At 41.3% G+C, this 57,671-nt stretch carries 47 protein-coding genes (1 of these 47 running past the window's edge); 25 read left to right on the top strand and 22 right to left on the bottom strand.

Going from position 1 to position 57,671, the window contains the following annotated elements; all coding sequences use genetic code 11:
• Both V7K89_RS32810 and V7K89_RS32805 read left to right on the top strand, forming a co-directional pair.
• A protein-coding gene (locus tag V7K89_RS32810) for an ABC transporter substrate-binding protein (RefSeq protein WP_335194856.1) crosses the window boundary here: on the top strand, positions 1 to 283 show its 3' end. The gene continues 1,115 nt to the left of window position 1, outside the view; only the last 283 of its 1,398 coding nucleotides appear in the window; the start codon falls outside the window, past its left edge; it ends in the stop codon at positions 281 to 283.
• A 303-nt stretch (positions 284 to 586) separates the two neighbouring features.
• Positions 587 to 1,633, top strand: a complete 1,047-nt coding sequence (locus V7K89_RS32805) for a PstS family phosphate ABC transporter substrate-binding protein (RefSeq protein ID WP_335194854.1) — start codon at positions 587 to 589, stop codon at positions 1,631 to 1,633.
• Positions 1,634 to 1,711: 78 nt separating this feature from the next.
• Here V7K89_RS32805 and V7K89_RS32800 read toward each other — a convergent pair whose 3' ends face one another.
• Positions 1,712 to 2,431, bottom strand: a complete 720-nt coding sequence (locus V7K89_RS32800) for a Crp/Fnr family transcriptional regulator (protein ID WP_012412419.1) — start codon at positions 2,429 to 2,431, stop codon at positions 1,712 to 1,714.
• 525 nt (positions 2,432 to 2,956) lie between these two features.
• Here V7K89_RS32800 and V7K89_RS32795 point away from each other — a divergent pair.
• Positions 2,957 to 3,667: a DALR anticodon-binding domain-containing protein gene (locus tag V7K89_RS32795; protein ID WP_335194852.1), complete on the top strand. Its 711-nt coding sequence runs from the start codon at positions 2,957 to 2,959 to the stop codon at positions 3,665 to 3,667.
• A 179-nt stretch (positions 3,668 to 3,846) separates the two neighbouring features.
• On the opposite strand, the gene V7K89_RS32790 is transcribed toward V7K89_RS32795, so the two are convergent.
• The gene (locus V7K89_RS32790) at positions 3,847 to 4,698 is read right to left on the bottom strand and encodes a Cof-type HAD-IIB family hydrolase (protein WP_335194850.1); all 852 of its coding nucleotides are present in this window, start codon (positions 4,696 to 4,698) and stop codon (positions 3,847 to 3,849) included.
• 324 nt (positions 4,699 to 5,022) lie between these two features.
• On the bottom strand, positions 5,023 to 5,724 hold the full coding sequence (locus V7K89_RS32785) for a PEP-CTERM sorting domain-containing protein (protein ID WP_335194848.1): 702 nt from the start codon (positions 5,722 to 5,724) through the stop codon (positions 5,023 to 5,025).
• A gap of 550 nt (positions 5,725 to 6,274) precedes the next feature.
• Between V7K89_RS32785 and polA the strand changes: the two genes are divergently transcribed.
• Together polA and V7K89_RS32775 are read left to right on the top strand one after the other, a co-directional pair.
• A complete protein-coding gene (gene polA / locus V7K89_RS32780; RefSeq protein ID WP_335194846.1) occupies positions 6,275 to 9,217 on the top strand; it encodes a DNA polymerase I in 2,943 nt (980 codons plus the stop codon).
• Between the two features lie 128 nt (positions 9,218 to 9,345).
• A complete protein-coding gene (locus V7K89_RS32775; RefSeq protein ID WP_335194844.1) occupies positions 9,346 to 10,275 on the top strand; it encodes an ABC transporter substrate-binding protein in 930 nt (309 codons plus the stop codon).
• A gap of 70 nt (positions 10,276 to 10,345) precedes the next feature.
• Here V7K89_RS32775 and V7K89_RS32770 read toward each other — a convergent pair whose 3' ends face one another.
• The 5 genes from V7K89_RS32770 to V7K89_RS32750 form a co-directional block, all read right to left on the bottom strand.
• Positions 10,346 to 10,783 (bottom strand): hypothetical protein, encoded by a 438-nt coding sequence (locus tag V7K89_RS32770; protein WP_335194842.1) that lies wholly within the window; start codon positions 10,781 to 10,783, stop codon positions 10,346 to 10,348.
• Between the two features lie 206 nt (positions 10,784 to 10,989).
• A complete protein-coding gene (locus V7K89_RS32765) occupies positions 10,990 to 11,937 on the bottom strand; it encodes an FTR1 family iron permease (protein ID WP_335194840.1) in 948 nt (315 codons plus the stop codon).
• 92 nt (positions 11,938 to 12,029) lie between these two features.
• Complete coding sequence (locus V7K89_RS32760) at positions 12,030 to 12,464, bottom strand: ferritin-like domain-containing protein (protein ID WP_335194838.1); 435 nt, start codon at positions 12,462 to 12,464, stop codon at positions 12,030 to 12,032.
• Positions 12,465 to 12,608: 144 nt separating this feature from the next.
• Positions 12,609 to 13,646: a helix-hairpin-helix domain-containing protein gene (locus V7K89_RS32755; protein WP_335194836.1), complete on the bottom strand. Its 1,038-nt coding sequence runs from the start codon at positions 13,644 to 13,646 to the stop codon at positions 12,609 to 12,611.
• Between the two features lie 169 nt (positions 13,647 to 13,815).
• On the bottom strand, positions 13,816 to 14,841 hold the full coding sequence (locus tag V7K89_RS32750; RefSeq protein ID WP_335194834.1) for a multicopper oxidase domain-containing protein: 1,026 nt from the start codon (positions 14,839 to 14,841) through the stop codon (positions 13,816 to 13,818).
• Between the two features lie 699 nt (positions 14,842 to 15,540).
• Here V7K89_RS32750 and V7K89_RS32745 point away from each other — a divergent pair.
• The 4 genes from V7K89_RS32745 to psb27 all read left to right on the top strand — a co-directional run bounded on the left by V7K89_RS32745 (position 15,541) and on the right by psb27 (position 19,170).
• Positions 15,541 to 15,732 (top strand): CbtB domain-containing protein, encoded by a 192-nt coding sequence (locus V7K89_RS32745; protein WP_335194832.1) that lies wholly within the window; start codon positions 15,541 to 15,543, stop codon positions 15,730 to 15,732.
• A 303-nt stretch (positions 15,733 to 16,035) separates the two neighbouring features.
• Positions 16,036 to 17,202, top strand: a complete 1,167-nt coding sequence (locus tag V7K89_RS32740; RefSeq protein ID WP_335194830.1) for a hypothetical protein — start codon at positions 16,036 to 16,038, stop codon at positions 17,200 to 17,202.
• A gap of 274 nt (positions 17,203 to 17,476) precedes the next feature.
• Entirely contained in the window at positions 17,477 to 18,622 is a 1,146-nt protein-coding gene (cofH, locus tag V7K89_RS32735; RefSeq protein ID WP_335194828.1) for a 7,8-didemethyl-8-hydroxy-5-deazariboflavin synthase subunit CofH, read from the top strand.
• Positions 18,623 to 18,765: 143 nt separating this feature from the next.
• Positions 18,766 to 19,170, top strand: coding sequence for a photosystem II protein Psb27 (gene psb27, locus V7K89_RS32730; RefSeq protein ID WP_334909146.1), 405 nt, complete (start codon positions 18,766 to 18,768; stop codon positions 19,168 to 19,170).
• 1,430 nt (positions 19,171 to 20,600) lie between these two features.
• Here psb27 and V7K89_RS32720 read toward each other — a convergent pair.
• Positions 20,601 to 20,753, bottom strand: a complete 153-nt coding sequence (locus tag V7K89_RS32720; protein WP_335194826.1) for a hypothetical protein — start codon at positions 20,751 to 20,753, stop codon at positions 20,601 to 20,603.
• A 227-nt stretch (positions 20,754 to 20,980) separates the two neighbouring features.
• Between V7K89_RS32720 and V7K89_RS32715 the strand changes: the two genes are divergently transcribed.
• The 7 genes from V7K89_RS32715 to V7K89_RS32690 all read left to right on the top strand — a co-directional run bounded on the left by V7K89_RS32715 (position 20,981) and on the right by V7K89_RS32690 (position 30,316).
• Positions 20,981 to 23,338, top strand: coding sequence for a family 2 encapsulin nanocompartment cargo protein terpene cyclase (locus tag V7K89_RS32715; RefSeq protein ID WP_335194824.1), 2,358 nt, complete (start codon positions 20,981 to 20,983; stop codon positions 23,336 to 23,338).
• 68 nt (positions 23,339 to 23,406) lie between these two features.
• The gene (locus tag V7K89_RS32710; protein WP_335194822.1) at positions 23,407 to 24,816 is read left to right on the top strand and encodes a family 2B encapsulin nanocompartment shell protein; all 1,410 of its coding nucleotides are present in this window, start codon (positions 23,407 to 23,409) and stop codon (positions 24,814 to 24,816) included.
• Positions 24,817 to 24,914: 98 nt separating this feature from the next.
• Positions 24,915 to 26,324: a family 2B encapsulin nanocompartment shell protein gene (locus tag V7K89_RS32705; RefSeq protein ID WP_335194820.1), complete on the top strand. Its 1,410-nt coding sequence runs from the start codon at positions 24,915 to 24,917 to the stop codon at positions 26,322 to 26,324.
• Between the two features lie 213 nt (positions 26,325 to 26,537).
• Positions 26,538 to 27,467 (top strand): geranylgeranyl diphosphate synthase CrtE, encoded by a 930-nt coding sequence (gene crtE, locus V7K89_RS32700; protein ID WP_335194818.1) that lies wholly within the window; start codon positions 26,538 to 26,540, stop codon positions 27,465 to 27,467.
• Between the two features lie 441 nt (positions 27,468 to 27,908).
• Positions 27,909 to 28,034: an IS4/Tn5 family transposase DNA-binding protein gene (locus V7K89_RS36210; RefSeq protein ID WP_442941821.1), complete on the top strand. Its 126-nt coding sequence runs from the start codon at positions 27,909 to 27,911 to the stop codon at positions 28,032 to 28,034.
• Positions 28,035 to 28,242: 208 nt separating this feature from the next.
• Positions 28,243 to 28,431, top strand: a complete 189-nt coding sequence (locus V7K89_RS32695) for a hypothetical protein (RefSeq protein WP_335194816.1) — start codon at positions 28,243 to 28,245, stop codon at positions 28,429 to 28,431.
• 388 nt (positions 28,432 to 28,819) lie between these two features.
• Positions 28,820 to 30,316 carry a family 10 glycosylhydrolase gene (locus tag V7K89_RS32690; RefSeq protein ID WP_335194814.1) on the top strand — a complete coding sequence of 499 codons (1,497 nt, stop codon included), beginning with the start codon at positions 28,820 to 28,822 and terminating at the stop codon, positions 30,314 to 30,316.
• 107 nt (positions 30,317 to 30,423) lie between these two features.
• Here V7K89_RS32690 and V7K89_RS32685 read toward each other — a convergent pair whose 3' ends face one another.
• On the bottom strand, positions 30,424 to 31,050 hold the full coding sequence (locus tag V7K89_RS32685; RefSeq protein WP_335194812.1) for a chloramphenicol phosphotransferase CPT family protein: 627 nt from the start codon (positions 31,048 to 31,050) through the stop codon (positions 30,424 to 30,426).
• 351 nt (positions 31,051 to 31,401) lie between these two features.
• Positions 31,402 to 32,484 (bottom strand): photosystem II q(b) protein, encoded by a 1,083-nt coding sequence (psbA, locus tag V7K89_RS32680; RefSeq protein ID WP_335189179.1) that lies wholly within the window; start codon positions 32,482 to 32,484, stop codon positions 31,402 to 31,404.
• A 1,023-nt stretch (positions 32,485 to 33,507) separates the two neighbouring features.
• Between psbA and V7K89_RS32675 the strand changes: the two genes are divergently transcribed.
• A complete protein-coding gene (locus V7K89_RS32675; RefSeq protein ID WP_335194810.1) occupies positions 33,508 to 33,879 on the top strand; it encodes a DUF2237 family protein in 372 nt (123 codons plus the stop codon).
• Positions 33,880 to 33,974: 95 nt separating this feature from the next.
• Here the strand turns inward: V7K89_RS32675 and V7K89_RS32670 are convergent, their stop codons facing one another.
• The 6 genes from V7K89_RS32670 to V7K89_RS32645 form a co-directional block, all read right to left on the bottom strand.
• On the bottom strand, positions 33,975 to 36,155 hold the full coding sequence (locus V7K89_RS32670) for a hybrid sensor histidine kinase/response regulator (RefSeq protein ID WP_335194809.1): 2,181 nt from the start codon (positions 36,153 to 36,155) through the stop codon (positions 33,975 to 33,977).
• A gap of 4 nt (positions 36,156 to 36,159) precedes the next feature.
• On the bottom strand, positions 36,160 to 36,732 hold the full coding sequence (locus V7K89_RS32665) for a chemotaxis protein CheB (protein ID WP_335194807.1): 573 nt from the start codon (positions 36,730 to 36,732) through the stop codon (positions 36,160 to 36,162).
• A gap of 65 nt (positions 36,733 to 36,797) precedes the next feature.
• The gene (locus V7K89_RS32660) at positions 36,798 to 37,661 is read right to left on the bottom strand and encodes a metal ABC transporter permease (protein ID WP_335194805.1); all 864 of its coding nucleotides are present in this window, start codon (positions 37,659 to 37,661) and stop codon (positions 36,798 to 36,800) included.
• Between the two features lie 45 nt (positions 37,662 to 37,706).
• Positions 37,707 to 38,486, bottom strand: a complete 780-nt coding sequence (locus V7K89_RS32655) for a metal ABC transporter ATP-binding protein (RefSeq protein WP_335194803.1) — start codon at positions 38,484 to 38,486, stop codon at positions 37,707 to 37,709.
• Positions 38,487 to 38,635: 149 nt separating this feature from the next.
• A complete protein-coding gene (locus V7K89_RS32650; RefSeq protein ID WP_335194801.1) occupies positions 38,636 to 39,637 on the bottom strand; it encodes a metal ABC transporter substrate-binding protein in 1,002 nt (333 codons plus the stop codon).
• A gap of 642 nt (positions 39,638 to 40,279) precedes the next feature.
• The gene (locus tag V7K89_RS32645; protein WP_335194800.1) at positions 40,280 to 40,420 is read right to left on the bottom strand and encodes a hypothetical protein; all 141 of its coding nucleotides are present in this window, start codon (positions 40,418 to 40,420) and stop codon (positions 40,280 to 40,282) included.
• On the opposite strand from V7K89_RS32645, the gene V7K89_RS32640 reads away from it, so the two are divergent.
• From V7K89_RS32640 to V7K89_RS32620, 5 genes are all read left to right on the top strand, one after another.
• Positions 40,402 to 40,902, top strand: a complete 501-nt coding sequence (locus tag V7K89_RS32640) for a DUF2231 domain-containing protein (RefSeq protein ID WP_335194798.1) — start codon at positions 40,402 to 40,404, stop codon at positions 40,900 to 40,902. The two genes, V7K89_RS32645 and V7K89_RS32640, sit on opposite strands and share 19 nt — an antisense overlap.
• Entirely contained in the window at positions 40,899 to 41,516 is a 618-nt protein-coding gene (locus V7K89_RS32635) for a DUF2231 domain-containing protein (RefSeq protein ID WP_335194796.1), read from the top strand. The genes V7K89_RS32640 and V7K89_RS32635 overlap by 4 nt, the downstream gene beginning before the upstream one ends.
• Positions 41,517 to 41,620: 104 nt before the next feature.
• Positions 41,621 to 42,535 carry a cytochrome c oxidase subunit II gene (locus tag V7K89_RS32630; protein WP_335194872.1) on the top strand — a complete coding sequence of 305 codons (915 nt, stop codon included), beginning with the start codon at positions 41,621 to 41,623 and terminating at the stop codon, positions 42,533 to 42,535.
• Positions 42,536 to 42,549: 14 nt separating this feature from the next.
• Positions 42,550 to 44,211 (top strand): cytochrome c oxidase subunit I, encoded by a 1,662-nt coding sequence (ctaD, locus tag V7K89_RS32625; RefSeq protein ID WP_335194794.1) that lies wholly within the window; start codon positions 42,550 to 42,552, stop codon positions 44,209 to 44,211.
• A 164-nt stretch (positions 44,212 to 44,375) separates the two neighbouring features.
• Positions 44,376 to 44,978 (top strand): cytochrome c oxidase subunit 3, encoded by a 603-nt coding sequence (locus tag V7K89_RS32620; RefSeq protein ID WP_335194792.1) that lies wholly within the window; start codon positions 44,376 to 44,378, stop codon positions 44,976 to 44,978.
• 114 nt (positions 44,979 to 45,092) lie between these two features.
• Here V7K89_RS32620 and V7K89_RS32615 read toward each other — a convergent pair whose 3' ends face one another.
• The gene (locus V7K89_RS32615) at positions 45,093 to 45,689 is read right to left on the bottom strand and encodes a hypothetical protein (protein ID WP_335194870.1); all 597 of its coding nucleotides are present in this window, start codon (positions 45,687 to 45,689) and stop codon (positions 45,093 to 45,095) included.
• A gap of 201 nt (positions 45,690 to 45,890) precedes the next feature.
• Positions 45,891 to 47,243, bottom strand: a complete 1,353-nt coding sequence (locus V7K89_RS32610) for a helix-hairpin-helix domain-containing protein (RefSeq protein ID WP_335194790.1) — start codon at positions 47,241 to 47,243, stop codon at positions 45,891 to 45,893.
• Positions 47,244 to 47,590: 347 nt separating this feature from the next.
• On the opposite strand from V7K89_RS32610, the gene gatA reads away from it, so the two are divergent.
• Positions 47,591 to 49,051, top strand: coding sequence for an Asp-tRNA(Asn)/Glu-tRNA(Gln) amidotransferase subunit GatA (gene gatA, locus V7K89_RS32605; RefSeq protein WP_335194788.1), 1,461 nt, complete (start codon positions 47,591 to 47,593; stop codon positions 49,049 to 49,051).
• On the opposite strand, the gene V7K89_RS32600 is transcribed toward gatA, so the two are convergent.
• The 3 genes from V7K89_RS32600 to V7K89_RS32590 form a co-directional block, all read right to left on the bottom strand.
• Entirely contained in the window at positions 49,017 to 49,178 is a 162-nt protein-coding gene (locus V7K89_RS32600; RefSeq protein ID WP_335194785.1) for a hypothetical protein, read from the bottom strand. The two genes, gatA and V7K89_RS32600, sit on opposite strands and share 35 nt — an antisense overlap.
• A complete protein-coding gene (locus V7K89_RS32595; protein WP_335194784.1) occupies positions 49,175 to 49,639 on the bottom strand; it encodes a helix-turn-helix domain-containing protein in 465 nt (154 codons plus the stop codon). Before V7K89_RS32595 ends, V7K89_RS32600 begins: the two co-directional genes overlap by 4 nt.
• Before the next feature lie 294 nt (positions 49,640 to 49,933).
• Positions 49,934 to 55,396, bottom strand: coding sequence for a Calx-beta domain-containing protein (locus V7K89_RS32590; protein ID WP_335194782.1), 5,463 nt, complete (start codon positions 55,394 to 55,396; stop codon positions 49,934 to 49,936).
• 503 nt (positions 55,397 to 55,899) lie between these two features.
• On the opposite strand from V7K89_RS32590, the gene V7K89_RS32585 reads away from it, so the two are divergent.
• Positions 55,900 to 57,027, top strand: a complete 1,128-nt coding sequence (locus V7K89_RS32585; RefSeq protein ID WP_335194780.1) for an acyltransferase family protein — start codon at positions 55,900 to 55,902, stop codon at positions 57,025 to 57,027.
• 350 nt (positions 57,028 to 57,377) lie between these two features.
• Entirely contained in the window at positions 57,378 to 57,593 is a 216-nt protein-coding gene (locus V7K89_RS32580; RefSeq protein ID WP_335194778.1) for a hypothetical protein, read from the top strand.
• Positions 57,594 to 57,671: the final 78 nt, after the last annotated feature.

Raw genomic sequence — 57,671 nt, 5'->3', positions numbered from 1 at the left:
GTCAGATTTTCCCCAGAAATCGCGGCAATTATGGGGTGCTGATGTCAGTTGGCGAAGTGCCCTCAGTTATGATGCCACTGTTGCTCTAATTGCGGCATTAGAACGCAATCCCACCCGAGATGGAGTTCAAGAAGCACTCTTGTCCTCTGACTTTTCTGCGACTGGCGCTTCTGGGACAATTCGATTTTTAGCATCAGGCGATCGCAATGCGCCAGTCCAACTTGTAAAAATTGTTCCTGGTTCTCGCTCTCGCACTGGTTATGACTTTGAACCAGTGCGTTAACCAGCAATAAAAAATTAAAAGTTAACCAATCGTTAACCTGGAAAAACCCTGAAGATGAGAAATTAAGCTTTATGGGGAAAAATCTTAGTATCAACTAACAACTTATCCTCACCAACATTCAAGCCTTGAGAAAAAAGACAAATAATCCAGGGGAAATTTATTATACCTTGATTTATAAAGTAGTCAGAAGTGAGGATTTATCTGCATTTTTAGTAAAACACCCGTCCTCCAAATACAATCTCAAGTAGCAAGCACTGATCAAGTCAAGCACTTATATTGAATGGACGCGCGGGTAATTATACTATGTCCCAAAAAAATGAAACAACTATTCTTGTATTATCTATCCTAATCACCGCCGGGCTAATAGCTGGCGGTTTTTGGTGGTTTACTAGAAAGTCTGGTGTTAATTTAAATACAATTAATTCTGGTAGCACCAAAACACCCCAAACCGGATCGGAACAACCTAGTGGCAATACTTTCACTTCAGTAAAGGATGTTCCTACAGGATTATTCAATTACGGAGGCAGTACATCTTGGGCACCGATTCGACTAGTTGTCGATCCAGCAATTCAAGCCGTGCGGCCAGAGTTACGGTTGCGCTATGTAGAACCCAGTAATGCATCTCCTGGTTCTGGTACTGGCATTCAGTCCTTGATAGACGGTCAACTAGCCTTTGCCCAGTCCTCCCGACCAGTTCTAGATCAAGAATTAAGTCGTGCCCAGCAGCGTGGGTTCAGTTTAAAACAAATTCCTGTGGCAATTGATGGTTTAGCAGTCGCAGTTAACCCCAACCTGAATATCCCTGGACTAACGATAGACCAGTTAAAGTCAATTTACACAGGCAAAATCAATAATTGGAGCCAGGTGGGCGGTTCCAATATCCCTATTAAACCCTATTCCCGCCGCATTGCTGATGGCGGTACTGTCGAACTTTTTGTCCAAGACATCTTGGGTGGTCAAGCTTTCAGCTCCAATGTAGAATTTATCTCTACAACCACCCAAGCCTTGCAAAAATTGGCTGGTAATCCTGGTAGCATTTACTACGCTTCTGCCCCAGAGGTGATTCCTCAATGCTCAATAAAAGCCTTGCCGTTGGGGCGCACGCAAGGGCAATACATTGCACCATACCAAGAACCTTCTGTCCTCCCGTCTGAATGTCCTGGTAAACGGAACAAGTTGAACATTGAGGCTTTCCAATCAGGAAAATACCCGATTACCCGCAATCTGTTTGTGGTGGTCAAACAGAATGGTCAGACTGAGCAGCAAGCAGGTGTCGCTTACGCCAACTTACTGCTGACTGAGCAGGGACAGGAACTAATTACCCAAGCGGGGTTTGTCAAAATTCGCTGACACCCGCAATCGCCTGTAGCGAGGTTTAGCCCATCTACTCAAGACAGAGTGGCGGAAATCGCCGCTCTGAACTGTATCTTAACCAGCTCTATTAATCGACTCTGCTGGCAAGCATATTAGATTATCCCCTTGAGTCAGGATTAAACCACGTTGACGCAGCTTACCCATCAAGCGGGTGACGGTGACACGAGTCGAACCAATCGCGCTACCAATTTGGGCATGAGTCAGCGGAAAAGGCAGACAATAACCGCGAATCACATCAGGATCGGTGTCGCTCATTGCTGGCTCTCCATATTCCTCAATTAACAATGTGAGAAATCCTAAGAGTCGGTCAATTGTGCGGCGTTGTCCTAAGGCACTCAGCCACAGCAGCTTACGCTGGTGCTGATACCTAAAGGCATCCATAACTTCGCGACGGAAGTGAGGCCAATTGTCTAAATCGTGCCAGTACATCCACAGCACCGCAGTTTGATCGACATGGGCGTAAGCCTGGAGTGTGAATGGTGATTGAGCAACAATTTCAAATGGCTGTCCCGCTCCCACAAAACCCAAGAACGCTTCTTCTGGGGTTCTGTTAATTCGTCGAGACGTTAGCTGACTGGCAGTCGCACTAACTTGGGCGGTTCCTACCATGCGGATCGCACCCCTTTGCACTAAATATAGCAATCCAGGCCGGGCTGGAATGCGCTCATCTTTGCTAAAGGTACGGCAGCGATAGTGTTCTTGAGCCCAGTCAAGAATGCGTTGCCAAGTCAAAAAAGGCCGTGATGCCTCAGAAAAGGAGGATGGAGATTGCATAGGTAACAAAGAGCGTTCGGCTGAAGACAAAGACGTAAATAAAAGGGTGCAAGGAGTGTCTTTGTGTTGGCGAGGCAGGCTTAACGCCTAACAGCGCCAGCCAATCCAAAGAATAGAAAGCAAATTACTCTCTACTCTTTTGTTATACTTCCTACTGTACAATGATGGTAGTAAAGTTTACTTACTATTCATCGATTATTCATCAAATTTTATCCTCTTCTCATTTTTCTTCATCCAAATTAAATTTATACCGCAAGATGGATGACAGAAATGTAACAAATATATCTTACATGACTATTTAAATAAGATTACGTGCATCATAGATTACCAGTTAGCAAATATACGTCAATCAAACAGCTATTATATAGTTATTTAATAAAATCAATAAGCATTGATACTTACAAAACAGAGTATAAAGGCATAAAAGACGGAAAAATTCCTCTATATAAAGGTAGAGATGACAATAAAGTTTTCTATACCTCAAGTGTGTCTCTGCGACTATCAAAATCTCAGAATCGAAAAGCGATGGAGCTTGCCAGTGCGATCGCCTCTGATTTATCAAGGATTTGTGAAGACATTTTTAGCATCCAAGTAGTTCCCCCTGGTTGGATATATTTTGAATTAACTCACTCAACCTTAGCGACTTGGTTACAAAGTCTTGTAGTTGGGAGTTTGGGCAGAGCAGGGGAGCAGGGAGCAGGGAGCAGAGAGCAGAAGGAAGATTCCTCTCCTCTGCACCCTTCCCCCTGCCCCTCTGCCTCTTCCCAATGCCCAATGCCCAATTCATTGTTTGCTGTTGAATATGCTCATGCACGCTGCTGTTCGCTAGTGCTTCTGGCTCATCGAGAGGGATTGATTAAACTTAGAGAACCAGTTCCAAATACTAGTCCGGCTTTTTGGGACGTTATCTCTCCTAACCCCCTACCTTGGCTTAATTGCGACGGAGCACTACGATTCAATCACCCAGATGAGCATCGTCTAATTGGCGAATTAATACAAGTGATAGACAACATAGAGTGCCCTGATGTTAGCGGTTCTGTGAAATGGGAAAAAGTAGCGCTGAATTTGAGCCAAGCTTTTGAAAAGTTTTGGTCTAATTGCCGGATTTGGGGTGAGATCAAAATTATGTCACCAGAGCTAGCCCAAGCCAGACTCGGATTGCTCATGGCTACTCAGTCAGTATTAAGATTTGTCTTAGAGGAGAATCTAGGGGTTTTTGCGCCTTTGGAGTTATAAATCGGTAATCTCGCTTAGGCAAAAATAAAAACTTTTTATATAGCTATTGACTCAATGCACCACCTCGGCTACATTAGCTCTTGTGTGAGGAGCGAACCAGCAGGGGCACCGAGACGAAACACGGCCAGTCGTCGGTGTCCTTTCTGATTTATATGGGTTAGGTTTGAAAAAGTGCCTTACTACAGCAAAAACTTTTCAATTGCTACTGCTACCCCATCTTCCTCAACGCTAGGAGCTACCCACTTAGCGATCGCTTGCACTGCTGCTGGTGCGTTGCCCATAGCTACACCAAGTCCCGCATACTCCAGCATTTCCACATCATTGAAGTTATCGCCAATCGCCATAACATTGGCTAATTGTAATCCCAGCAATTCTTCGGCTAGGTAACGTATAGCAGTCCCCTTATTGACAGAGGCGTTAGTTACTTCAAAAAAGGTAGCAACAGATGTCGTCAGATAAAGTTCAGCAGGTGTGTATTGGCGGCGCAAATTTCCCAATAGCTTATCGATTACATCAATGTCATCAGACAACGCAAGAATTTTTGTTGGTTCATTCGTTAAGGCTTGACGCAAATCACCCACAGGAATTGGGATAACACTAGAACGTTCTGCATAAATTTTGGTTTCTCTGGTTAACTCACGGACGTATAGTTGATCGTTGATGTAAAAGTGGACAGATAGAAGTGATCGCAACTCCGGCTGTTCAAAATAGTCGATTAGCTGGTGGGCAATTTCCCTGGAAATAACCCAATGGCGATGAATTTTTTGGGTGATTGGGTCTTGAATCCAGGCTCCCTGATAGGCCATTAATGGTAAGGTAGAGCCGATGTCTTGGTGAAAGCGCAAGGCTGAACAATACATTCTACCTGTAGCGATCGCCACTTGAATTCCTTGTGCTTGGGCTGCAAAGATTGCTTGCTTTACAGGTTCGCTAATAGTGTTAGAGTGTCCAGCGATCGTGCCATCTATATCCAAAACTAGTAGTTTAATGTCTTTTGCAGCAGCCTGATTGTTAGTAGACGCTTTCTGCATGATTTGTTAGATTTTAAGTTCCAATAAGAGGTTAACAGGCTCTAGCGACTAGTGGGGAGTTGTAGAAAAAATTGCCATATCTAGTCAATCCATCCTTACTACAATATCTAAGCTAGTAATGAAAAGTTTGTAGTAAGCACTTTAGTGCTTAGAAAATTAAGGACTAAAGTCCTTACTACGAACTTGCTTACCCATCAATTTAAACTTTACAGACTACTACCGTGAGGATATAGGCACAATAAAAAAACCGATTCTCGAAAAAATCGGTTTTTTTCATTATTTAAATTAGAGAGCCTGATTGATAGATAAAATGGAAAAAACCTATTAATTAAACATCTTGATCCAGCTTTTTTTGCGCTGTGACAATAGACAAAGCCCAGCAACTAAACCAATTCCCAGTGTGGTAGATGATTCAGGTACTGATTTAGCATCGTAGTCATAAGTTACTTTGACACCTGCTTTTGCATAAGTATCAATATAGGATCTCATGTTACCCGAACCCGTAACTACAGAGCTAGCTAAAGCTGAGAACAAAAAGCCTATATTGCCATTACCAGTGAAAGACTGCAAGAATTGAGTATTAGTGAAAGATTGAGTAGCAGATTGTGTGGCAGTTAAGTTAGAAATAGTTTTTCCAGAGATGCCATTATAATCAGTTTTACCGTCGTATTTTGCAGCTTGATAACTTGAGATATCTTGTGGATTGAGCGCAAACAGAGACTGATTATTTAATTTTAAATTGAGTTTACTAGCAAGATTTACTGTCACCTGAGTCGCGGTTGGACTCCTATTTTCAAAACCTGCATTTCCAAGTAAGTCGCCAGTAAAATTTATCGTTACACCCTTAAGTGTACCCAAAGATGAGTTAAATTTTTGGACGCTCAGAGGTGCATCAATGATATCTGTTAAATCGTAATCAGTGGAACTAGTGTAAGAGAGAGAAGCTGCATTAGCTGCTCCAGATATTGCAACAATTCCTACCAAAGTTGTAGCAGCAACTAGAGTGTTAAATAGTTTTGTTGTCATGGATAGAAGATGCCTTTCTGAAATCAATCATTACGAGATTACTAACCTATTTCTAACTTTGAAACTTTGCTTATAGTCTTGATAAATATACGTAACTTTATGTAAAGTTATTATGTTTAAATTCCTTCGATAAATAGACTTTTTGAAGAATATATAAAGTTTTGTTAAGGCAAATAGTTTTGATAGTGGTAATCTTATGTCGAAATATTAAGCTAATTGTTGTTAGTTTCTGAGATGTAAGCTAGGTCAACTGAATTAAATATAAAAGGCTTAGAAAATAAATCCCCGACTTCTGATCAGAAGTTAGTGATCTAGTTACTATCTGGTTACTATACTTATACTCGTATACTTAATTGGACTGGTATCCCTGCCAAAAAATGGTTCTACTTGACTTCCGTATTAAAGCTGTAAATGCTTAGATATCACTTTGTCTAAAATTAGATGCAAAACTAACTAGTACGTAAAAACTCGGCTATTGTCACCAAAGCCAAGCTGAACGAGCAGATGAAATTGCCAACCACGTGACAAAGCTTCTGGCTAAAATAGTGCTATGTCTGAAACTTTTACTTCTGCAACTGCAACCCGCCCCACCTTCATCCTCGTAGATGGGCACTCGCTGGCTTATCGTTCATACTTTGCTTTCGCCAAAGGGCGAGATGGTGGACTGCGTACTAAAGCAGGCATTCCCACCAGTATATGTTTTGGTTTTGTCAAGTGCCTGCTGGAGGTAATGGCTACACAACAGCCTCAAGCAATGGCGATCGCTTTTGATTTAAGTGAGGCAACTTTTCGCCACGAAGCTGACGATACTTATAAAGCTGATCGCAAAGAAACGCCAGAAGACTTCATTCCCGACTTAGCAAACCTGCATGAGTTGCTGAATGGCTTCAATCTACCAATTTTCACTGCCTCTGGTTTCGAGGCTGATGATGTTTTGGGAACCTTAGCACAACGAGTAACTGCTGCTGGATATAGAGTAAAGATTTTGACTGGCGATCGCGATTTATTTCAACTGATCGACTCTAACAAAGAAATCACTGTTCTGAATTTTAGTCCAGATGCCCTAAAGCGCTCTACAAATAGCATCACGGAATTTGAAGCAGAACAAGTCAAAGAAAAAATGGGCATTTTACCTTCACAAATTGTTGATTTCAAAGCTCTTTGTGGTGATAAATCAGATAATATTCCTGGTGTCAAGGGAATTGGTGAAAAAACAGCGGTGCAACTACTAAATACCTATGGTTCACTTGAGAATGTTTATGCTGCGTTAGATGAAATTAAAGGCGCAACTCAGAAAAAACTGGCAGATGGGAAAAAAGATGCCGAAAAGTCTCGCTATTTGGCAACTATAGTTTTAGATGTTCCTATAGAATTTGATTTAGAAGATTGCAAATTAAAGGGGTTTGATACAAGCGTTTTATCACCAATTTTAGAAAAGTTAGAATTGAAGTCTTTTTTAGATAAAATCAATGACATCCAGCAACGTTTTGGTGGCAAAGTTGAAGAAAAACAAAAAGCCCAAACAGAGGCAATTAATCCCAATCCTAACTCAGAATTAAGCACTGATGAAGATAATGATTTGTGGTTTTTCAGTGCTAGCGATACAGCAGCAGTTACACAACAATCTACTTCCCCAATTACACCACGCATCATTAACACTGAAGCAAAATTAACTGAGTTAGTGAAAATTTTGCAAAAATTCATCAATCTAGAAACTCCCGTTGCTTGGGACACTGAAACCACCGATTTAGAACCAAGAGATGCTGAGTTAGTAGGAATTGGTTGCTGCTGGGGAACGAAACCAGATGACGTAGCCTATATTCCTGTCGGACACAAAACTGGGGAAAATTTGCATAAAGATTTGGTGCTAGAAACATTACGTCCAATTCTCGAAAGTGCCAATTATCCCAAAGCTTTACAAAATGGTAAATTTGACCGCTTAGTATTTAGATGTCAAGGAATTAATTTGGCGGGAGTGGTGTTTGATCCCATGCTGGCAAGTTACATTCTAAATCCTGATTCTAGCCATAATTTGATGGATTTAGCGCAACGATATTTGGGATTGATATCAAAAAGTTACTTAGATTTAGTTCCCAAAGGCAAAACCATTGCTGATATAGATATTCCTGCCGTCGCAGATTACTGCGGTATGGATGCTTATTCTACCTTTGGTTTAGTGGCGAAATTACGTGAGGAACTGGATAAAATTCCAGCTTTATCTAAGCTCTTAATGGAAGTTGAACAGCCGCTAGAAGCTGTTTTAGCCCAAATGGAATATACAGGCGTTCGGATTAATTCAGCTTATTTACAAGAACTTTCGCAGCATTTAGAAACTGAGTTAGCCAGATTAAAAGAGGAAGCAACTGAAATAGCTGGGGAAAATTTTAACTTGGGTTCTCCTAAGCAATTGAGCCAAATTATATTTGAAAAATTGGGGTTAAGCACCAGACATTCTCGTAAAATTCAAACGGGCTACTCTACAGATGCAGCAACACTAGAAAGACTTCAAGAAGATGATAACACTGGATTTGTTAAAGCGATCGTTGAGTATCGCACCCTATCTAAATTAAAGTCTACTTATGTTGATGCATTACCTGCATTAGTGCGTCCAGATACCCAGCGAGTGCATACTGATTTTAATCAAGCAGCAACATCAACTGGTAGGTTATCTTCTTCTAATCCAAATTTGCAAAATATCCCTATTCGTACAGCTTTTAGTCGCCAAATTCGGAAGGCATTTTTGCCCGAACCTGGCTGGTTAATGGTGGCTGCTGATTACTCACAAATTGAATTGCGGATTTTGGCTCATTTGAGTCAAGAGCCGATATTAGTGCAAGCATATCAGCAAAATGAAGATGTTCACACTGTGACGGCACGGTTAGTGTTTGAAAAAGAAAATATAACCTCAGAAGAACGAGGGATAGCAAAAACTATCAATTTTGGCGTGATTTATGGAATGGGTTCTCTAAGATTTTCGCGCTCAACTGGGATAGATAAGACTATTGCCAACGAGTTTATTAAGCGGTTTAATGAACGATATCCGAAAGTATTTGCATATTTGGAGCGAGTAAAAAAAGAAGCGATCGCTCTTGGTTATGTAGAAACTATTTTCGGTCGCCGTCGTTACTTTAACTTTACTAATAACAGTTTACGCAAATTAAAAGGCAGTAATCCTGAAGATATAGAACTGAGTAAATTGAAGAATTTGGGTGCTTTTGATGCAGGTTTATTACGCTCTGCGGCTAATGCACCAATTCAAGGTTCTAACGCTGATATTATCAAAATTGCAATGGTGAGATTGCATGAAATTTTGAAGAAATATCAGGCGCATTTATTGTTGCAAGTTCACGATGAATTAGTGTTTGAAATTCCCCCTCATGAATGGGAAGAATTACAACTACAAATTAAGTCAGTGATGGAAAATGCAGTCCAGTTGAGTGTGCCGTTATTGGTTGAGGCGCGTGTTGGTGAAAACTGGATGGAGACGAAGTAAGTTTGATTGGGGATTGGAAGAACTAGACTACTAATTTGTAATTCGTAATTAAACCGATAACGTCATTAGTAATTACGAATTGCAAATAATAATATTTTACTATTATTAATTATATAAGGAATTTTAACATGTATCGTCGTTGGCTTTTACCTGCTTTAGCAATTTTGTTGAGTATAGTTTTAGTTGCTTGCACTATTGCAAATACTCCGCAGCTACAAACAAAAGTGGAAAATACCACTGAGGCGACTAATACCAATCAGCAATTACTAAAAGGATCTGCAAAAAGAGTGGTTGCTCTTTCTTCTCTATCGGCTGATATTATCTCTCGACTTGATCAAACAAAAGTTGTTGGAATCACTGGTAGCAAATTATTTAAGAATGACTCAAGATTTAAGGATATTCCTCGCGTTAGCGAAGGTCAAAGTCCACCAAATTTAGAGAAAGTGATAGCACTCAAACCAGACTTAGTTATTGGTGCTGAAGGTTTTTCTAACATTCCAATTCAAAAACTTCAGCAGCTAGGAATTTCGACTTTGCTCACTAAGGTGAATAGCTGGGAATCTCTTGAAGAACTTACAAAAACACTGGCTCAGTCAATTAATGCCAATCCTCAGCTTTTGTTAAATCGTTATAAAACTTTCTTGCCAGATAAGCCAACTCAGAGTCCTTCTATTCTAGCGCTGGTTAGTCGTCAACCAATTTTAGCGCCGAATAAAAACAGTTGGGCAGGGGATTTACTGGCAAAATTCCAGGCGAAAAATATAGCAGCAGATTTACAAGGAAAAAGCCCAGTTGGTGGCTATGTGACGCTTTCGGCTGAGAAAGTTTTAGAAGCAAATCCAGAGGTGATAATTTTAGTTAATCCTCCCCAAGGTAATTCAGAAGCACTGCTTTTAGATTCTTTGAAAAAGGAAGCTTTTTGGCAGCAACTGCAAGCAACTGAAAATAACCGAGTCTATGTGTTTGATTATTATGGTCTGGTGAATCCAGGTAGTATAGATGCAATTGAAAAGGCTTGTCAGCAACTTAAGCAAGCGTTGTTTATACCACAGAGTTAGCTCAATAATGGAAGAACATCGCAGTCAATAAAGAATACATTTAGCTTCAAATTTACCATCTAAAAACTAGCTATTTACAGTGTTGTTGAAGAAGAGATACAGCTAATTCAAAACTATTAGGTTGAGTTTGTACTGCATAGGCTTCTTTTTCTAAATCTTGTCGTTTGATATTGGTATAGTGTGTAAAAAATGGTCGAGCATAATTGCTTGGTTGAATGTTTAAACCTAAAGTTTTTATTTTTCCTTTTCCGGCACATATTTGTGCTGCATGAACAGTTTCATGGATTAGTGTTTGAGTCCCAATATGTAATTCAAACACTACCGGATTAATCCAGATTTTTTTATCAGCTTCTCTTAGTAACCCATAAGCTCCTCGCTTTGGTGGTAGTGCAATGATTACCTGAAACCCTTTCTTTTCTAGTTTCTTTTTTAAATCTAAAAATTTTGCTTCTGGATTGGGTATTTGAGACAGCAACAGTAAGGAATTTAATATAAAAATTTTGCTCATTGCTTTTTTGATTAGTTGAAAACATTTGTATTCAATTCCAATGGCAAAAATATCAACTGTGGCTTTAACTAAAGTAGCTACTTCTGGATGGACATCAGCGTAGCCATCGTAAGCGATCGCAAAGGCAATTCCCAGTCTATGACTGGGAATAAGGCAGACTGAAAACGAGGTAACTGACTGTGTTTTTAATCTTTTGCAAAACTTATTTATTTTTGAGCGAAGGGAATATTCTTTCTACCTTCAGGAGAAGTACCTCCAAGACTGCGGAAATACAGTCCTCCAATGGTTAGTAAAAACGTCACATATCCCACTGCTTGCACAAGATAGAGATTATCTCTATAACCAAATAAAGATTTAAGAATAATGCCAGGAAACTGTTCCTCAGGCAAAATTGTGGAAGTATTGGAAACCATTGGCCCCAAAATACAGGAGTGGACTTTAGTAAAACGTTCGTAATAGAAACAAAGACTTTGTGTAGCACGACTACCAAGGGCAAAGTTAGCCACAGCGCTGTCAAAATTTTGCAAGGCTGAAACTACCAACCCAGCCACAATCAGCACTAATAAAACACCCATTACCTGGAAAAACTGGCGGATGTTAATTTTGATACCCCATTTAAATAGCAGCACTCCAATAGCAGTTGCCGCTACCAAACCAGCAACAGCGCCCAATGCTGGCATTAATCCCTGTTGAAAATTTGCTGCAACGAAGAGAACAGTTTCAAAGCCTTCGCGGACAACGGCAATTAAAATTAAAGTAAAAACACCCCAGCCAGCATTTGAGTTTTGTGTCAGCGCTTCTGTTACTGCTCCCTCAACTGTAGCTTTCATGAATCTGGCTTGTTTAGTCATCCAGATTAGCATCCAACTGAGCATTGCGATCGCTAATACACTAAACACACCTTCTAGCCCTGGCTCAACTACGGAGGTGTATTGAGGATTAAGTGCTCCCAGTACTTGAATTATCCAACTGAATAGCACACCGATTAAGGCACTGACGACAATGCCAACGCCGACACCAGCATATACCCAAGAGTTGAGCCGGGATTGTTTAGCTTTTTTCAGTAAAGCTAGCACAATACCAACAACAAGAGCAGCTTCCACTCCTTCTCGAAGTGTTATTACAAAAGTAGGTAGAGCAGTACTAAAATCCATCTTTTATCCTTTGTTTTTTGTCCTTAGTCAGTTGTCATTTGTCATTTGAATTTGTTTTTGACTGATGACTAATGACTAAGGACTAATAACTATTAACCAAAATCACGTAACATTTTTTTCAGTTCGAGATTATGCATCTCTTCTTGCCCAATCATGCCACGAGCGAATTCTTCAAGGTAAATGCTGGCATCGGTAACAGTGTCGAGCAATTTTTTATACAGATCCAATGCCTTTTTTTCATGGGATAAGCTTTCTGCCAAGATATCCTTGACTTTATGCTGGTAAGTTTCTTCTATTGGGGCGATTTTTAGGGAGGGATGCCCATCTAAACCGGTGAGAATTTCTCCCACTTGTTCAGCATGAAGTAAAGATTCACTTGCCTGTGCTTTGAAAAAAGCCACAATTGGAATACGGTTAGGGCCAGTTACCATCAAAGAATAATGTGTGTAGCGCACTACCCCTGCTAGTTCAAATTCCATGATGGCGTTCAGCAGGTCAATAGTCTTTTTCTGGTCAAGTTCTTGCATCAGTTGTTAGTTAAAGTAAGGAATGGAGTGTAATTAGTTAGGAGTTAGAAGTGAGGAGATTGGGATTCATAACTCATAATTCATAACTCCTAACTCTTAATTATTTTAAACTCCTTAATCTATACTTCCCATTAAATTAAAGTGTTATCTCTGTGCTTGGGTATTGGATTTGCCAACAACTTTTTGAGAGTTTTCCTCAATGGTTTTCACTAACTTGGTAACATCATTAGGTGTTTTGACTGCTTTTGCTGGTGGGATGGCGGCGGGCCAAACTTTAATTAGTTCAGCAAAACTTGTGTCGATCACTTTGTGTGCTTCGGGATCTGCTTGAGCTACTTGACTAGAAATTCCTTTGTATAATTCATTGGCGTAAAAGACAAAACCACGGGAGTCTTGATACTCAATTGGCGCGGTGACTTTACCATTTGCGATCGCCGCACCATATTCGGAGTTAGCTGAATCTAGTAGTTCGTTAATTACCTGTAACGCAAATCCTGGTTTTGAGCGTTGATCTGCTGGCAAAGCTGCGATCGCTCCATCAACTGCTTGCATTGAAGAAGTAAAATTAGTTTTAACTTTGTTATCCTTCGGGCTAGATTTCACTAAATCTTGCAAACTTACTAAAGTTGTCTTAAATTCTTTGACTTTTCGTTCATTCAATTGATCTTCTACATCAACGTAAATCTCCTCAACTGGATGCCCAATATGAGGTTCTGCCTGTTTCGGCTGATTCTGATCCAGCAGTTCTTTTGCTACCAAAAGATGCCCTTTCATTAAGCCTAATTTAGACATATAGTCAACATCTTTTGCCTCACCTGTGAGTACCACTTCTTGAACACCAACCTGATCTTTAATTTGGTCAAACTGTTCTTGAGTAATTACTTTTTTAGTAACTAAATCTTCTGGTCTGCCATAAGGACGATTTGCCTGAATTTTGTTGGATAAAGCCGGGACACCTAGCTTGGCTTCAAACTTATCCAATTCTGACAAGATAGCGTTGTTAATATTAATTTTTTCTTTGTTATTGTGACCGCTATGACTGTTATTACTTACTGCCTCTGTGGCTGGAGGGCTAGCAACTGGTGCTGATGGATTTTCTGCGGTTGGCGTACTACTACAGGAACTCAAGGTAACTACTACGGCTGCTGCTGCTGCTAAACAGATATAACGAAGTTTTATCATCTTTACTCCTGACACAAATTAAAAGGTATTAATTGAAACACTTCAAACTATTTCTAGAAAGTAGTTTGTTTGACAGATTGTCATAGATTTTACTGTTGCATATAATGAGATTTCTTATCAACTAGTTTGCTAAACTTTCATGAATTAATTACGAATACTCATAATATTGTCAGGAATTTTTAACATTATTTTGAGACTTGCTCTCAGCAAGTACTTCAAATTGACCCATGCAACCATTTTCTGCGATCGCATCCTGATGGGGATGGAACATATATTTACCCGGGTAGCGAAAAGCAAATTCTAAAATGTGCCTTTCTGCGATACCCATCGTAATCACATCAGTTTTTTCGCTAGGAGTCATACTCATGCCATAGCGATAGACATCAAAGAAGTTGGCGTGCAGGTGAAACGTTACTGCCGGATCGTATTCAATAATGTTGAGGACATACAGCCGAATCAACTGATCTTTGTAAATTTGAATCGGATGATGCATGAAATGATGGGGCGAACCGTTGAAGGCATAATAGTCATTATGGCTATCATCATTCACGTCATACCCAGCCATAACTAGTACAATCTCATCAGCCGGGGGACGAGGCGTAGGTGGATCGATGATAAACATCCCGTACAGTCCCTTGGCGATGTGACGGGTAACTGGTTCAATATGGCAATGGTATAAGTGAACGCCATAAGGTTCAGCATCAAATTCATAAATTGTGGCTTTGCCGTTGCTGATTGGGCGAACACCATCCATTTCTGCCGGATGAACGCCATGAAAATGCAAAGAGTGGGAATGTCCTGCATTATTGAGAAATAATACCCGGATGCGATCGCCTTGTTTTGCCCGTAGCGTTGGACCTGGTATGCGACCGTTTAAATCCCAGATGTTGTAAGAGACAGCACTATTGAGTTTTATTATGGAAGTACCCGCAGTTAACTGAAATTCCCGGATAGTCCGTCCATTTTCTTGCTTCACCGTCCCATAATCAAAATCCCTTAACATCTTCATCGGGTTAGTACCGTCGTCTGGTGCTTCTATATTGAGTGGCGGCACTTTGACGATTGACTTACTTTGTAGATTTAGCATTTGCCAAAGTCCAGCTGCACCAGTCACTCCAGCACCTGCTAGCCCCAGCTTTAGTAATTCACGGCGGCTCAAAGGTTTTACGTTACCCAGAGCGAAGTTGTTGGGCATGACATTTAGTTACGGTTAGCACCAAAAAAGAATTGCAAATTATTTGCAATTCTTTTTTATATTTTAGATGAATTAGTAATTATTGTCAATTATTTTTCGGTGCTTCAAAACTGATAGTTAAGTCGTTAAATCTAGATCAAGCTCTAAAAACTCTCGCCAAACTTTATTGCTTTTAACTGTATTTATACGTCTATTTATGTATAAATAATATTCAGAAAAAATTAACTGTTTCATGCTTATTCCTGATCTGCTGATTGCTTCAGCAGTACTTAGAGTACAAACAATGGGTATAATAGCACCTTGAATATGGACGCAAGCAAGAAACTGTTGCTAATCTGTAGCGTATTTAATTGGTTTAGGGATAACATAAGTCACTTTTATTCAAGGGATTTTGAATGCTTGGTAGAGAACTTTTAATTTTTAATTTTTATCTGTTACCTTCGTGTTAGCAGCGCTGAAAATGCTATCACTCCAAACCATGTGTCATTCTTTTGTTATTTGTATGGACTTTATGTGTAGATTTCTGCATCGCGATCGGCCGATGTCAAAGGATAGTATAGTATTCACTAAAGTTGAATTACACAATACATTTGATACACACTTGTCAAATACAAAGTTGATGGTATATCTTTTTGCAATCAAGCGGCGTTATGCCCTTTGATTGATGAATTACTCTAATTTATTATTAGGAGGTCAAAAATGACTAGTTTTTCTCATATTTCACTATTGCAAAAGACGGCAACTATCACCTTATCCAAGCCTGTGCAGGTAACGCTTTATATGCTGCTATCTTCTTTAGTTATCTGGACTGTTTTGTTTTCTACCTATCCTGCGGTTCATAATACAGCACACTCAGCGCGTCACCACACATTAGGCGTTGCATGTCACTAAATTATCATAATCCCAAGATTTTTAGGTGCATGAAGCTTTGCTATATCACATAACAAAGTTATAACGCTAAAATAGCGCAGATTTCGCGCCAGAGTTTTTGTTGGGAAATAAATTTTAGGTTTTGTAGAGATGATAAATAAAGCATCTCTACATGACCTTGATTTAATTGATAATGTCTGATTTATGACTACTTATTTGACTGGGATTCTTTTACTTAATAATAATTTTGAGTAACTTTCATCCACTGCAATGAAAGTTTCAGTTGCAGAAATGACATGAGTTTCACATTTACCGGAAGTTTTTATGAAAAAATATCGACTTTTTGGAGTTATCAGCGCTGTTTGCATTGTTTTGTCAATTCTTTATTCTTTTGTAGGGAATTCCCAACTTCCTACATCCAGAGTTATACTTTCCACCAACCCACCTTTAGAACGTATTCTTCCTTTTGAAGCAGAAGCAGAAAAACCACAATCTCCTGTTACTTTAACTTTACAAGCTGTTGATGCTGCGGGTAAATCTTTAGCAAATGCCAAAATTAATTTACAAATTTTGACGCCACCGCGTAATCCTTGGTTAACAACAGATTTCCCCATTGTCGAGGGAACAAAATTGTTGCAAATGAATGCCACTGCACCTGATGGTAAGCTAGAAATACAGCAGATGTTACCCATCCGTGGTAATTACCAACTGCTAGTTAAAGTGTCACCTTTGGTAGCAAATACTTTTGCGGCTTATGAACAAACCTTAAATCTGAATATCCACGAAAATCCAATCAAATATAAATATTTTGTTGCGATCGCAGCTATCTTACTATCACTTGGATTGTTAGGTGGTTGGATTATTGGCGGTCAAGAAGAACTACAACAAGGAGAAATCGCACCACAGTCAGTCCGCCTTTTATTAAGTGCATTAACTGTAGTGGCTATAATAACTTTAATAGTTATCAACATCAGTGCAGAAGTTGCGGAAGCTCATGGCAGCGAACACCACTCAAATAGTACTGAAACGATAGCACCATCATTTCAAAAATCTCAGGGATTAGAAATTAACCTTGAGGGAGATAAAAACGCAACTGTCGGAAAACTTGCGAATTTAGCGTTACAGGTGAAAGATGCTGCAACCGGACAGCCTGCAAATGTAGCATTACAGGTAAAAGCGATCGCCACAGAACATAATTTAACAGTTTTTGACTACAAAGGTATTCCTGACGAACAAGGTAAGTTAACATGGCTTGAACAATTTTTTGATGGTTCACCCCACAAAATCGAGGTGGAAGCAACTCCTCTACCAGGATCTAGCCGTCAATTTATACCAGTGAAGGTAGCACAAGAAGTTGAAGTTGAAGCGATCGCACCACCAATTTACATCCGATTGATTGGTTTATTCTACTTTACAGCCTTTGTTGGTATTGGCATGGCGATTGGATTGCTAATACAACATCGACGAAAACTACAAGTAAGGGCAAATTAGTAATATCAGAGTTGTACTAAAGATTTCTGCTAATACAAAGATGTAGATTAATCAATCAAAATAGTTGTGGTCAAACCACACTATTTTTTTTGTTAATGGGTTGTATAAACTATAAAAAGGTAGTGTGATAGGACAAGGTAAGCGATTGCAATAGCTTTAAAGGTAAAACTTCTATTCGAGCTTAGGATTTTCTAGAAACTCATATATTTATTAAGTAGAATTTTATTATTTCCAAGCTCATAAAATTAATATTTACCGAGAAATTAAGAAAGTAATGCTGACAAAAATTGCGTTTGAAACAATTCTGGAACGTGCTTTGATGGGATACGACTTATCTCCCGAAGAGGGAGTAGTATTGTTACAACAAACAGAGCCAGAGGCGATCACAGCAATACGTACTACATCCGACACACTCCGCCACACTCAAGCAGGCGATACTGTCACCTACATAATTAACCGTAATATCAACTTTACTAACATTTGTGAGCAACACTGTAGTTTTTGTGCCTTTCGTCGAGATGATGATGATGCCGATGCATACTGGTTAGATTCAGCGCAAATTTTGGAAAAAGCCACAGATGCAGTACAACGGGGTGCAACAGAAATCTGTATGCAGGGGGGGTTAAATCCCCAAGCGCAGATAAATGGTAAATCTTTGCCCTATTATCTCAAAGTAGTAGAAACCATTAAACAGGAATTTCCTCAGATACACCTTCACGCTTTCTCTCCCCAAGAAGTTCAATTTATCGCCAGACTTGACGGACTGGAATATGCTGAGGTGATTGCTGCTTTGCGCGATGCTGGTGTTGGCTCAATGCCAGGAACAGCAGCTGAAGTATTAGACGATCAAGTAAGGCGGATATTGTGTCCAGAGAAGATTAACACAGCGACTTGGCTAGAAATTGTTACCACCGCTCACAAATTAGGCTTGCATACCACTAGCACCATGTTATCTGGGCATATTGAAACCCACGAACAGCAAATCGGACATTTAGAAAAATTGCGATCGCTCCAAAAAACCGCCATCAATCAGGGATATCCAGCAAGAATTACAGAGTTTATTTTATTACCTTTCGTTGGACAAGAAGCGCCCAAATCCTTACGTCGTCGTGTTGGACGCGATCAACCAGTTTTGAGTGATGCACTGCTATTAGGGGCTGTAGCACGGATTTACTTAGGTAATTGGATTCCCAACCATCAGCAGAGTTGGGTAAAACTAGGGCTTGCAGGTGCGACAGAAGCCTTAGTTTGGGGTTGCAACGATATCGGCGGCACTTTGATGGAGGAGCATATTACCACAATGGCAGGTGCTTTGGGTGGTACGTGTATGGAAGTGGAAACCTTGCAAACTGCGATTGCTTCTTTAGGAAGACCTTACCAACAACGAGATACTCTTTATCAAAAAGTTATTAATCGTTAGGCATTGGGCAAGGTTATTTTCATTGTCCCCCTTGTCCCCTTTGTCCCCTTGTCCCCACTCCCCACTCCCCGCTCTCCATTCAATTGATCCCCTAGTTACCAATCCAAGATAGGATGGACGTTGATTTAGTATTCTTTTACTTAATGCATATGAAGCGCTATTGGTCGCGTTTGCTTGCGCTGGTTTTGGTTGTAGCTATCGGCTTAATGGGTTGTTCTGGCAGTCCAGATAGTTTGACTGGGGATTATCGTCAAGACACCTTAGCTGTGGTCAATATTATGAGACAAGCTCTGGATCTCTCACAAGATTCACCAGACAAAGCAGCAATTCAAGCACAAGCGCGTCAAAAAATTAATGACTTTTCAGCTCGCTACCAGCGAGTTAACTCTGTTTCTGGTCTTGGCTCGTTTACAACCATACGAACAGCCCTTAATTCCCTAGCTGGACACTACAGCTCTTATCCAAATCGCCCCGTACCTGAAAAACTCAAAAATCGTCTAGAGAAAGAGTTGCAGCAGGTAGAAGCGGCGTTGAAACGTGGCGGTTAGCGATTAATTATTGCTTACTCCATCATCAATAGTCAGGTGTTACAAGTTTTGACTCCTGACTATTTTGTTTGTCAATGCAGGACGCAGGAAGTAGAAACTTTTTATGTCTGATACCTAAGTTCTAGATTAGATATCTCCAATAACTATCAAAGCCTCGCTGTGACTAGCTATTAAGGTGCAAACGCAAACATTGCTAATCATCACCTGGTCTATAGGAGAAAATAAGGGTTTGAGATATTTCTTGTAAAGAACAAGACAAAAATATATGGTGATGTGCGTTAATTTCAGATCGTGCGATCGCGTGGATTTATGGTGATAATGGTGGTAATATAAGTGCCCCAATTCGGAATTTTACTATTCCACAAATCTCTATTACCTTAATTCTTTTTTAAAGTAATCACGTAGTCGGCATAATGCCAGAGTGATTAACTTCACTATCTCTTTTTGGCAGCCTATCGCATCTATTGTCACAATACATCCAGCCTGAAAGCTTATTACCGTGGCTTTCGATATATCTATGAAATATTAAAAATGCTTCCAGAAACCCCTAAGCCTATTTTATTAACCCAGATTTTTGCCAAGCTTACTTGTATAGGACGTATTCATCTCGCTTCTACGAGCGTTGAACCCTTGTAAATTGGCAACGGTATTGTTAAATACAATATTATTTTACGTAGAAAAGTGGGAAACGTAGGAAAAGTATGATATTTTCTAGTTTGTCTTGATTATCGTGTTGATAAGCTGTAATTTGATAGCTAGTAAATAGTCAATGAATATATAGCAGGAGGTAGGAGGTAAACTATTACTAACTCTAGCATTCACTTTTCCCAAATGTCCTAACCTGTGTGACTACGGCTATAAAAAATTTGCATGAACCTATCCTAATAATAGTATTCTTTGAATCCAGATATGTATACAGTCTTAACTGTCTACTCAGAACTGATTTGTAAATAAAATCTTAAAAGGATTTAACTCATTACTAGGTCTAAGTTTCAGTAAATAAGTGCTGTATTGATTTAAATTACTAAAACCCTAATTAGACAAGTACTTTACTTGAGTTTACAAATTAGCTCTTATTGATAACTAAATGTTTTAACTTTCATTGCATTTTATTTATCCAGCTGAGATTGTCTTATATATAACTGTTTATGGCTATTTGTTGGAGTAGAGCAAATATAATACTTGGCTGAAAGTGGATGACAAATTTTCTTATTTGGTTTGAGTTGCTGCGGCAGTAAACCTAGTCCTTCAAAAGCAGTAATTGATAGTTAATCAATATATATTTATTAAAACTCTTGCATAATAAAAGTTTCACTAACAAGCCACTTGACAAGAGTAAATTGTGAGTTTTTTAATTACAAGGAGTAACTTCAATGCATCAAAGATGAACCGCAAATGTCAAGTTTAAGAATAATTCAGTTATTCAGAATTTAAAAGTCAGAATTAATTAGTAGGGGATACTCTATGGCAAGCAAGCTACAGATCCACCACTGATTGTTCGCCTTTAGGGTTCCCGTTGGCGACAGCCTTTCGTAGAGAAGGGTAGACCACCAAATTTTCACTTTGATGTCGTATTTCACCATTTATTTATCCGCTCTGACGCTCGATGACTCGCTAACGCTGCGCTAACGGGTGACGCTCATGAGGGAAACCCCCTTGGCGCTAGCCTCTCCTTTTGGGAGAAGACCGCGCTGCCTCACCACTCGTACAGAATTCATACGCTTATTCTGACGAATGACGCATGTATTCTTTTTTGTCAACACGATTTCGATCAAGACAAAAAGCTTAAAGTGATAGGTTTAAATAGACAATGACTTCAAGCAAGCAACCTTTTAAGTTGCCAAGTTTTTATGTGCCTTGGCTGGCACGGCTGAACCCAAACCTGGAAGCGGCACGGGTACATTCTAAAGCCTGGGCTTATGAAATGGGGATTTTGGGTGGGGAAGAGGGATCGGAAGATTATGGGATTTGGGATGAGCGCAAGTTTGATGCCCATGACTATGCATTATTGTGTTCCTACACCCATCCAGAAGCCGATGAACCTATGCTCAATCTGGTAACTGACTGGTATGTTTGGGTATTTTTCTTCGACGATCACTTCCTTGAGCTTTACAAGCGTACCCAAGATATGGTCGGGGCTAAGAAGTACCTCGATAGACTACCAGCGTTTATGCCTGTGCAGCCCCAGCAAACGCAGCCAGAACCCACCAATGCCGTAGAACGGAGTTTAGTAGACCTCTGGACTCGCACCATCCCCAATGCCTCCCAAGACTGGGTAATCCGATTTTCTGAGAGTACCATCAATCTTCTCAAAGAATCTCTCTGGGAACTCGCCAACATCAGCCAAAATCGAGTTGCTAACCCCATTGAGTACATTGAGATGCGCCGTAAGGTGGGGGGAGCGCCCTGGTCAGCTAACTTAGTGGAACACGCGGTTGGGGCAGAAATTCCGGCTGCGATCGCGCCCACTCGACCAATGCGTGTCCTCAAAGACACCTTTTCTGACGGGGTACATCTGCGAAATGACATCTTTTCTTACCAAAGAGAAGTGGAAGAAGAAGGAGAAAATGCTAACTGTATCCTGGTTTTAGAACGATTCCTTAATGTGAGTACCCAGGAAGCGGCCAATCGAACTAACGACTTACTCACATCGCGGGTGCAACAGTTCGAGAACACCTTTTTTACTGAGCTTCCTTCCTTGTTCGAGGAATACAGTTTGAGTCCCGATGAGCGTCTGAAAGTAGTCTTATATGCCAAAGGACTTCAGGACTGGCAGTCGGGGGGTCATGAGTGGCACATGAGGTCGAGCCGCTACATGAACCAGACATCAGACAAATCTTCGACCCTCAGCTGGCTTTTAGGCGGCCCCACTGGATTAGGCACATCGGCGGCTCGTCTAGGAGACTTATACGATAGTTTGGGACTAAAACGGTTCAAAAGCTTCGCCTATGTTCCCTATCAGCCTGTAGGACCAGTAAAACTGCCGCAGTTTTATATGCCCTTCTCCACCAGTTTGAATCCTCATCTAGAGGAGGCTCGACGACATTCTAAGGAATGGGCGCGTCAAATGGGGATGCTGGACACACTGCCAGGGATGCCAGGTATTTATATCTGGAATGACCACAAATTCGATGTGGCCGACGTAGCTTTATGCGGTGCTTATATTCATCCCAATGGGTCCAGTGCTGAATTAAATATCACAGCCTGCTGGCTAGTTTGGGGAACCTATGCCGATGACTACTTTCCGGCATTGTATGGCCATAGCCGCAACATGGCAGGAGCAAAAGTTTTCAACGCTCGGCTATCGGCGTTTATGCCCCTTGATGGAGATCCCACTCCCGAAGCAACCAACCCAGTCGAACGGGGTTTAGCTGATATTTGGGCACGGACGGCTGGCCCCATGACAGCTAATGCTCGTCGCCAGTTTCGTCAGGCGATCGAGGATATGACGGAAAGTTGGTTATGGGAACTGGCTAACCAGATCCAGAATCGTATTCCCGACCCAATAGACTATGTGGAAATGCGTCGTAAGACCTTTGGCTCCGATCTAACTATGAGCCTGTCTCGACTTTCCCAAGGGGACGAAATCCCACCAGAGGTCTTCGCCACCCGAACCATGCAGGCAATTGATAATTCAGCCGCCGACTTCGCCTGTTTGACGAACGATATTTTTTCTTATCAGAAAGAAATCGAATTTGAGGGCGAGATTAATAACGGTGTGCTGGCGGTTCAAAATTTCCTTAATTGCGATATCCCCCACGCTGTCGCCATTGTTAACGACCTGATGACCTCGCGTGCCCTTCAGTTTGAACATATCGTTGCGACTGAACTCCCTATCTTGTGTGACGATTTCGAGCTGGATACCAGTGCCCGTGAGAAACTGTACGGCTACGTCAAGAAACTGGAACAGTGGATGTGCGGTGTACTCAAGTGGCATAGGGCGGTAGACCGCTATAAGGAATTTGAATTGCAGAATAGTTCGACACAAAAGCGGTTACTTCAAGGCCCCACAGGATTAGGCACTGCCTCGACCCAGATCAGACCAAGCGTCGGTCAGGAAAAAACTCAAACCAATGTTCAGCCAGTGATGCAGAACTTACTGAGTAGTCCAACAGGGTTAGGGACTTCAGCTACCAAAATCGGATCGCTGTTAGGAAGGAAAGGTTAACTCAACTTAAGTTTCTATTCCGGTCAATCAAATAACTTGTCAACAAACATTACTAATGGAGATTAATCATGACTAATACAGCAAACACTCCTATAGAAAATCAAATTGAGCAATTCCCAATGAGTTTGCAGACCGAAGCGGCGCGTAATTTGGCAACGACCACCAAAACCCAACCCCAAATGCAGGGAATTACCTCACGGTGGCTCTTAAAACTGCTGCCTTGGGTAGAAGCAGTGGGTGGTAGCTTTCGGGTCAACCGTCGCTTAACCTATACGGTTGGAGATGGACGAGTTAGCTTTACCAATATAGGAGCGCAGATACAGGTCATTCCTCAAGAACTTTGTGAGTTACCTTTGTTGCGCGGATTTGAAGATGTCGAGGTCTTAAACGCCTTGGCTAATCAATTTGTGCAACAAGAATTTGCTCCGGGAGATGTGATTATACGAGCAGGCCAACAAGCTAATCAAGTATTGCTGATTGCCCATGGTAAGGTAAATAAAATTGGTCCAGGTAAGTATGACGATCAAGTTGTTTTGGCTGTATTAGCTGATGGCGACCATTTTGGCGACTACGCTTTAGTCGAATCCCAAGATACTTGGGATGTCACCCTCAGTGCCATTACCCGTTGCACGATCTTGTCTCTACCTCAAGCAGCCTTTCAAAACCTGGTTAATCAGTCTGAGGCTCTGCAAGCGCAAGTGGATCAATTTAGAGCAAAATTGCGCCAACCCAAAAACGAAGAAGGGGAAGCCTCAATCGATATTACCTCCGGCCACCTCGCAGAAGCATTATTACCCGGGACTTTTGCAGATTATGAAATCAATCCACGGGAATATGAGTTAAGCGTCGCTCAAACCATTTTGCAAATCAATACACGGGTTGCTGACCTCTACAACGAACCCATGAACCAGACGGAGGAACAATTACGGCTCACCATCGAAGCATTACGGGAACGCCAAGAACACGAAATGGTTAACAATCGTGACTTCGGACTTTTATACAATGCTGATCTTAAACAACGCATCTTTACTCGCAGTGGCCCCCCAACTCCTGACGATCTCGATGAATTGATCTCTATTGTTTGGAAAGAACCGAGCTTTTTCTTAGCTCATCCCCGCACCATTGCCGCGTTTGGTCGGGAATGCAACCGCCTTGGACTTTATCCTCATCCCATCCCTATGGGTAACAGTGCAATTCCGGCTTGGCGTGGTATTCCCATCTATCCTTGCAATAAGATTCCCGTTACAAAAGAGCGTACTAGCTCCATCATGTTAATGCGTGTAGGAGCATCCAACCAGGGAGTAATTGGTCTGCATAAAACTGGCATTCCTGATGAATATCAACCTAGTTTGTCTGTCCGCTTTATGGGTATTAACGAAAAGGCCGTTATTTCCTACCTGGTTAGTGCTTACTACTCTACAGCCATTCTCGTTCCTGACGCGCTAGGCATCCTTGAAGATGTAGAAATTGGTATCTAAGTAGTCGGATATCCTCTTCAAAGTAGGGGCGGGCCCGCCCCTACTCCCTGATGCTCTCTGTTAGGAATGTAAATTTAGTCGCATGAAACGTTAACTTTATGACAGATGCTTTGATTAGGCCAGATTTATACCAAGAAAATGGGCAACCCCAGATGAGCTTAAGCACGAAAGGGGCGCGGAATTTAGCCAAAACCACGAAAACTCCGCCCCAGATGCAAGGCATTACCCCAAGGTGGTTGTTGCAGATGTTGCCTTGGGTGCAAATCACGGGTGGGGCCTATGGGGTTAACCGTCGCTTAACTTATGATGTTGGCAATGGACGGGTTAGCTTTACCAATACAGGGAGCCAGGTGCGGGTCATTCCCCAAGCACTTTGTGAACTATCTTTACTGCGTGGGTTTGAGGATATTGAGGTACTCAACGCCTTGGCAGACTGCTTTGTGCAACAAGAATTTGCCCCTGCTGAGGTAATTGTACAGGAAGGTCAAGCAGCCGACCAGGTGTTATTAATTGCTCATGGTAAAGTTAATAAGCTGAAGGCAGGCAAATATGAGGCGGAAGCTTTACGGGATATTTTAGCTGATGGCGATTGTTTTGGTGGCGAAGCTATAGTTCTATCTCAGGACACTTGGGAGGTTAGCCTGAGAGCTGTTACACGTTGCATAGTTTTGTCTTTGCCAGTACAAGCGTTTCGGGAGTTGATGAACCAGTCGCAAGCGTTGCAGACTCAGGTTGATCGCTTTAGAGCTATGTTGAGCAAACCTCAGGATAGGCATAATCAAGCCGAGATCGTTCTGTCCGCAGGTCATAGTCCGGAAACTGAGTTACCCAGGACATTTGTTGATTATGACTTGAATCCACGGGAGTATGAGTTAAGCGTCGCTGAAACTATTTTACGGGTGAATACGCGAGTTGCTGACATCTACAACGAACCCATGAACCAGACGGAGCAACAATTACGGCTGACTATCGAAGCGTTGCGGGAACGACAAGAATACGAAATGCTGAATAATCCTGATTTCGGGTTGTTGCATAATGCCGATCTGAAGCAACGCATCTTTACCCGTACCGGGCCACCGACTCCAGATGATTTTGATGAATTGCTCTCAAGGCGGCGCAAATCCCATTTTTTCCTCGCTCATCCTCGGGCGATCGCTGCTTTTGGCCGGGAGTGTAACCGTCGTGGCATCTATTCCCCAAGCAGGGAGGTCAATGGAAAGATTGTACCTGCATGGCGTAACTATCCGATTTTTCCTTGTAACAAAATTCCGATCACCAAGGAAGGTACTAGCTCTATTTTGGTACTCCGTGTCGGAGAAGAAAACCAAGGGGTGATAGGTTTACACAAAACGGGCATCCCTGATGAATACCAGCCCAGCTTGTCCGTCAAATTCATGGGTATCAACGAAAAAGCTGTCATTTCTTATCTTGTCAGCGCCTACTACTGTGCAGCCATTCTCATCCCCGACGCACTCGGCATCCTTGAAGACGTAGAAATCGGGCGCTGAGGGAAGGGTAATACTGTTTCACTTTAAGGTTGATAAAAATAGGAGGCAATAGAGCAGGAGGAAAGAGGGTTTTCCTATTTCTGCATAGATTACGGTAATTATAAGTAATCAAACAAACATGATATTAATTCCTAAAGCAGCGTTGTTTAATAGTTCCTGTCAGCCAGATTTTGTCAATTAGGTGTAGTACTATAATTTTGAAGATAAATATTTATGGTGAATACTCAAATCTTTGAATGGTCATCTGTTAAAAAAACTACTTTTGACCTTAAAGCCTATTTATCAGAACGGCGATCGCAAGTTGAAGTAGCGCTTGAACAGTCAATTACTGTAGCTTATCCAGAAATACTCTACGAATCTATGCGCTATTCTTTGCTGGCTGGAGGAAAGCGCCTACGCCCGATTTTATGTCTTGCAGGTTGTGAACTTGCTGGAGGCACAATCGAGATGGCGATGCCTACTGCTTGTACGCTGGAAATGATTCACACCTTTTCTCTAATGCATGACGACTTACCTGCAATGGATAATGATGACTATCGACGCGGAAAGTTAACTAACCATAAAATTTATGGCGAAAACATTGCCATTCTAGCTGGTGATGCACTTTTAGCCTACGCCTTTGAGTTTCTTGTGGTTCAAACCAAAGAAGTTACTGCCCAGCAGTTGTTGCAGGTTGTTGCCAAGTTGGCTCATGCAGTAGCAGCAACAGGTCTAGTTGGGGGTCAAGTTGTTGATTTACAATCTGAGGGATTGCAGAATATTGACATTGAAACTCTCAACTTTATTCATGCCCATAAAACTGGCGCTTTATTGGAAACGTCTGTTTTATCAGGAGCACTATTGGTGGGAGTGGACGATAAAATTCTGCTGCCGCTTTCTCATTATGCTCGCGATATTGGTCTAGCTTTCCAAATTATTGATGATGTGCTTGATATGACTGGTACTCAGGAGGAACTCGGTAAAACTCCGGGCAAAGATCAAAAGGCGCAAAAAGTAACTTATCCCAGTTTGTGGGGTATTGAGGAATCAAAACTCAAAGCGCAAAAATTGGTTGACTCAGCAAAAGCAGAATTAGCTTGCTTTGGCGAAAAGGCCCAACCTCTAATGGCGATCGCAGACTATATCACAGCTAGAACACATTAGTTAGCGCTCACTCTGCCAAGTTTTTTAACTTTCTATGATTCGTAACTGGCTATTTTTTGGATAAAAGCATATATATGGTACAGGAGTCTTTGGCACTAATGGGACTTAGACAAAAAGTAGCCAGAAAAATACCTCAAATGTATATACAGAGAGACTTTGACATTGCTTTGCCTAGTTGATTGATATATCTGGGTTGAAAGCATTTTTGAGCCAGGGGTGTATTTTCCTTGTCCTGTATGGGTTTGAGGCTTGTTTTTCCCTCAAAAATGTTTAAGTCCCGTTAGTCTTAAAAAGCTTGCTGAAAAAGGATTCTGAATAAAGCACAACATATACGGTACAGTAATTGAAATTCGGTGTTAAAGGTGACAAGCAATGCTGGACTGGTGGGAGAAAAATTTTGCCACCTGTGAGTTAGGAGATCGCTGATTAAATTAGCGTGCAATGTCAATCGGCTATGTTCTCAGTCTTGAATTCGGCAAAGCATTGTCAGAAGTCTTCAACAGTGGAACTGTACTAAAGAAAGCATACGAGTTTTTGCCAACCCTAAAGTGGAATTTAGCAAACTAATACAGCCGCATCTGATGACGGCAGAAACTGTTGCAGAATGCGATGTAGTGCTATGTGTAAAAGACACGACTTTTCTTGATTATGCCGTATTACGGCTAAAAAAGAAGGTTCTGGTCTAATTAGTAAGGGAGGTAATGGTTTAATATTACACCGCACTCAGCCAACCGCCGACGCAATTGTTATCCTTAATCCCCTTCAACTTCGCATAATGAGCGCTAAATCACCCAAACTACCCAATACATTAACAGTTAATTGGGCTGTGCAAGCGTTGGCGCAGCCCGCCACAGGCATCGCTCGTTTCGGGGGCTACTTAGAACATCGACATAAAAATCCTATTGGTATCCAGGTACTGTGGCGAGGCTGGTTAAAATTGCACGACAAGAGTGAGGGTTGGTAGCTTGCAAAAGAGATTTAACGGGAAAAGTCTGATGCATTAATAATGTGAGCCGATGCATTCGCATTGCGGGTGAAGTTTTAATATCTACTTCATGCACTGAAACCGCTATAAAAGAATACGGCAACAGAAATAGACCTTTGAGAGTCTTGAAAAAATAGGTTTTAAAACCTTTGGTATTTAACTATATAATTCGATACACATTGCCCACAATTATTTGAGTTGGGATCGATGATTATCGCAAATTAAAGGCTTTAAAACCGAATGTTAACATGTAGCTCAGAGTTAGAGCCACTTCGCCTTTGCTCAGTTACCCTGTGGTAAGCAAGTTACAGTCGGAGTTTAAATCCCTGTCTGAAACTTTTTTAAATTTGTTCATCTACTGGTAGGTATGTCTAACTGTCCCTTGAACGTTGCAAGATCAACATTATTTTGGCGGCGCTTATGCGCTATTGTTTTTACTAGTAGTTTGTTGCTCCCAAACTTGGGAAGCGAACCAGCAAGGGCGCAAGTAACTGAGTATTGTCAGTTATCATCAGCGGCGGTGCAACAAAAAGAAAACTTGCGTTTGTCAGCCCTCAAAGGCAGACAAGATGCTCAAACGCGCTACCAAAGCATAATACAAGAACAAGCAAAGAAATTAAAGGAATGTCGCTCTCGGACTTGGCCGCAAACCCAAGCCATTTGGTTACGCTTATATCCCTGCGACATTCAGCCAGGAATAATCGATCAGATTATGGATCGGATTGTTAATCGTGGCTATAACCAAGTTTATATAGAAGTATTTTACGATGGACAGGTACTTTTACCAGCAAAAGCTAACCCGACGGTTTGGCCTGCTGTGATTCGCACTCCAGGGGCAGAAAATATCGATATACTCGCTACGGCAATTAAAAAAGGTCGGCAACGTGGTTTGAAGGTCTATGCCTGGATGTTTACCACAAATTTCGGCTATACTTACGCCCAGCGCCCAGATAGAGAAAGTGCGATCGCTCGTAATGGCAAAGGTCAAACGAGTTTATATGTGGTAGATAATGGCTCTCAACTATTTATCGACCCCTACAACCTGCAAGCAAAACGTGACTACTACCAATTGGTACAACAAGTTGTGCGCCGTCGTCCAGATGGCTTGCTATTGGATTACGTGCGTTATCCTCGCCAAGCTGGAAGTGATTCTATCGCTACCAAAGTTTCAGATTTATGGCTATTTACTCCTGCAACCCAAGAAGCTTTATTTAAGCGGGCACAGAATTACAAAGGGCTGGACTTGATTCGCCGCTTTTTGAGTAGGGGATTCGTCAGCGTCGGAGATGTAGCGGAAGTTGATAAACTTTATCCCCAAGAAGGGGAACCCCTCTGGCAAGGACGCATCCCACTAGCGCAAAAGTCAATCCTGTCTGCAACCAATAGACAACCAATTTTACAATGGGAGTTGTGGCAGCTAGCAGTTGCCCACGCCATGCAAGGAATTCTAGATTTTGTCACTATCGCTAGTTACCCAGCAAAGCAGCAAGGTATTTCTACAGGAGTGGTGTTTTTTCCTGATGGCAACCAAACTGTCGGACAAGGGTATGATTCCCGTTTGCAACCTTGGGATCGGTTCCCCAGTACATTAGAGTGGCATCCTATGGCTTATGGGAACTGCGGTAATACCAGTTGTATTGTGGCGCAAGTGCAACGGGTTTTAAGTATGGCAAAACCGGGTACGCAGATAATCCCGGCTTTAGCTGGTCAGTGGGGAAAATCTGTTAGTAATCGTCCATCCCTAGAAGTGCAAATGCAGGCACTTCGACAATTTGCCCCCCAACTGAAGGGAGTTAGCCACTTTGCCTATTCTTGGCAATATCCTCAGAGTGATAGCGATCGCAAATTTTGTCGAGTTAAGTAGACTTCTTACAGAATTAGTGAAAAGGGATTGAATTTCCCTTTCAACTTATAGAATCACACACTTTACAAATTCATACCAAATATAGCGATCGCAGTCATAACTACAGTTTAAGTATAGTGTGCAGCGAGTCGTTGGAATGCCGACGGTGCTGGACTATCTGTGAGGTGCTGGCGTATCACTTCGGCACACGCACCTGGGCTTAACAACGAGGTATCCACTTCAAGGTCATAGATGCCAGGGATGTGGACTTCACGCTGCCATAACTGAACCGGATGTGGTATTGGGGAGTCGGCTGTACTTCCCATGTTCCACCCCGTGTTTTGTCGCCGTTCCATAACGATCTTCATGGGGCAGTGAACGCCTACGAACAAGACTGGCAATCCTTTCAAACGTCGAGCACTATCAGCCAGAATGCCCCGCTCAATTGTATAGGCGTCATGGTGTCCGACATCAACCACGACATTAAGACCCAAGCGGCTGTGGGCGGCGATAGACTCATACATGGCGCTGTACAGAATGGGAACAAAGGGTTCGATGTCCTGGCGTTCTCCCCCTGGCCGCAGACCAATCCCAGGCAGGTATCGTGCGGGAGTCATTTGCATAAACCTATCAACACCCAAGTTCATCCACAGACCATCAAATGTCTCCTGAATCACTGCGACAATGCTCGACTTCCCCGATCGCGGAACACCATTTAGGATGATAATCTGTCCTAGCTTCTGTGTCTGCCCCATGATTCCTCCTCGCATCCTTAAGGAACTCCAAAAAATAAATTATCCCAATTTATGGACTCAACACGACTGTTCCTCCCCCTGCTCCCTGCCCTAAATGCGATGGGATATTTTTTAGTTGAAAGTTTTTTATATCTGTACTTTAAACAAAGAAGCACAAAATAACTTACGGAAGCTGAATTGAGAAGAAACAATGCAAAAAATATCAAAGATGAGAAATCAAGCAGATTTCTGCGCTGATTTAGCTGAAGTGGAAGTATGCTTTTTAACAAAAAGATAGCAAATTCTACACATTAAAACAAAAAGCGCTCTCCTTTTACGGAGAGCGCTTTTTGATTTAGCTAAACTTGAGAATTAACCGTTGATAGCAGGAGCAGCTAGAGCTACAGGAGCAACATCACCAGCAGCCAAATCTAGAGGGAAGTTGTGAGCGTTACGCTCGTGCATTACTTCCATACCCAGGTTAGCGCGGTTGATTACATCTGCCCAGGTGCTGATGACGCGACCTTCAGAATCAATGATTGATTGGTTAAAGTTGAAACCGTTCAAGTTGAATGCCATTGTGCTTACACCCAAGGCGGTGAACCAGATACCGACTACAGGCCATGCTGCTAACAAGAAGTGCAAGGAGCGGCTGTTGTTGAAAGAAGCGTATTGGAAGATCAGACGACCGAAGTAGCCGTGGGCTGCAACGATGTTGTAAGTTTCTTCTTCTTGACCGAATTTGTAACCGTAGTTAAGGGACTCAGTTTCGGTGGTTTCACGAACCAAGGAAGAAGTTACCAGAGAACCGTGCATTGCACTGAACAAGCTGCCGCCGAATACACCTGCTACACCTAATTGGTGGAAGGGGTGCATCAAGATGTTGTGTTCTGCTTGAAACACGATCATGAAGTTAAATGTTCCGCTTATTCCTAAGGGCATACCATCAGAGAATGAACCTTGTCCGATGGGATATACCAAGAATACTGCACTTGCTGCTGCAACGGGAGCAGAGTATGCGATTGCAATCCAAGGACGCATTCCTAAGCGGTAGGATAGTTCCCATTCACGACCCATGTAGCAGAATACGCCAATCAAAAAGTGGAAGATTACCAACTGGTAAGGACCGCCGTTGTACAACCACTCATCTAGAGATGCTGCTTCCCAAATTGGGTAGAAGTGCAAACCGATGGCGTTGGAGGAAGGTACTACTGCACCTGAGATGATGTTGTTTCCGTAAATCAACGAACCTGCTACTGGTTCGCGGATACCATCGATGTCTACTGGAGGTGCAGCGATGAAGGCGATTACGAAGCAAGCGGTAGCTGCTAGCAGGGTGGGGATCATTACTACGCCGAACCAACCGATATATATGCGGTTATTGGTGCTGGTGATCCATTCGCAGAATCGATCCCATACGTTGGCGCTTGAGCGCTGTTGTAAGGTTGCTGTCATGGTTTTATGATTGCGGTTATTTATGAATCAGGCGGTTTTGTTTTCGCCTGTGAAATTACTTTACACTGCTTTACAATTTTTAATCAAGTTTTATTACTTCAGTAAACCTGATACGAATTATCAGGTTTACTTATTTAAAAGCAAACAATGAGACAGAAATACGCCGAAACTCTCTTTTCCCGGATTTCTCACCATAATTCTCAAAGCCTTATGAAATCTAGATTCCGGTTTTTCATACAGCATTCAAAAATAACCTGTAAAAAATGCCCGAAACATATTCTGGGTAATGATTATGAGAAGTGCGTAGGCGTAGCCCGTCGTAGACATCGCAGAACTTGTGAGAAATGCGGGTTTTGTATGACATCATAATATATCTGGTTATAATATGGCTCTTTAGAATCGGTGTCTGATTTACAGCACAATTTAGGAGTAAAACACGCTTTATATCTGGGTAACAGACGAATCGTTGTTTACCTCACTTTCCTTGAAATCTACTGTATGTCTACGATTGCTCAACGGTAGTAACTCTCTATTCGCACAGCCTTTTGTAAAAAAAGGAAGAAGAAGTTCTGATTGCAAAGACTGACCCTGTATTACACCAAATTAAAAAGGGCTACAAGTATTATTTGCTTACTTATCTGGGAATAATAGCTTTGTATATTACCGCTATTTGAGAAAATTAACCCTCAGCTTATCACTAAGGGCTTTTATTGTTTGGCAAAATGGCATATCTGTAAATTAGAGGGTTGCTATGGTATTGGAGTAGGATACATTCCATGCGAAAGTACTGACTTGCATTACCCCTGGTAGCTAGCCAGGGGTTTTTATTTAAACTCAGAAACTGAGAGCGATCGCTCTTAAAGATTCTGCTGAAAAATTTATTTTTAGCGATTTTGATATAAGTGATTTTAGAATTCCCTGCTTTTGGGAATTAATTAGCGATCGCGATTTTAATTCAACCAGGAAATTGACAATAAATATAAGCTTATATTAAGTGGAAAAATCAAGTACAACGAATTAACAATGACAGACGCTAAAAATGTAATTGATGGAAACCTAGAGGTTTGCTGTACTTCTCCGATGACTGGGTTTTACCGCGACGGTTCTTGTCGTACGGGTGGTCAAGATTTCGGATCGCACGTTGTATGTGCCCAAGTGACATCAGAATTCCTAGAGTTCACCAAATCGCGGGGAAACGACCTCAGCACAGCTGTTCCTGATTCTAATTTTCCTGGATTGAAGCCTGGCGATCGCTGGTGTTTGTGTGCTTCTCGCTGGCAAGAAGCTTTAGAAGCTGGCGTTGCTCCACCCGTAATACTTTCAGCAACCCATGCTAGAGCTTTGGAAGTGGTTTCTCTAGACGAACTGCAAAAACATGCTCTAACTTCCTCTTGATTGGGAATTGGGGATTGGAAATTGGGCATGGGGCATTGCAAGAATCAATATTTCTTCTTCCCCTGCTTTTCCTACTACCCACTTTCGATTCCAAATCAACTCACTGGAACTTGCAGAGGCAGTTCTAATATGTTGGCAACCGCAGCAATCAATTTATTAGGGTCAATTGGCTTAGATAAATGCTGCTGAAATCCTGCTGAAACAGCTTTCAAACGGTCTTCCTCTCGCGTGTATGCTGTTAAAGCAATCGCGGGGATGCGTCCGCCTTTTTCTGGTTCTAAAGAGCGCAGTTTCCTAATTAGTGTATAACCATCTTGCTCTGACATACCAATGTCGCTAATCAGAATATCTGGTTTTGCTTGTTCAAGTACTACTAGCGCTTCATCAACTGATGCTACTGCAGTGGCAAAAGCCCCATACTCCTCAAACATAAAACTGAGAAAGTTACGGGTATCTGCTTCATCATCTACAACTAAAACTCTTAACCCAGCAAGAGGCGTCGATGCCACAGGGGAAGAAATTTCTCCTGTAGCTTCTTTACTCACCCTACTACCTTTATTGTCTTGTAGAAGTGGTATTCTAACAGTAAAGGTTGCTCCTTGTCCAGTACCTAAACTTTCGGCAAAGATTGCACCTTTGTGCAGTTCCACTAGATGACGGACGATCGCTAACCCTAGTCCTAATCCATTGTGCGATCGCGTTGTGGTACTGTCTGCTTGCCGGAACCGCTCAAATACTTTGGGTAAAAACTCGGAACTGATACCAATACCTGTATCATTAACTTTAATTTGGGCGTACTGGGATTTTGAATTTTGGATTTTGGATTTGAGATTATTGCTTTCATCAGTATTTGCAGAGTCTAAATTTTCACTATCAGATTCAAATCTCAAATCGTTCGACTGGCTTGTACTGATGATTGTGGAAGTAGCGCCCACATCAAAGTCTGAAATTGAGAATCCAAAATGCTTTGACAGTCTGACTTCTACCCTACCACCTTTAGGGGTAAATTTTATTGCATTAGTTAGTAGGTTCCAGACAATTTGCTGTAAACGGGCTGGATCGCCATAGACTGACCCGATCGAAGTATCCAGCAGAGTATTTAATTGAATATCTTTTGGCTCTGCTAGGGGACGCACTGCCTCTAAAGCTGCCTCCATCACCGAGATTAGATTTACTGCCGATACGTTTAACCGCAACTGACCGCGGATAATCCGGGATACATCCAAAATATCCTCAATTAGTTGCATCTGAGATATAGCGTTGCGTTCAATCGCCTCCAAGGCGCGAGAAGTGGCTTTTTCGTCAAGTTTCTTGGTGCGGAGGATTTTTGACCAGCCGAGCATTGAGGTTAGAGGTGTGCGGAGTTCGTGGGAGAGAACAGCTAGAAACTCATCTTTCATCCGATTCGCGGCTTCTGCTTCCTGTCTTGCTGTTTGTTCGCGAATCACTTGAGCGCGGACTTCTTCTGCTTGCTTGCGTTCGGTAATATCTTCAAGAGTGCCTACATAACCCAACAAGTCTCCTTGACTGGAAAGCATCGGTGATGAACGAACTTGAACCCAACGAATGTTACCGTAAGCAGCTTGAAAGCGAAATTCTTCTGAGTATTCCTGACCTTCACAAATGTAAGCAGACCAACTTACGATCGCTCTTTCTTTGTCTTCTGGATGAACAGATTCCAGCCATCTCTTTTCTATACTCTCTGCCGCTTTCAAGCCACAAATTGCCTGATAGCGGGGATTAGTATATTTACAGTTGCCTTCGGTATCAGTTTCAAAAATGCCAACAGGTGAGCAGGTACTTAGTGATCGGAATCGTTCTTCACTTTGCCTGAGTTCGATATTCACAGCTACCAGTTGCGCTGTTTGTTGCTTGATGGCTTCTGTTTTCTTAAATAGTTCTACAAATACTGTGACTTTAGAAATCAAGATATTGGGGTCTAGTGGTTTGAGCAAATAATCAACAGCACCCAAGGCATAGCCTTTAAACAGCATTTGGTCGCTGGTGCTAAAGGCGGTGAGAAAGATAATTGGAGTGTGACGCGATCGCCCCCGATTGTGAATTAAGGTAGCAGTTTCAAAACCGTCCATCCCCGGCATTTGCACATCTAGCAAAATCACCGCAAAGTCTTGATGCAGCAGACACCTCAAAGCTTCTTCCCCAGAAGTAGCTCTCACGAGATTCTCCCCTAGTTTTTCTAGGATTGCTTTTAGTGCCAGCAAATTTTCTAGTTTATCATCTACTAGTAGGATGTTGACTTTGGATTCCATCTGCATCGGTTTATTTCGGTGATGATTGACAAAGCTTGACCATCTGGGAAGCAATGTTTAAGAGTGTCAAAATCCAGTCTACTTCAATAGCAGAAATTGCTGCCTCTGGCATAATGTCGCTTTCAGCTGTGGCAGGTTCTTGTACAATAGTAATTCCTCCCCGCGCTTTTATTTTCTTAAGACCTTGCTTACCATCTTGGTTTGCTCCTGTCAATATTACACCAATAACTTCCTCTGTGTAGACATCGGCTGCCGACTCAAACAGCACATCAATAGATGGTCTAGCATAAGAAACAGGCTCATCAGTCGAAAGAGCAAAGTGACCTGGCTCAACCAGTAAGTGATAATCTGCTGGGGCTATGTAGATATGTCCTGGTAGTATTTCCTCCTTATCTTCCACTTCGTGAATTTTCAACAAAGTGGATTCTTGTAATAAATCCTGGAGTGTGTTGCTAGACTCTTTATGACGGTGTTGCACGATCGCGATTGGTACAGGGAAGTCTGCTGGTAAATTACTCAGGACAATTTTCAATGCTGATAATCCGCCTAAAGAAGTACCAATTACCACAATTTTAAACGACACTTGTTTCGCCCTCACACCTTGCAGAATGGGGGTTACGTAAATAGCAAAGGCTATTTTATCCTGAATCAGTCAGTGTTTTCTTGCTTCTTTGCTCTTACCAGTAACCCATGTTTAGGTGCAAAAATCATTGCTATGACAAACAACAAGGTTTGCAACACAACTATGCAACCCCCTGTTGCACCATCGATATGATAGCTGATGTAAGTCCCCATAACACTAGAAAATACTCCAGATGCCATTGCAATTACTATCATGTGATCGAAACGGTCTGTTAACAAATAAGCCGTTGCTCCCGGAGTAACTAACATAGCGACAACCAGAATAATTCCCACTGTCTGAAGTCCGGCGACAGCAGTTAATGAGAGTAATGATAGTAAAATATAATGCAGCGCTCCTGTATTCAAACCGATGGAACGTGCATGAGTGGGGTCAAAACAAAATAATAGTAGGTCTTTGCGTAAAATAGCTATTGTTACTAAAGTAATTACGCTAATAATTACTGTTTGGATAATGTCTTCATTAGAAATACCCAAGACATTCCCAAACAAAATATGTGTCAAGTCTACGCTGCTTGGAGTTTTGGAAACTAGTACCAAACCCAGAGCGAAAAATCCTGTAAATACAAGTCCGATGACAGTATCTTCTTTAATTCTCGTCTTCGCTTTGATATAACCGATCGCAATAACTGAACCCACTCCAAAAACAAAAGCGCCCACAGCAAAAGGGATATTTAAAACATAAGCAATTACTACCCCAGGCATTACCGCATGGGAAACAGCATCTCCCATTAATGCCCAACCTTTGAGGGTCATAAAACAAGATAAAACAGAACAGACTACCCCAACCAAGGCACTTACACAAATTGCCTTCACCATGAATTCATGCTGAAGGGGTGTGGTTAACCAGTCTAATAATGCGAAAGTATTCATATTTTTATAACTCTAATCCAAGCAATATCAATTAATATTTATCAATCAATCAGATTCATTTTGATTTCCACGGATTATCTGACTTTTGTTGAGAGATAAATCTACAAGAGAACCGCCAAAAGTGCGTGACAGATTTTCTTCTGTGAAAACTTCTGATGTATTTCCATAAGCTAAAATAGTACGATTGATAAGTACTACTTGGTCGCAGAAAGTAGTGATAGAGGGTAAATCATGAGTAGAAATTAAAATTGTATGACCTTCTTCTCGTAATTCCAGCAATAAGTCAATCATCGCTTTTTCTGTTTTGATATCTACCCCGGTGAAAGGTTCATCTAATAGCAAAACTGTTCCCTGTTGTGCTAAAGCACGGGCAAGAAACGCACGTTTTTTCTGTCCACCAGAGAGTTCTCCTATTTGGCGATCGCGCATCGACCACATTTGCACTCTTTCCAAACTCTCTCTCACCACTCTGTGATCTTTTGCTCCCGGAATTCGCAGTATATTCATGTATCCATAGCGCCCCATCATCACCACATCATGGACACTGACTGGAAAATTCCAGTCTACTTCTTCTGATTGTGGTACATAAGCGACCAAGCTTTTTTTCTGTACAGTTTTTATCGGTAAGCCATTAATCAAAACCTGTCCTGTAACTGGCTTCAAAAAACCCATAATTGCTTTAAATAGGGTTGATTTACCACTACCATTCATCCCCACCAAACCACTAATTGAACCTGCTGGGATTTGCAAATAAGCACCATGTAAAGCAACTTTACCGTGGTAAGCAACTGTCAGATTTTCGACATCAATACTAATAGATTTCACTAAAAATCACCTCTAAGATTAATCATTAGTTTGTAGTAAGTGACTCCAGCATTTTTGCGAATACGTAACGTTTGACAGATAACAAAATAGGACTAAAGTTCTTACTACAGGCTAATTTTAAATAATTAAATTTATTCTTACATACTTGCTCACTTTTCCTCTAATCCCTGAGTTAGAGTAGTAATATTAAGTTCTAGCAACTTGAGATAAGTTGGTGCTGGCCCATTTGCTGGAGAGAGCGAATCAACATAAAACACTCCACCAAACTTTGCTCCTGATTCTCTAGCTACCTGACGTTGCGCTCCATCGTTGACTGTACTTTCACAGAAAACTACAGGTATTTTATTTTTTTTAACTATATCAATGACTTTTTCTAGCTGTTTGGGAGTAGCTTGCTGTTCAGAGTTAACTGCCCAAAGATAAGCTTCTTTCAAGCCATAATCACGGGTGACGTATGAGAAAGCGCCTTCACAGCTTACCATATAGCGTTTGTCTGCTGGAACTACCGACACGCTTTTTCGCAGTTTCTCATCAACTTCTTTAATTTTTTGGCTGTATGCTTTGGCATTGGTATTATAAGTCTCTGCATTCGCTGAGTCTAAATTAACTAATGCCTTGCGAATATTCTCTACGTAAATCAAGGCATTTTGTGGTGACATCCAAGCATGGGGATTAGGTTTCCCCTTATAGGCATCCTCCGTAATTTCTACAGGTTTAATTCCCTCACTTAGAGTAACGTGAGGTACATTAGGAACGCTATTATACAATTTCTGTGCCCAACGCTCTAAATTCAGACCATTATTCAAAATTAGGTCTGCTTTTTGCGCCCTCACCAAATCGCTAGGAGTTGGTTCGTAACCATGAATTTCCGCCCCTGGTTTGGTGAGGGATTCAACAATCGCCTTGTCTCCCGCCACGTTTTGCGCCATATCTGCAATGACTGTAAAGGTGGTAAGAACTACTTTTTTACCTTTTTTATCTAGATTTGTAGTAGTAGTTATGGCTGAGTTTGGACTTAACTGTGGTTGAGAATTGGAGGCTGACGGGCTACACCCAGCTAAACATAGCCCCAATAGCAGCCCAGACGCTATGGCCAATCTTTGTCCGTACTGCGGTAGTTGCATCTGAAAGTTATTGATATTAAATCTCATTTACAAATTTCATAATCTTCTCACTTTTGTCTCACTTTAGCAGAAGTAAGATAAAAATGAAAGAATTATGAAAATAATATCAAAGAAAAAAAGGGAACCTGTTGCAATCAACTGTATTTCTACCTTTTTTTATTTTAAGGGGCTTTTTGAGTAGTTCAAACATTTTTGTTATTTGCATCACAAACAAATATTTAATTATTGTAAAAATCCTTACATCTAAATTTTATTTTTGGATTTTTTTCGTTTAAAATAATGCCAAAATAAATACATTATAAAAATATTTTTTTGTTGGATAACTAACTTTTAAAAGTTTAATTTTAATTGTTTTGACAATTCATAAAAATTTACTTAAGCTAAAGATAGGTTAAGCAAATCAACAAAGGACAGCGATTTGATTTAGCTACATCAAGAATTGCTGTTGCAGACTATTGGCATAAGGAAATGAATCAAAACCAAAATTATTTCATGTAGGCAATTTAACCAAATTTTGCTACAAAAAGCTAAGACATAATTAAGCGTATTGCACCGCGCAAAGATTGAACAGAATTCGGTCAATTATGGATGGATACTTGTGGTGATGTTAGTGAGTGTCCATCAATTATTGAAGCTTGACTAGCGATTTTAGATTTTTGATTAAGTCTTCTAGTTTATATCTCGTCTGAAACGGAATAAATCTAAAAGATGCTCGCTAAGACTGCGCGATCGCCAATCCAAAATCCCAAATTTATTGACCAAAGTGCGGTAGATATCTCCAGGAGAAGACGATGCTTGAGTATTTGACATCTTTGAACGACCACAATTTGCCCTATCCAGATACGGTTCATCCCATCGTTGTCCACTTCGTAATTGCGATGGTGTTGTTTTCCTTCTTGTGCGATGTAATTGGCTATTTTACCGGTAAATCCGGTCTTTTTGAGGTGAGTTGGTGGAATATGTTGGTTGCCACGATCGCCATCTTCGTCGCGATTATTTTTGGTCAGTTTGAAGCGGGATTAGCACAGCCTTACAGCATAGCGAAATCGGTGCTAAATTTGCATACGCTAATTGGTTGGTCGCTTTCAGGAATTATCACAGCGATTACAGCTTGGCGCTATGTAATTCGTGCCCGTAATCCGCAAAAAGTATCGATTTATTATTTGAGCGCCGGATTAATTTTAACCCTGATAGTTGGTTTACAAGTATATCTCGGCGATGAACTTGTTTGGGTGTATGGATTGCATACCGTGCCAGTTGTGGAAGCAATAAAGGATGGTGTGTTGCGATGAACTCAGAATTAATTAACCAATTAACCGACTCTCTAGGCGCAAACGGATTACCTTACACCATTCCCGTTCATCCCAACTTAGTCCATCTGACAATAGGTTTGTTCATCATTGGCATGACCTTTGATATTGTTGGTGTTCTCTTCCCCTTCCAAAAATGGGTCTTCAAATTTTTGGCAATTACCGTGGAACGTCAGAACTTCTTTGATGTTGGCTGGTACAACATATTAGCTGCCAGCATCATCACATTTTTCACAGTGGGAGCAGGCTTTTACGAAATGCTGTTAGCAGCACCACCAGCTGATACCAAGAGTGCTTGGGGATTACAGGCAATGGAAACTATGCTTTGGCATGGTGTGGGTGGTGTGTTCTTATTAGCGCTGATTGTTAGCATGACCGTCTGGAGAGGATGGCAGCGCTTCGTTTGGGGCAGACAAGAATATAAACAGACAGATAGAGAAGTGCAGTGGTTCTATCTATTCGCAGGTATAGCAATCATCTTCATTATGTACCTCCACGGCACACTAGGAGCGCAACTAGCCACCGAATTTGGCGTACACAATACAGCAGATAATTTGCTGCGATTAGGTCAAGACCTCAACACAACACTCAAATAAGTCATTAGTCAATTGTCCTTTGTCACTTTGATTAACGATCAATGCCCAATGCCCAATGCCCAATGACCAATATCCAATGCCCCATGCCCAATACCCAATAAATGATGAAAATCCAGAAGATTTTAAATATTTTGACGCTGCTTACAGGCGCGATCGCAGTGACTTCTACCAGTCTCTGGATCGGCAAGCAGACTTACTCTTGGCTTCCTCCCCAAGCAGCAACCGAATCCCAACTCATTGATGATTTGATTAGCTTCTTAGCAACCCTTGGTGCCTTCATCTTCTTGGGAGTAACAAGTACTCTGATGTATTCTGTAATCTTCCATCGGGCAGTCAAAGATGACTTCACTGATGGCCCTCCGATTGAAGGTAATGTCACCCTAGAAGTTGTTTGGACAGCAATCCCAATTCTCTTAATATTTTGGATTGCAGGCTACAGCTACCAAGTTTATGAACAAATGGGAATTCAAGGCCCATCAGAACTAGTTCATCTGCATAATCCGCTGGCAATGGAATCGGTTCATGCAGCACCAGCTAACGCCTTAGCAGAACCTGTTGAGAAAATTGACGTACTAGCTAAACAGTGGGCGTGGGTTTTTCACTACCCAGAAAAAGATATTACTAGTACCGAATTGCATTTACCAAGCGATCGCCGAGTACGTTTAGCACTAAAATCACAGGATGTTTTACACGGCTTCTATATTCCTGCGTTCCGCCTCAAGCAGGATATTATTCCTAACCATGCGATCGACTTTGAATTTACTCCCATCCTTGCCGGACAATACCGATTGACCGATTCCCAATATAGCGGCACATACTTTGCGACTATGCAAGCGAATGTAATCGTTGAATCTCCTGAAAATTATCAGCAGTGGCTAGCCCAAGCTGCAACCCAAAAGCCATCCCTAGCAAAGAATCAAGCAGCTTCTGAGTATGCTCAAAAATCCAATCAATCAGTCCAAACTGGTTGGGTTACAGTTCCACCTGCTGCATCTGTTCTAGTCAATTCTCCTGGTTGAAAGGAAAGTAACCGATGACTAATATTCCTATTGAAGGTCTCCTTCTCCCGAATGAGAAGCCCAAGCACGAATCTGCAAGTAACTGGAAAGAATACTTCAGCTTTAGTACCGATCATAAAGTTATTGGTATCCAGTATCTCGTTACCTCATTCTTCTTCTTTCTCGTCGGCGGTATCTTTGCGATGGTGATGCGGGGAGAACTGATGACACCCGAATCAGATTTAGTCGATCGCACCGTCTATAACGGGATGTTCACCATGCACGGCACTGTGATGCTGTTTTTGTGGACATTTCCCTCACTGGTTGGTTTTGCCAACTATCTAGTACCCCTGATGATTGGGGCGCGAGATATGGCATTTCCCCGCCTGAATGCCGTCGCCTTTTGGATGGTGCCAGTAGTTGGGATTTTGATGATGGGTAGTTTCTTTGTTCCTGGTGGCCCAGCCCAAGCCGGTTGGTGGTCTTACCCACCAGTCAGTCTCCAAAACCCCACAGGTAACTTAATTAATGGTCAAGTTATCTGGCTCTTGGCGGTAGCAATATCTGGCGTATCCTCAATTATGGGGGCAGTAAACTTTGTCACCACAATCGTCAAGATGCGGGCCCCAGGAATGGGCTTCTTTCGGATGCCCATGTTTGTCTGGGGAGTGTTTAGTGCCCAGATTATCCAACTATTCGGACTACCTGCACTGACGGCTGGTGCGGTAATGCTGCTACTCGACCTAACTGCTGGCACCGCCTTTTTCGACCCTACCAAGGGTGGGAATCCAGTTATGTTCCAGCATTACTTCTGGTTTTACTCCCACCCCGCTGTTTACGTGATTATTTTGCCCGTCTTTGCGATTTTCTCGGAAATCTTCCCAGTTTATTCACGTAAACCTCTATTTGGTTACAAAGTAGTTGCCGTTTCATCTATCTTGATTGCCGTAGTCAGCGCTATCGTTTGGGTACACCACATGTACACCAGCGGTACATCAGGTTGGATGCGGTTGATTTTCATGCTGACGACGATGTGTGTATCTGTGCCCACAGGAATTAAAGTATTCGCTTGGGTGGCAACGATTTGGGGCGGTAAACTGCGACTGCATACACCGATGCTGTTCGCCCTAGGTGCATTGATCATGTTTGTCTTCGCAGGTATCACAGGCATCATGCTTTCCTCTGTGCCCGTGGATGTCCACGTGAATAACACTTACTTTGTGGTGGGACACTTCCACTACGTTCTCTACGGCACTGTGACAATGGGCTTGTATGCTGCCATCTATCACTGGTTCCCCAAAATGACCGGACGGATGTACTCCGAAAGCTGGGGTAAAATCCACTTCTGGCTAGCATTCATCGGCACTAACCTCAACTTTTTGCCCATGCACCCATTAGGATTGCAAGGAATGTTACGCCGAGTTGCTTCCTACGCCCCAGAGTATCAATACTGGAATGTCATCGCTAGCCTCGGCGGATTCCTATTGGGAATGTCCACCTTACCCTTCATTTTCAATATGGTGATTTCTTGGATGCAAGGCGAGAAAGCACCTGATAATCCTTGGCGGGCAATTGGACTAGAGTGGTTAGTTTCTTCACCACCCCCAGTAGAAAACTTTGAAGAAATTCCCATCATCATCTCCGAACCCTACGGCTACGGTAAATCAGAACCCTTGACAGCCAACCTCCCAGAATAAACGCACGCAAACCATCGGGAAGACGCAAAAACCCTCCGCGTACCCACCGTTCGCGCAGCGTCTCCGATAGGAGAAGTTCAGATCGGCGGAAGCCGCTGCTCCGACTTCTCTCTGCGCTTCCCTTTGCGTACCTTTGCGTTTCAAATTCCCCTTCAAAAAGCAAAATGGACAGCTATATCAATTCCGAAGAATTGCACCATACAAGCGCAGAACACAGCCACGACGAAGAAGGCAATAAAATGTTTGGCTTCATTGTTTTCCTGCTGTCAGAAAGCGTCATTTTCTTGAGTTTTTTCGCCGGATATGCCATCTATAAAACAACAACACCTAATTGGCTACCAGCAGGTGTTTCTGGACTAGAAGTAAAAGAACCAGCAATCAATACAGTAATTCTTGTTGCTAGTAGCTTTGTAATTTACTTAGCAGAACGCGCTCTTCAACGCCACGACTTAGTAAAATTTCGCCTGTTTCTATTGGCAACAATAGCGATGGGAACTTACTTTTTAGTTGGACAGGCGATTGAATGGAAGGGTCTAGCCTTTGGTTTCACCTCCGGCGTATTTGGTGGAACGTTCTATCTGCTTACAGGCTTCCACGGTTTGCACGTTTTCACTGGTATTTTGTTGCAATTGATAATTTTGGTACGTTCATTCCTACCTGGCAATTATGATACAGGTCACTACGGCGTAAATGCAACCTCATTGTTTTGGCACTTCGTCGATGTTATCTGGATTATTTTGTTTGTCCTAATCTATGTTTGGCAGTAAAGATTAATGGGAAGGAAAACCCAGATAATTTCTCTAGGTTGGTGTATGTGGCATTGTTAATTACTTTTATGCCCCATACACCATTCACTGTAATAACTATATTTGGGTCTTAGTTCAACCTTTCAAATTCAACCTTTCCTCAAACTTTGACCCATCTTGATGAGATAAAAATCTTTCACTACTGTGATAACTTCTTCGCCATTGTTCGAGCTTATCTATAGATATTGATTTAGATGTGACATTCATACCATTTCCTCGCCAAGCAACTTCTGCATCTGTTGTGAAAACCCCGCACTCTAACTGATCTAGCCTCATATTCCAATATTCGCTAAATCGACCTTTTAAAGTAATAACTTGCTCAAATACCTTGTTTCTATGCTTATTTCTTCTTTTTCGTTCCGTTGCTCCAGTTGCTTCTGTATCAATAAACTTAGTTTCAATTAAAAACAAACTACCTTTAAAAGTCAGGAAGACAAAATCACACTTACCTAAATCAGTGTAATCTGAAATTGGAGACTTTTCAAATAATAGCAATTCAGCGCATGAGGGAAACAACTCTTTAATATTCAAAAATAAATAAGCTTGCAATAGAAGTTCCTTATCATAAGGAAATAATATCACTCCTTCAAAAAATTTTTGAATGTCCTCGTGAGTTTGGGGTTGAATTTTTTTACAGTATGAAACAAATCTATGTAGCTCGTTGACGATCATCAAGTTCTAACTCCTTCCCCCGGTCGCAGCCTCAAGGGTATTAGCATAAAAAGATACCACTACCTCAAGGAAATTCTCATCCGCATAAGTAACTAAAAAAACTATTAAAATCCTAAATACTTAAGTCAATTTACTGTTGACAGTTTCATCAAACGAATTTTAAGCTGCTTTTCAGTACTGGTGGATTTTTCATTGCTGGCGTCAGCTACCAGTCAGCGATTTTATATGAGCAGGAAAACTGGCGTTTTGCAAAGCTTGAACAGTTATTCGAGAATCTTGGACACAAAATTGCCAACCCAAGCGAACAAGTTTACGAGAAGTTTCAGTTTGGATAATTCCAATCACTGGCATTTTTGCCTTTTCCTTGTCTACTGAATGGTCTTGTAAAATTGTTTTCAAGCGATGTAAATCTTCCATATTACCTGCTTGCTGGGGATTTAATTCCACCATTACCATTTGTACTGTTTCCACTGGTTCTGCATCTTCAAGAATGAATTGAGTTTGCTCATCACGTCGATCTACTTTTCCCCAAATAATCAATCTAGTATCTACTTGGAGTAGGGAACTAATGCGTTCATAAGTTTTCGGAAAAACTACAGCTTCTGATTGTATAGTTAGGTCTTCTATTTGCAATATTGCCATCTGATCGCCTTTTTTCGTCACCACTTTTTTGACATTATTCAACATCACAACTGCACAAAGCCTTGTATCTTCTCTTTGTTCTCCCAACTGCGAAAGATTAATTGGAGTCAAAAGTGGTGCTATTTGCCGTAAGGATTTTAGAGGATGATCTGATACATAAAAGCCTAATAATTCTTTCTCCATCTGCAACTTTTTCTGTGGGGGTAAATCCGTCACAGGTTTAGATTTGGGAGCAGTTTCAAAGGCATTATTTGCTCTTTTATTTTGAGTCAAAGAAAAGCCGTCGCCCAATAAATCAAATAGATTTCCTTGACCAGTGGCTCTATCTTTTGCACGAGATTGTGCCCAATCATACACTAATTCTGAATCGTTAATTAACTGTTGGCGATTGGGTTCAATTTTGTCAAAGGCTCCACAGTAAATTAGCGACTCTAGGGTTCGGCGGTTAACAGCACGTAAATCCACGCGATCGCAAAAATCAGCAAGTGATTTAAACTCTCCTGTCTCATTTCTTGCCTCCAAAATAGAAGCGATCGCATTTTGTCCCACGTTACGCACCGCCGAAAATCCAAACAGAATCTTGCCTGCCGTTGGCGTAAAATCAACACCAGAACGATTAATATCTGGCGGATCTATGGAAATCCCCATATTTGTACAGTTAGTAATATATCTCTGTACTTTCTCGGTATCACCACTGTTAGCTGTTAACAGTGCCGCCATATATTCCAATGGGTAATTAGCTTTTAAATATGCTGTTTGATAAGTTACATAACCATAGGCTGTTGAATGAGATTTATTGAAACAATTAGCAGCTATTAAGCCATTTTTGATTACAAAATTATGGTCACGCTCAACTCCAATGTCATAAACATTTTGTTTGCCTAAATATTTCCGTGTGGCTATTTTTATCATCCTACCTTACCTCGAAAAATTTTGTGGAATTGATAAAATTATGAATTTTGTAGTATTAATAAGGTGTAATACAAAATTATATCATTAGAAAACACTGCTACACTCTTACACAAAAGTAGTCAATATATGAAAACTTTGACAAACTATTCAATAGATGGTTGATAGCCATGTATTTGCTGTTTTGAAAAACATATTAAACATATTTCAATACATATTAATCCGCTTAGTCAGATGAATGAGGAATGACAAGCACAGAAGACTAAGCAATGCCCAAAGCCCAATAACTAATACCCAATTTTGACCAATATGTACTAGAATCAATGATTTGAGTCACAAAGAGAGCAATCATGGCATCCATCCGCGAGTTGCACCAACAGCTGGTTAAAAGAGAACGTTCTGCCGTTGAAATTACCCAAGAAGCTTTAGAGCGCATTCAAGCGTTAGAGCCGAAATTGCACAGCTTTTTATGTGTGACGGCAAATCGGGCATTAGAGCAGGCAGGTGCTGTGGATGCCAAAATTGCCGCAGGAGAAGAAATTGGGCTGCTAGCGGGCATTCCTGTGGGTATTAAGGACAATATGTGTACTAAGGGAATTCCTACCACGTGCGCCTCCCGGATTTTGGAAAATTTTGTGCCGCCTTATGAATCAACAGTGACGCAAAAACTAGCAGATGCTGGGGCAGTAATGGTAGGCAAAACCAACTTGGATGAGTTTGCAATGGGTAGTTCTACAGAAAACTCTGCCTATCAAGTCACGGCTAATCCTTGGGATTTGTCACGAGTTCCAGGTGGTTCTTCAGGGGGTTCGGCGGCGGCGGTGGCATCCCAAGAATGTGTAGTTGCTCTTGGTTCTGATACTGGCGGTTCGATTCGCCAACCTGCATCTTTCTGCGGTGTGGTGGGGATGAAACCCACTTATGGTTTGGTTTCTCGTTATGGTTTGGTGGCTTACGCTTCGTCTTTGGATCAAATTGGGCCATTTGGAAACACAGTGGAAGATGCGGCAATATTATTAGGTGCGATCGCAGGTTACGATTCCAAAGACTCTACCAGCCTGAAGGTTGCCATTCCCAACTATGCTGCCAGCTTAAAACCAAACTTCAAACCCAGAGGTCAGCTAAAAATTGGTATTATTAAAGAAACTTTTGGTGAAGGTTTAGACTCTGTTGTAGAACAAGCTGTTACCAAAGCAGTGGATCAACTACAAAGTCTAGGAGCGGAAATTCATATAATTTCTTGTCCCCGCTTTCGTTATGGCTTACCCACTTACTACATCATCGCCCCATCAGAAGCATCAGCAAACCTAGCTCGTTACGATGGCGTTAAATATGGGTATCGCGCTCCTGATGCAGATAATCTGCTATCAATGTACACTCGTACCCGTGCAGCCGGTTTTGGTACAGAAGTCAAACGCCGGATTATGATTGGCACTTACGCCCTCTCGGCTGGCTATTATGACGCCTACTACCTGAAAGCGCAAAAAGTCCGCACCTTGATTAAGCAAGACTTTGAAAGGGCTTTTGGCGCGGTTGATGTGTTAGTTTGTCCCACATCTCCGACTACAGCATTCAAAGCAGGGGAAAAAACTACTGACCCCTTGAGTATGTATTTAAATGACTTGATGACTATTCCTGTGAATCTTGCTGGTTTACCTAGTTTAAGTTTGCCATGTGGTTTTGACGAACAGGGGCTACCGATAGGATTACAGCTAATTGGCAATGTGCTGCGAGAAGACCTACTGTTTCAGGTAGCTTATGCCTACGAGCAATCAACTACTTGGCATCTACGTAAACCGCAAATATCTTGATTGAAAATGGGTATGGGGCATTGGGCATTGGGTATTGGACATCGGTATTCTTTTTGTCTGCCTTGTCTCCCTCATTTTCCTCTGCTTCCCACTCCCAACTCCCCACTCCCTCTACGTTTTTGGTCATTTGTTAGTCTGATTACTGACTAGTGACTGTTGATTATTGTCTTCTGGAGTCAGGGATTCAGCTGTAAGTTGTGGATTAAGTATATGAAGAAGACCAGCAGACGCACCGACCAATAATAAAAGATAGGTCAGAACAAGAGGTATGTATGTATTTTGTTTGTTATCTGAATTGTGATAAGCATTTTTGGAGTCTTGACAAACAACATTGGTTATAAGGCTGTACGATAAAGCATTTCCATCCAGCCCTAAAGCATCTCCATAACGACGGATGAATCCTTGAAGAAAAATTGGCTCAGGTAATTCTTCAAATCGATCTTCTTCTAAAGCTTGCAAAATACCTACTCGAAGCATCGTCTGAGAGGCTATTTCTTCTATGCGGATAGATTTTTCTTGTCTTACTTGTCGCAAGCGTGTGGTTATTTCCTTTAGTTGCTCTACTTGAGCTGCATTTAAGAGTGTCACAGTCTTCTCCTGTATGGGCTAATTCTACTTTCATTGAGAAGACTTCAATCTGCATACGTAATTTTACTGAATATTTAATTTTAGGATAAATTTTTTTGAGAATGGCTTAATCCTGTATTTTAAAATGCTATTCCAACTATAAACAAGTACAAATTTTGTCATAATTAGTAACTTTAAAAAATAAAAATTTGGGCGCTAAAATTAGCAAGGTATAACTTATAATACAAATATTTTCCTAACATTACTTTGGGCTGGGATAATTGCAGCGATCGCTAATCTTCTGTTCAATAACGATTAGTCATCATTCTTGATTGTGCCAACTCCTTGGTTATTATTAAATATGGCATTTGCTGCACCATAAATATTGACAAAAAATGTTTCATTGGGTTCAACTTTATTATCACCTCTGACACCAATACTAATAAACTTGCTGATTTCGCCAGGATCAAAAATAATTGTCCCCAGCCCAAAATTGTAATCCGAGTCAGATTCTTTAGCAGTACCATCACTCGTACTGTAATTTACAATCACCCTTTGATAAAATTCATTAGAGAGAGTGACGACAAAATTAGCATTAGTTATCATCCCTGTTGTGCCTTCTTTGACTGATACATCTGCAATGCTAATAGCTGGAGGTTGGTCATCATTTATAATAGTAGCCACTCCCAAGCTATCAGTAATCGTGGTATTTGTAGCACCAAAGATATTAACAGAAAATGTCTCGTTGTTTTCAGGTTTGTTATCACCTATGACACTAATACCAAGAGTTTTGGTAGTTTCGCCCGGATTGAAAACAATCGTCCCGGAAGCAGGGTTGTAATCAGAGTCAGAAACTTTAGCAGTGCCATCACTCGTGTTGTAATTTACAGTAACCTGCTGCAAACTCGGTGCGGAGAGAGTGACGATAAAGTTAGCATTAGTTATTGTACTTATGTTACCTTCAGCAATTGAGACATCCGAGATGCTGACAGTTGTTGGGTTATCATCGTTGATGATGGTAGCAACTCCTAAGTTATCTGCGATCGCGGCATTTGTCGCACTCAAAAGATTGACAGAAAATGTCTCGTTAGTTTCAGCTTTGTTATCGCCGATGACACCAATATTAAGAGTTTTGCTAGTTTCACCAGGATTAAAAGTAATCGTCCCCAAAGTCGAATTGTAATCAGAGTCAGCAATAGTAGCAGTACCATCACTGGTGTTGTAATTTATAGTAACTTGCTGGTAACTGGCATTGGAGAGAGTAATAGTAAAGTTAGCATTAGTTGTTGTGCCTGTGTTGCCTTCAATAACTGAGACATCCGAAATGCTGATAGTTGGTTGATTGTCATCGTTAATGATGGTAGCAACTCCTAAGTTATCTGCGATTGCAGCATTTGTTGCACTCAAAAGATTGACAAAAAATGTCTCGTCGGTTTCAAATTTGTTATCGCCTACAACAGCAATGCTAAGGGTTTTACTGGTTTCGCCAGGATTAAAAGTAATCGTCCCTAAAGCCGAATTGTAATCAGAGTCAGCAGCGTTAGCAGTATCATCACTAGTGTTGTAATTTACAGTAATCTGTTGAGAACTAGGATTAGAAAGACTGATAGTAAAGTTAGCGTTAGTTGTTGTGCCTATGTTACCTTCAGAAACCGAAATATTAGAGATAGTGATAGTTGGTTGGTTATCATCGTTAATGATGGTAGCAACTCCTAACTTATCTGCAATCGCGGCATTTGTTGCACTCAAAAGATTGACAAAAAATGTCTCGTCGGTTTCAAATTTGTTATCGCCTACAACAGCAATGCTAAGGGTTTTACTGGTTTCGCCAGGATTAAAAGTAATCGTCCCTAAAGCCGAATTGTAATCAGAGTCAGCAGCGTTAGCAGTATCATCACTAGTGTTGTAATTTACAGTAATCTGTTGAGAACTAGGATTAGAAAGACTGATAGTAAAGTTAGCGTTAGTTGTTGTGCCTATGTTACCTTCAGAAACCGAAACATTAGAGATAGTGATAGTTGGTTGGTTATCATCGTTAATGATGGTAGCAACTCCTAAGTTATCTGCGATCGCGGCATTTGTCGCACCTAAAAGATTGACGGAAAATGTCTCGTCGGTTTCAAATTTGTTATCGCTTACAACACCAATACTAAGAGTTTTGCTGGTTTCATCAGGATTGAAAACGATTGTCCCTAAAGCCGAATTGTAATCAGAGTCAGCAATAGTAGCAGTACTATCACTCGTATTGTAATTTACACTAATCGGCTGATAACTGGCATTGGAGAGAGTGATAGTAAAATTAGCATTATTTGTTGTGCCTGTATTGCCTTCAATAAGTGAGACATCCGAGATAGTAATAGTTGGTTGGTTGTCATCGTTAAAGATGGTAGCAACTCCTAAACTATCAAGAATTGTAGAATTTGTTACACCCAAAAGATTGACAGAAAATGTCTCGTCAGTTTCAAATTTGTTATCGCCGATGACACCAATGCTAAGGATTTTACTGGTTTCGCCAGGATTGAAAGTAATCGTCCCTAAAGTCGAATTGTAATCAGAGTCAGCAGCCTTAGCAGTACCATCATTTGTATTGTAATTTACACTAATCGGTTGATAACTGGGATTAGAGAGAGTGATAGTAAAGTTAGCGTTAGTTGTTATGCCTGTATTACCTTCAATAACTGAGACATCCGAGATGCTGATAGTTGGTTGGCTATCATCGTTGATGATGTTTACTGTAGCCAAACTGTTAGTAATTGTAGAATTTGCTGGCGCAGTTGTGAGGTTGGGGTTACTCAAGATAACAGTAATATCTTCATTGAGTTCAAATGTGTTGTCACCTAAAACATCGGCTGTAATTGTTTTTGTGGTTTCCCCAACAGCGAAGCTTAAAGTCCCAGATGCAGCAGTTCCTCCACCTGTCACTTGAATATTGTTATAGTCACTGCCAAAAATTGCCGCACCGTTAAAAGCATAATTTACGGTACTAGCCACACCAATACCACCACTGCGAGTAACCGTGAAGGTAATAGCTTGAGTACCGCCATTACCTTCAGTCAAATTTGAGGTGGCGGTGGAAATTCCATATTGAATCGAATCATTAGCAGCAATATTTAGAGTAGTTTCAGTTATTGTCCCCAAATCAGCCCCTGTTAACGTGCCGAAGTTGAGTACAACTGTTTCTGCATTCTCAGGTAAATCGTCTGGGTTAATAGTAAAAGTAATTAGCTTTGTTAAATTTGAGCCTGTTGCGCCAGCAGTAAAGGAGATGGTAGTGGGGGAAAAAGTGTAATCGTTGCCACTAATAGCCGTGCTATTGCTTTTGACGACAATAGGAACTGTAACAGCAGTTTCGGGAGAAGCATTTAAGGTAACAGAAATAGTTACTGTAGTGGCGGTACTATCTTCTGTTGTATTGTACGTAGCAGCACCAAAGTTGACTTTTGGAAGCACATATTCAAATGCTCCAATGTCAATTCTCCCGCTTTCAATACGGTTAAAATCTGTGCCACGCTGATCGGTAGTTAAACCACCACTGTAAACTGGATCGCCAGCATTTCTGGCTGGACTGTTAAAGTATAGAGCGTGAGTTTGTGTAGAACCACCATAATCTCCTAGCGGTTTGAGTCCGGGGTTGGGGTTAATAATATCTGTACTCGTACCCAGAGTGCCGGATGATTTACCAGCAATTTTGCCAATTAGGTTGTAAGCATTACCATTGAAGTTATTACCAAAGACATCGGCTCCTTGATTACCTGGGTCAATATTACCAGCAATGATGCTATTACTGATGCTCGCCGTGCCGCTAGATTTATAAATGCCGCCACCATCACCTTGTCCATTATTATCACTATCAGCAATGTTACTAAATATAGTGCTATTGCTAACTGTGGCATTGCTGCTGTAGATGCCGCCACCATGAGTTTTTGCCGTATTGCTAGAAATAGTGCTATTGCTTATGGTGACACTAGTACTGCTGAAAATGCCGCCACCATTGCTGTTCGCGGTGTTGCCAGAAAGAGTACTATTGCTAACTGTGGCATTGCTGCTGTAGATGCCTCCTCCAAGGTTTGCTATGTTGCCAGAAATACTGCTATCACTGACTGTAGCACTACTGCTGTAGATGCCGCCGCCATTGCTGTTCGCGGTGTTGCCAGAAATACTGCTATCGCTGACTATGACACTACTGGTACTGTAAATGCCGCCGCCATAGCTGTTCGTAGTGTTGCCAGAAATAGTACTGTTGCTGACTGTGACGCTACTGGTACTGTAAATGCCACCACCATTACTATTACCTGCATTTCCCCCAGTTATCTTCAACCCATCAATTGAGAGGGAGGCAGTGGCATAAAAAACACGGGAAGTATTGTTACCACTGATGGTAAGTTTATTAGCCCTTGTTCCTTGAATGATCACTCCTTCAGTAACATTCAATTCTCCAGAAGTGAGGGTAATGGTGTCGGGGGTGGCATCACCGAATATTCCAGTCGTATCAAAGAGGATTGTCTCAATTCCTGGATCGTTATTGGCATTGATAATAGCTTGCCTTAAGGAGCCAGCACCGCTGTCATTAGTGTTAGTTACTATATAAGTAGTGCCATCTACTTTGACAGATACATCGTCAATAGCTAAACCATGATCGTTGCCTCCATCATCTATGTCTTCCCAACGCAATATAATCTCTTCACCGTTAGCTATTGGGGTAGCTAGGGTAATTGTTACAGGTGTGATGACAACTCGATTGGCAATTTGATTACCATTTACGGCACCTGTAGTTGCATTTGCAATTGGCCCGGTGAAATCTAGCGATGTCACAGGCGTCCATGTTCCTGTTGTCAAACTTGTGAGAGTTGACCCAGTTTGATAACTGAATTTCAGCTGTTGCTGCGATATATTACCACCATTACGCCATTGCTCACCCGTGTAACTTACTTGCAATTTAGTAATTGATGAACCTGTATTATTTTGAAGGCGCAACCCATAATAAATAGTTCCTGTATTAGCAGAAGCGACAGAACCAAGTGCCCGGTCTGTAGTTGTACCAAAACTGTACAATGCACCTGCATTATTAGTGCCAGAACCAGCGTTATAATTTGTTCTTGTGGAATACCAGCCTGAAATAGTTGAATCATTAGTCCAAGCAATAGATGTTCCCGAAGCAGCTAATGTATTGAAGTTTTGAGAGTATATGCCAGAAAAACTAGCTGGCAAAATAGATTGGTAAGCCTGTATTACTTCCGGTTTAAATGCTAGAGAAGCCTCAATTTTACCCGTCTTCACTTCTAAATCCCAGTCGCCACCTAAAGCTGCACTTCCGGTTTTATCATTAGAAGCGGCAACATCTGCTCCAGTAATTCGGCTAATCTGCTGCACAAATTTTGTGCCTTCACCACTGGCTACATCACAGCCATAAAGTAGGATGTCAGCTTGATCAGTTAAAGCACTTGCCCATTTTTGTAACTGATTTTTGTAGCTATCCAGGTTGCTAAGGTTGAAGTTGATTGACCCTAGTTGTAAACTCCCGACACTTCCGTGGGAAACAATGTGAATTGATTGAACTGAATTGGATTCACGTTTGGCTATAAACTCGGTGATTTGTGCTAAACCGTCTCTATTAGCATCAAGAATAACGACTTCACTACCAAGTACGATACTAGCTAGCAAGTTTTGGTAATCTATAACTTTTGGATCTATGAAAAAAATATTTGCGCTTGCTTCTAGTAATTTCTTAGTAAACTGATTTTTGGTTTCTGGGTGATTATTTTCTGGTAAATTTATCATAGATTAATAATTTTTTAGCTTTAGTTAACTTGATAATATTTTTCACGCATAACAAAATAGAAAGTGAATGACTATGCATTCGCTTTCATTCCCAAATTAAATCGGTAATTAAACCTTTGCTCTAATAAGACAAAATCACAATATTTTTAGTTGTTATATAAGCAAGCACGCCTTAAATAAAGTTAGCTGTTTTTTAGTCATAGCTTTTTGCTTATAGCAATTTATACTAAGATTAGTAACAAGACAACTGCATTTACACTTAAATAGCAATAGATTGACTGAAATTTGAGTATATCTAGCTTTATTAACAGTTCTGGTACTACTAATCCTTTTTCGATGTCTAAAACTGTAGCTTGGGTGCGATCGCGTACTTTTAATTTGTACAAAGTATGGGCAGGAACCTTGATGAAAAACTATATTTGGCAAGTAAACCGATAAATTTTGCTTGATTACCTTCATCAACCGGGGTAACTTAGATACTCATCTAATACAAGATTTCGTCTATGCGCCTGACTTCACTGGATGTTTTTCGTGGCATTACCATCGCTGGAATGATTCTCGTCAATATGGCGGGTGTTGCAGATGATGTATATCCTCCCTTAGCCCACGCCGATTGGCACGGCTGCACGCCAACGGACTTGGTATTTCCCTTCTTTCTCTTCATTATCGGTGTAGCAATGACTTTCTCGCTGTCAAAGTACACTGAAGGCAATAAACCAACCTCAGCTATTTACTGGCGGATATTGCGCCGCGCCGCTATTCTCTTTGCCTTGGGATTGCTACTAAATGGCTTTTGGAATCAAGGTATTTGGACTTTTGATTTGAATAGTATCCGGATTATGGGAGTGTTGCAGCGCATCAGCCTTACTTATCTGCTGGCTTCCCTAGCTGTTCTCAACCTTCCGCGCAAAGGTCAATGGATACTAGCAGTAGTGCTACTCATTGGCTACTGGCTAACGATGATGTATGTTGCAGTACCCGAATATGGTGCGGGCGTTTTGACGCGAGAAGGTAATTTCGGTGCTTATGTTGACCGCCTGATTATTCCCAATGCACATTTATATAAAGGTGATGGTTTTAACTTTATAGGAGATCCAGAAGGACTTTTCAGTACTATTCCCGCCATAGTAAGCGTCCTCACTGGCTACTTCGCTGGTCAATGGATACGCAGTCAACCTGTACAGTCACGTACAAGTATCGGTTTAGGATTATTTGGAGTCGGTTGCTTAATTATCGGTTGGGCGTGGGGGTGGACATTTCCTATTAACAAAAAGTTGTGGACAAGTTCTTATGTAGTATTTACAACAGGTTGGGCGTTACTATTGCTAGCAGCTTGTTATGAATTCATCGAAGTAAGGCTGATACGTCGCTGGAGTAAACCTTTTGAAATTATGGGCTTAAATGCGATCGCTCTTTTCGTTGCATCAGTTTTGTTAATTAAAATTTTAGTCAAAACTACTATTGGCATTGGCAAAGACGCTCCCAGTACCTACAATTGGATTTACCAGAATTTTTTTGCATCTTGGGCGGGTGTGCTGAATGGTTCCCTGTTATTTGCCTTAGTCACAGTGTTGTTGTGGTGGGCTGTTGGTTTTCTGATGTATCGGCAACGCTGGTTTCTGAAAGTATAAAAAAGATTTTTGTTGTTATTTACGTTTTCGTGTTTTCAATGTTACAACAAGTGTTAATTAATAGATTTGTAACACTTTAGGAACAAAGGCAATCGCAACTTTATCAATATTATTGGCGCGTTAATCTGCGCTTTTTTAGCAAACTTACTTAAATCATACCAATTTGAAAAAAGAATGCGACAGGTACATACGGACATACCTTTGTTCTATCTGGCTTTCTTAATTTTGAATTGGTATCAGTCCTGATATCGTTTCTAACGGCAGAAGCGTCTACAGACTTATCTGTGCGTTGAAAATTCTTATTTCTTCTATTCACTAAATTAATCCATAGAAAAATTGTGAGGTAATCGATGCGTCACATGAATTTTTGGGTATTTTTGCCAATTACCTTGATATTGGGCTGCTCAAATCAACTGCTTCAACCTAAACCCTCTGTAACCAACTCTAACCCAGCAGTACAAACTAATCCAACTTTATTAGCAAAGGCGAGTTACCTTTCACCATTGGAACAACAGGTAATTGTTGAAACAAATAAAGTAAGAACAAATCCTAAGAGGATGTTTTAAAAGTCCAAGAAAGTAAAAACTCATGCGAGTCGTCGAAGCATAATACGTATCATCGCAATATAAATAAAAGTCTCGGAG

Origin of the sequence: Nostoc sp., from assembly GCF_036917515.1 — a bacterium.
Taxonomy (GTDB): Bacteria; Cyanobacteriota; Cyanobacteriia; order Cyanobacteriales; family Nostocaceae; genus Nostoc.
Note: the sequence above shows the minus strand (reverse complement) of the source record. Positions and strands in the feature narration are given on the sequence as shown.

What these genes read in the sequence shown, in the direction of transcription:
- V7K89_RS32805 (WP_335194854.1), top strand. Translation starts at nt 587, where the DNA reads ATGTCCCAAAAAAATGAAACAACTATTCTTGTATTATCTATCCTAATC.
- V7K89_RS32800 (WP_012412419.1), bottom strand. Translation starts at nt 2,431, where the DNA reads ATGCAATCTCCATCCTCCTTTTCTGAGGCATCACGGCCTTTTTTGACT.
- V7K89_RS32795 (WP_335194852.1), top strand. Translation starts at nt 2,957, where the DNA reads ATGGAGCTTGCCAGTGCGATCGCCTCTGATTTATCAAGGATTTGTGAA.
- V7K89_RS32790 (WP_335194850.1), bottom strand. Translation starts at nt 4,698, where the DNA reads ATGCAGAAAGCGTCTACTAACAATCAGGCTGCTGCAAAAGACATTAAA.
- V7K89_RS32785 (WP_335194848.1), bottom strand. Translation starts at nt 5,724, where the DNA reads ATGACAACAAAACTATTTAACACTCTAGTTGCTGCTACAACTTTGGTA.
- polA (WP_335194846.1), top strand. Translation starts at nt 6,275, where the DNA reads ATGTCTGAAACTTTTACTTCTGCAACTGCAACCCGCCCCACCTTCATC.
- V7K89_RS32775 (WP_335194844.1), top strand. Translation starts at nt 9,346, where the DNA reads ATGTATCGTCGTTGGCTTTTACCTGCTTTAGCAATTTTGTTGAGTATA.
- V7K89_RS32770 (WP_335194842.1), bottom strand. Translation starts at nt 10,783, where the DNA reads ATGAGCAAAATTTTTATATTAAATTCCTTACTGTTGCTGTCTCAAATA.
- V7K89_RS32765 (WP_335194840.1), bottom strand. Translation starts at nt 11,937, where the DNA reads ATGGATTTTAGTACTGCTCTACCTACTTTTGTAATAACACTTCGAGAA.
- V7K89_RS32760 (WP_335194838.1), bottom strand. Translation starts at nt 12,464, where the DNA reads ATGCAAGAACTTGACCAGAAAAAGACTATTGACCTGCTGAACGCCATC.
- V7K89_RS32755 (WP_335194836.1), bottom strand. Translation starts at nt 13,646, where the DNA reads ATGATAAAACTTCGTTATATCTGTTTAGCAGCAGCAGCAGCCGTAGTA.
- V7K89_RS32750 (WP_335194834.1), bottom strand. Translation starts at nt 14,841, where the DNA reads ATGCCCAACAACTTCGCTCTGGGTAACGTAAAACCTTTGAGCCGCCGT.
- V7K89_RS32745 (WP_335194832.1), top strand. Translation starts at nt 15,541, where the DNA reads ATGACTAGTTTTTCTCATATTTCACTATTGCAAAAGACGGCAACTATC.
- V7K89_RS32740 (WP_335194830.1), top strand. Translation starts at nt 16,036, where the DNA reads ATGAAAAAATATCGACTTTTTGGAGTTATCAGCGCTGTTTGCATTGTT.
- cofH (WP_335194828.1), top strand. Translation starts at nt 17,477, where the DNA reads ATGCTGACAAAAATTGCGTTTGAAACAATTCTGGAACGTGCTTTGATG.
- psb27 (WP_334909146.1), top strand. Translation starts at nt 18,766, where the DNA reads ATGCATATGAAGCGCTATTGGTCGCGTTTGCTTGCGCTGGTTTTGGTT.
- V7K89_RS32720 (WP_335194826.1), bottom strand. Translation starts at nt 20,753, where the DNA reads ATGGTGAAATACGACATCAAAGTGAAAATTTGGTGGTCTACCCTTCTC.
- V7K89_RS32715 (WP_335194824.1), top strand. Translation starts at nt 20,981, where the DNA reads ATGACTTCAAGCAAGCAACCTTTTAAGTTGCCAAGTTTTTATGTGCCT.
- V7K89_RS32710 (WP_335194822.1), top strand. Translation starts at nt 23,407, where the DNA reads ATGACTAATACAGCAAACACTCCTATAGAAAATCAAATTGAGCAATTC.
- V7K89_RS32705 (WP_335194820.1), top strand. Translation starts at nt 24,915, where the DNA reads ATGACAGATGCTTTGATTAGGCCAGATTTATACCAAGAAAATGGGCAA.
- crtE (WP_335194818.1), top strand. Translation starts at nt 26,538, where the DNA reads ATGGTGAATACTCAAATCTTTGAATGGTCATCTGTTAAAAAAACTACT.
- V7K89_RS36210 (WP_442941821.1), top strand. Translation starts at nt 27,909, where the DNA reads ATGTCAATCGGCTATGTTCTCAGTCTTGAATTCGGCAAAGCATTGTCA.
- V7K89_RS32695 (WP_335194816.1), top strand. Translation starts at nt 28,243, where the DNA reads ATGAGCGCTAAATCACCCAAACTACCCAATACATTAACAGTTAATTGG.
- V7K89_RS32690 (WP_335194814.1), top strand. Translation starts at nt 28,820, where the DNA reads ATGTCTAACTGTCCCTTGAACGTTGCAAGATCAACATTATTTTGGCGG.
- V7K89_RS32685 (WP_335194812.1), bottom strand. Translation starts at nt 31,050, where the DNA reads ATGGGGCAGACACAGAAGCTAGGACAGATTATCATCCTAAATGGTGTT.
- psbA (WP_335189179.1), bottom strand. Translation starts at nt 32,484, where the DNA reads ATGACAGCAACCTTACAACAGCGCTCAAGCGCCAACGTATGGGATCGA.
- V7K89_RS32675 (WP_335194810.1), top strand. Translation starts at nt 33,508, where the DNA reads ATGACAGACGCTAAAAATGTAATTGATGGAAACCTAGAGGTTTGCTGT.
- V7K89_RS32670 (WP_335194809.1), bottom strand. Translation starts at nt 36,155, where the DNA reads ATGCAGATGGAATCCAAAGTCAACATCCTACTAGTAGATGATAAACTA.
- V7K89_RS32660 (WP_335194805.1), bottom strand. Translation starts at nt 37,661, where the DNA reads ATGAATACTTTCGCATTATTAGACTGGTTAACCACACCCCTTCAGCAT.
- V7K89_RS32650 (WP_335194801.1), bottom strand. Translation starts at nt 39,637, where the DNA reads ATGAGATTTAATATCAATAACTTTCAGATGCAACTACCGCAGTACGGA.
- V7K89_RS32640 (WP_335194798.1), top strand. Translation starts at nt 40,402, where the DNA reads ATGCTTGAGTATTTGACATCTTTGAACGACCACAATTTGCCCTATCCA.
- V7K89_RS32645 (WP_335194800.1), bottom strand. Translation starts at nt 40,420, where the DNA reads ATGTCAAATACTCAAGCATCGTCTTCTCCTGGAGATATCTACCGCACT.
- V7K89_RS32635 (WP_335194796.1), top strand. Translation starts at nt 40,899, where the DNA reads ATGAACTCAGAATTAATTAACCAATTAACCGACTCTCTAGGCGCAAAC.
- V7K89_RS32630 (WP_335194872.1), top strand. Translation starts at nt 41,621, where the DNA reads ATGAAAATCCAGAAGATTTTAAATATTTTGACGCTGCTTACAGGCGCG.
- ctaD (WP_335194794.1), top strand. Translation starts at nt 42,550, where the DNA reads ATGACTAATATTCCTATTGAAGGTCTCCTTCTCCCGAATGAGAAGCCC.
- V7K89_RS32620 (WP_335194792.1), top strand. Translation starts at nt 44,376, where the DNA reads ATGGACAGCTATATCAATTCCGAAGAATTGCACCATACAAGCGCAGAA.
- V7K89_RS32615 (WP_335194870.1), bottom strand. Translation starts at nt 45,689, where the DNA reads ATGATCGTCAACGAGCTACATAGATTTGTTTCATACTGTAAAAAAATT.
- V7K89_RS32610 (WP_335194790.1), bottom strand. Translation starts at nt 47,243, where the DNA reads ATGATAAAAATAGCCACACGGAAATATTTAGGCAAACAAAATGTTTAT.
- gatA (WP_335194788.1), top strand. Translation starts at nt 47,591, where the DNA reads ATGGCATCCATCCGCGAGTTGCACCAACAGCTGGTTAAAAGAGAACGT.
- V7K89_RS32600 (WP_335194785.1), bottom strand. Translation starts at nt 49,178, where the DNA reads ATGACCAAAAACGTAGAGGGAGTGGGGAGTTGGGAGTGGGAAGCAGAG.
- V7K89_RS32590 (WP_335194782.1), bottom strand. Translation starts at nt 55,396, where the DNA reads ATGATAAATTTACCAGAAAATAATCACCCAGAAACCAAAAATCAGTTT.
- V7K89_RS32585 (WP_335194780.1), top strand. Translation starts at nt 55,900, where the DNA reads ATGCGCCTGACTTCACTGGATGTTTTTCGTGGCATTACCATCGCTGGA.
- V7K89_RS32580 (WP_335194778.1), top strand. Translation starts at nt 57,378, where the DNA reads ATGCGTCACATGAATTTTTGGGTATTTTTGCCAATTACCTTGATATTG.